Source organism: Streptomyces sp. NPDC002889 (genome assembly GCF_042888425.1).
GTDB lineage: Bacteria > Actinomycetota > Actinomycetes > Streptomycetales > Streptomycetaceae > Streptomyces.
Genome location: NZ_JBIAPT010000018.1, coordinates 112,877 through 168,182, shown reverse-complemented (window position 1 = coordinate 168,182; position 55,306 = coordinate 112,877). Strand labels below are relative to the sequence as shown.

The window sequence follows — 55,306 nt, the reverse complement described above, 5'->3', positions numbered from 1 at the left end:
GTGATGAGCGCGCGGAGCACCAGCAGCATGGCTTCCTGGGCGCCGACGGTGACCACGATGGACTCGGGCGGAACGTCGATGTCCTCGTCCTTGCGGAGCGAGTCGGCGATGATCTCGCGGATCTGCCCGGCGGTGGGCCCGTACTGGTACATGGCGGTGCGGATCTGCTGGGCCGAACTGCCCTGCTCGGCCAAGTGGTCCAGGTACCGGCGGATGTGGGTGATGATCTGCTCGGTGTCGAAGAACCCGTCGTACGGACGGCCGGGCGCGAAGGAGATCGCGTCGCAGTAGTGGTGTGTGACCTCGTTGAGGAAGTTCATCGTGTCCAGCACCGGATCGGAGACACTGGCGTGGAGGTCGGCCTTGCGCAGCACCGGTGAGGACACGGCCTCGGCCGGTTGCGCACTCGCCGGCCGGGGCTCCGAGCGCAGCAGTGCGGCACCTGCGTCCGCGGCGGATCCGGTGCCGGTGAACGCCAGCGCCTCACGCAACTCCTGGGCGAGACCCTCCAGTACGTCCGCCACACCCTCACGGTCATCAACCAACAGACCCTCCAGGACCGGCCGTTCCAGGAACACCGCGTCGGCGCCGTGGGCGAGCGAGGCCAGGACGTCGGAGCCCAGACGGATGCCTTTGCCCAGCAGGACGGGGCACCGGCCGGCCACGGTCGACGCGATCTCCGGCAGTGCGGCCAGAGCCTCGGCCACGATCCCGTCGGCACCGGCCTCCAGGGCACGCTCCGCGTCCGCGGCGGTGTGCACTCCCGCGACGAGCAGGGCAAGGGAGGAGGCCGAGCGCAGCCGTTCGACGTGGGACCAGCCGGCGTGCGCGTCGAGCAGTGCCCGTGGGTCGGCGGACGGGCGGGTCTCCGCGAGATTGACCGGTACGGCACTTGGGGTGAGCCGGACGTCGTCCTCGGGACCCAGCGAGAGAATCAGGGCCCCGAACCCGGCGTCCGCCGCGCGCACGGCGAGGCGCCGCGCCGTGGCACGGTCCCGGAAGGGGTGGGTCCGCAGCCACAGCGGGCTGCCGGCGGCGGAGGACAGTTCCGCGAAGGTCCGTCCGGTGAACGCGCTGACGACGGCGGGGAGACCGGCCGCTCCCGCTGCCCGGACCACGGCGAGCTCGCCCTCGGGCCGCGCCAGGCCGGCGAGTGGTCCGACGACCAGCGGGGCTGTCCAGGTTCGGCCGAGGATCTTGGTCGCGGTCTCGGGCGGCCCGGGGTGCCCGTACCTGCCCTGCCTCAGTCCCACCCGGTCGAACGCCATCCGGTTGTCCGCGCAGCTGTGTTCTTCGTCCGCCAGGAATGAGGACAGAACAGAGTCCAGGCCTTTTGACGCGAGGCGCGCATAGTCGTCGAGACTCCGTCCTGCCATGGACTTCCCCCCATGCGGCATCAGTTGCTTACTGAACGTGGATTTCCGGCGTCAGGATCACATGAATCCCGCGACACCGACAACGGCGTCCAACCGGGCGAACTGCTCACTTGGACGTGGCGTCACCACCATTTCCTTTTATCTTCCATTCGGGAAGCATGGGATGTCGGCGAAGGCCATGAGTGCCTCCGGGAGATCTGAACGGCTCCTAACCCGCAACTTGCGATAAATCTTGGTGAGATGCTGCTCCACCGTGCTCACCGTGATGAACAGCTTGCCGGCGATCTCACGATTGGTGCAGCCTGTGGCCGCGAGCGCCGCGACCCTGCGTTCGGCGTCGGTCAGCTCCGCCAGTACGGCCGGTACGGGGCCCGACTCGCTGTCGTCGGGGAAGACCTCGTCGACGCTCATGCCGCGGTAGGGCGCCGAATGGCTCACCGGCCCCGTCCGGTTGTGCGCCTCGACCGAGGAGCTCCAGTGCTGCGACGCCGAAGTGCTCCGCCCCTCGATCGGTGTTCCCGGCCGTTCGAGCGCCGCCAGTGCCGCTGCCAGGTCGGCCTGGGCGCGCCCGAGTTCCAGCCGGTCGCCGCACGATGCGAGGATCCGCACCGCCTCCTGGAGCAGCGGCGGGCGGTCCCGCAGGGCGCTGGTCGCCGCCAGGCGGCGCAGTGCGATCCCCTGGGCCCGGGAGCGTCCGTCGCTCAGACGGGCCAGCTGCTCCTCGATCAGTGCCCTCGCCTGGCCGACCTTGCCCATGGCGAGCAGCGCCGCGGCCGCGTCGTTGCGCCAGTCCGCCAGCTCCGACCAGTCGAGCCGCCATTTCACCATCAGGTCCCCGCACGACCGGAAGTTCATGAGCGCGGTGTGCGGACGTCCCATGGCCAGGTGATAGCGGCCGAGCGCCCGGAGGTAGGGCAGCGCGAAAGGAGTGTCGAACATGATGGGCGGGACGGGCAGGTTGAGGTACAGCATCACAGTGTCCAGATCGCCCAGTTCGGTCGCCGAGCGGACCGCCAGCGCCAGCGGAAGCCCCACCACGACACCCCAGGCCGAGGGTGTGACGAGCTCCAGCGCGATACGGGCGGACTCCCCGGCGGTCACGACATCGCCCCGGCGCAGGGATGCCGCCGACTTGATCGTCTCCAGCAGCGCTCGCCGCATGGGAACCCGCCGGATCCACGGCTCGTCGAGCAGCCGTTCGGACCAGAACACCGCCTCGTCCAGCCGGTTGGTCTGGATCAGATAGATCAGCGCGAACAGTCGGGCGGCCAGCGGGCTGCCCGCGTGGGTGCCGTGCAGCACCTGGTCGACCCCCTCGGCCTCCTCCCCGTCGACGTCGCGATCGCCGTCGCCGGACAGGCTCGCCGACAGGCTGAGGAAGGTCAGGGCGGACATCGGGCGGGAGCCGGTCGACGGATGAGCGAGCGAATGGCCGCTCTCGCCGTCCGCTCCCCCGCCCTCCATGGACGCACGGGTCAGCTCGGGGTAGCAGAAGGACAGCCATAACCGTGCGGTCGACAGATCCGGCGATACGACACCTCTCTGCGGGCTCCCGGGATTGTGGCCCTCTCGGGCCTCGATGGTCCTCAGCAGCGAGTCGGCATCGGCGAACTCGCCCCGCCACAAGAACTGTTTGACCGGCACCATGGCGCCTTCGCCGGTGAGCAGCCCGATGCACACCATGTGACTCAGCTGGTGCAGGTGCCGGGCCGACTTGGCCGGGTCGATGAGCCATTGGGCCCCGGCGAGTTCCGCGGTGACCTCCGCCTCCTGGGCAGCGTTCACACAGATGCCGGACGCATGGCGGAGGTAGTTGATGGAGCGGCCGATGTCGCCGGAGTCCATCGCGTCACGGGCTGCCTCGCGGAGGATGTCCACCCGCCACACGGCCCTGACGGAGTCGTGGGTGGCCATGAGCTGCTCGGCCACCGCCAGGGCCGGTGCCCCGCTCTCGTGGAGCAGTTCGGCGGCGCGGCTGTGCAGGGCGAAGAGATCCTTGGTCGGAATGTCGGCCAGCGCCGTCAGTTGTGCCCGTTCGGTCCGGAACCGCACGCCCGACAGCAGGCCCGCGGCGTTCAGGCCGGCGAGACTGCGCTGTACCGAGGTGGCGTCGCCGAGGAAGTCGCCGACCAGCGACGGTGTGGCCGACTCGCCGAGCACCGCCAGGGCGCGGGCCGCATCGAGCATCGACGGTTCGCACCGGTGCAGGCATCGCAGGTAGGCGTGCCGGAAGGACTCGCCTGGCACCGGCTCACCAGGCGCCAGCGCTCGCGCGGCCTCGTCCTCCATCAGATAGTCCTCGATCAGGGCGTGCAGCAGCAGAGGATTGCCTCCGCTCGCCTCGGCCCAGGACTCGGCCGCCTCTCGCGCGGGATCGGCGCCCAGGCGTGCGGCCAGCTGGTCCGCTGTTCCGGTCGCGGTCAGCGGCGCAAGCCTGATCCGGTGGCAATAGGGCAGATGCAGGGTCTCCGCGTGGAGCGTGGCCAGCTCCCGTTCATGGCAGGAGCTCTCGTTCATCACGATCAGGACGGCCGCCGAATCGACGCGGCGGATCAGATAGCGCAGACACTGCAGTGAGGGCTCGTCCGCGAAGTGCACATCGTCGACGCTGAGGACGACCGGCCTTCGTTCGGCGAACTCGCGCACACTCCGGCTGATCCGCTGGAGCAGAGCGAGCGGAACCCGCGGGATTCCCTGGGGATCGCCGGCCTCCACCGTGACGCCTACGTCCTCGGCGACGAACGGCGCGGCGTCCATCCCGCCCGCCCGCATCGCGTTCACCAACTGGTCGATCAGCCCGAAAAGATGGAGTCGCTCGCTGGCCGAGGCCGTCACCGACAGGAACAAGCCGCCTTGCTCCGTGGCCCGTTTGGCGAACGCCTGGAGCAAGGCCGTCTTTCCGCAGCCGACGGGGCCGTTCATGAGGACGACGGCACCCTTGCCTTGAGCACAGCCGGCGTACAGCCGATCGAGCAGCCGGAGTTCTTCGTCTCTTTCACTGAGCTTCACAGATACCCCCGTACCTTCTGTGCGCGCTCCGGCGCAAAGCGATTCAACTCCGTGCGCTGTCGCGCGGGCTGTCCAACAAGTGAGAAGAAAGAAGAAAATTCTTCTGACCTGTAACGACTGGACTTGTGGGGGGTCGCGACCGGCACGTTGCGTGGAGAGAGGCACACCTCAACACAGAGTAGCGACTCTTTCCATCAAAGCGTGGGCACCTTTCGGCCACCGAGAGTCAGATCACATCGACGCTTTTTAGACATGGCGCGAATTCCTTACCCACCAAGATCAAGTGGAATGGGGACGCACCGGTTGGAGAAACAGCCGGTCCGGAGACTCACGTTCGAACGGCGGGCAGTGCCGACCCCTCTTCGGACCATCCCGGGCGTGCGCCGCTCTCCGGTCCCGCGGCCCACCCTTCGGCCATGAGTTCGGCCACCACGCGGTCGGCAACGCGAGCCGGGACGGCGAACGCCACGGTGAATCCGATTTCCCCGGCGGCGGCGTCCTCGACTGTCACGTCATCCGCGTCGACGCCGAAGTCCGCGAGGGCGTCCAGCATCCGCGAGAGCTCCCCCGGACGATCCGCGACGGCCGCACGGACCGGGATGTCCTCGACCGAGGTGCCGCGGCGGGCGTTCGGGATCTCGGCCAGACCGGCGATGCCTCGGTCGAGCAGATCCACCACCGTCCGCATTCCGCGAACCCGTTCGGCGCCGTCCGGCTCGGCAAGCGCGTCCAGCGCCGCCACCAGCCGGGCCAGATCCTCGTGCAGGTCTTTGACGACCCCGACGATGGAGGCGGCGTTGGCCTGAAGGATGTCCCCCCACAGCAGGGAGTCGCCGGCCGCGATCCGTGTGACGTCCCGCAGGCCCTGGCCGGCGAACCGCGACACCTCCTCCGGAACTTCCCGCAGCCGTGCCGCCATCAGGCTGGCGACCAGATGCGGTACGTGGGAGGTCAGCGCAACGGCGTCGTCGTGGACCTGGCACTGCGTCACGACGGGAACCCCGCCGCACAGCGCCACCAGTTCACGGGCATGGCGCAACGCCGCATCCGACGTCAGCGGGGACGGGGTGAGTGCCCAGGGGCGGCCCTGGAACAGATCGGCGCGGGCGGCGAGCGGACCCGAGCGTTCCCGGCCGGCCAGCGGATGCCCGCCGATGTAGCGGGACGGGTCGGGCGCGTGGTGCAACGCGGCCCGTTCCGGCCCCGACTTCACGCTCGCCACATCGGTGTAGCTGTGGGCCAGTTCGCGCTTCTGGAGCTCGGCCAGCACGGCTCCGATGTGGCTGGGCGGGACCGCGAGCACGGCCAGATCCACCGGCTCGGGCGGGTCCTCGGCCCGTCCCGCGCCCAAGGCGGCGGCCGTCCGGGCGGCCACGGGGTTCCGGTCGGACAGGAACACGGTCACCCCCTGCCGGCTCGCGGCGAGCGCGACCGAGGTACCGATCAGACCCGTACCGATGACGGCCATGGCGCGAATCACCAACATCACCCCGTTCGAAATACCGTGACAATAAACGGAAATTCGCGCCCGAGCCTATATATGGCACCGAGCGACTGCCAGACCTTGACCGGAATGCTCGACCGCATGTACGGAGACCGGAATTGAGCGTTCTCCTCTTTCTTCCGAACCCTTTCGACCGGGCCGTCCAACCGGCTCACGGGTCCGTCCATGGCCAGATCCGCAATGGGGACCCTACAGTTCGAGAAACTCGGTTCTTTTCCCGGTTGGGGGACACTCATGAGGGATTTGTCGAAGGTAGCGGATCCGCTCGGGGATCTCAGCGTCGACTACGTCGAGATGTACGTCGAACACCTGGAGTCGGCGGCCTTCAACTGGGTCGACCGCTACGCCTTCACCGTGGTCGGCACCGGAGGTTCCGCGGACCACCGCAGTATCGCCCTGCGCCACGGGCGGATCACGCTGGTGCTCACCGAGGCGACTTCGGACCAGCATCCGGCATCCGCGTACGTCTCCTCGCACGGCGACGGGGTCGCCGACATCGCCCTGCGAACCGCCGATGTGGAAGCGGCCTTGAGCGCCGCGGTCACGGGCGGCGCCCGCCTCCACCGTCGGCCGACCCGGCACGCGGGCGCCGGTCCCGTCGTCACGGCCGCGATCCAGGGTTTCGGGGACGTCGTCCATACGCTCGTGCAGCGAGAGCCCGGTGAGGGACCGGGGCTGCCCGCCGGATTCGTCCCGGCGCTGCGCTCGGCCGGCGACCGGGCGGACGACGTGGGCCTGCTCGACATCGACCACATCGCGGTATGCCTCAACACCGGCGACCTGGAGCCCACGGTCGCCTTCTACCGCGACGCCCTGGGGTTCCGGGACATCTTCGAGGAGCGCATCGTCGTCGGCAAGCAGGCCATGGAGTCACAGGTCGTACAGAGCGCGTCGGGCACGGTGACCCTGACGCTCATTCAGCCCGACCCGACGGCGGACCCCGGCCAGATAGACGAGTTCCTCAAGGGGCACCAGGGATCCGGCGTCCAGCACCTGGCCTTCTCCTCGCCGGACGCGGTCCGCTCGGTACGGGCCCTGAGCCGGCGCGGAGTCACCTTCCTCACCACGCCCCCGGCCTACTACGACCTCCTGGGCAAGCGGATCAGCCTGGCCCAGCAGCGGCTGGAGGACTTGCGCGCGACGAACGTGCTCGCGGACGAGGACCACGGCGGGCAGCTGTTCCAGATCTTCACCGCCTCGGTCCACCCGCGGCACACCCTGTTCTTCGAGGTCATCGAACGGCAGGGCGCCGAGACCTTCGGCAGTTCCAACATCAAGGCGCTGTACGAGGCCGTGGAGCTGGAGAGGACGGGGCAGGGTGGCTTCAAGGGGTGACACGTACCGCGGGACGACGGCGCCCGGGACGATGGCGCCGGGGACGGCGCTGTGCCTGGCCGACTTCGAGCACGCCGCCGCCTCGGTCCTGCCCCCCGATGTCTGGGACTTCGTGGCGGGAGGCAGCGGTGACGAGACGGCACTCGAGGCCAACCGCACCGCCTTGGACCGCGTCCGCTTCGTCCCCCGGGTGCTCACGGACGTCTCCCAGGTCACGACCGACACCACCCTGCTCGGCCGCCCTGCCGGCCTGCCGGTGGCGGTCGCGCCGATCGCCTATCACCGGCTGGTGCACCCCGACGGCGAACTCGCCGCCGCCCGCGCCGCCAAGGCGGCCGGCGTCCCGTTCACCGCGAGCACACTGAGCAGCGTCCCGATCGAGGAGATCGCGGCGGCCGGCGCGGCGCTCTGGTTCCAGCTCTACTGGCTCCGGGACACGGACCAGTCCCTGGGACTGGTCCGCAGGGCCGAGGATGCCGGCTGCCAGGCGATCGTGCTCACCGTCGATGTGCCCTGGATGGGCCGCCGCCTTCGGGACCTACGCAACCGGTTCGTGCTGCCCGGGCATGTACGGGCGGCCAACATCACGACCGGTGCAACCGCGCATCAGCGGTCCGCGAACGCCTCCGCGGTCGCCGCCCACACCACCCAGACGTTCTCCCCCGCCCTGACGTGGTCCTGCGTCGCGGCCCTGCGCCGGCACACCGCGCTGCCGCTGGTGCTGAAAGGAGTGCTGGCGCCCGAAGACGCGCTTCGTGCCGTCGAGTTCGGTGTCGATGCCGTCGTGGTCTCCAACCACGGCGGCCGCCAGTTCGACGGCGCGGTCCCCAGCATCGACGCGCTGCCCGAGGTGGTGCGGGCCGTCGGCGGCAGCTGTGAGGTCCTGCTGGACAGCGGCATCCGCAGCGGCACCGACGTCCTGCGGGCCCTGGCTCTGGGCGCGCGCGGTGTGCTGGTCGGCCGTCCCCTGATGTGGGGGCTGGCCGCGGCGGGGGAAGCCGGTGCACGGCGGGTGCTCGACCTGCTGGCCGACGAACTCCGGGACGCCCTCGGGCTCTCGGGCTGCGACCGGGTTGCCGCCGCCGCGCGGCTGCGCACCGTGCGCGGCGACGGTTCGCCGGAGAGGCCGTTCGCCCCCGGCGGACCACGGGTCCGCGCCGAGACGTGACAATGACTCAGGGTCCTTTCGCCTCGCGGCGAAAGGACCCTGAGTCGTTGTGGACGTCGATGGAGGAAGACCGCCCCACGGGTCGTCCAACCGCTCATTTTCCACGCTCGGACATCGCGAGAAGGCTGTCCTCAGCCGATCTGTGCCATGTCCTCCTTCACCCGCACGGCGAACTCCGACCACAGATCGGCGAACTGCCGGGCAAGGTCGGCGACGATGTCACTGCAGTGCGGCGGGACATTGCTGATGATCGCGTCCCACTCCTCCTTCCGCAGAGTGTGCAGAGCCAGGAGGCGCAGCAGATTCCGTCCGGTTTCGGTGAAGCGCAGCGCCGGATCCGCCTTCAGGCGCTTGACGAGGGCGGCGCGGTCGGGGGCCGGCTCCCCCCGGGGCCGACCGGACGCCCTGGCAGGCCCCGGTCCGCCGAACTCCTTGTGCACGACAAGGTTGTTGCTTCCGGGGGCCTGCGCGTCCGCGGCGGCCGCCGACTTCCTTTTGCGCCGCTTCGGCAGCAGATCCTCGCCGTTGCGCAGACGGTTGCGAACATCGCGTGCCGTCTCGGGCGAGATACCGGCCGCCCGAGCGACCTGACGCAGGGACAGGCCCGGGTTTTCGATGAGGAGTTCACCCGCGAGCGTGCGGCCCGCGCTCCCGTCGATCGGCCGGAGCCTGCCGTCCTGGCCGACCCTGATCTCCGGCTCCGCTCCGCGGACGATCCGCTTACGGATGTCGCCCACGGTCCCCGGCGAGATACCGGTGACCGAGGCCACCCTCCGGTCGGACCACTGTGGATGCGACGCGATGATGCGCTCGGCGGCACGTTTGCGGTCCGCCAGGGCCAGGGGCAGACCGTGCGTGACGTTGAGTTTGACCGAGAGTACGAAAGCCTCGGCGTCGTCGCCGTCGAAGAACCTGACGGCGATCGTGTCCTCACCGCGCAGCCTGGCCGCTTTCAGGCGGTGAAAACCGTCGATGACTTTCATGGTCGCCCGGTGCACGGTGATGGGCGGAAGCGGGGTCTGCGCAGCCGCGAGGAGCTGCACATGTTCGGGTCTCTCACCGGAAAGCCGCGGTGAGCCGGCCAGGCTCAGCGAGCTCAGCTCGACTTCCACAACGGGCTGCTGACTTGTTCCCTCTGCTACGGTCGCCACCCCAGCTCCTCACGAACTCACGATTAACGAGTCAGAAGCCCTGAAGTCCAGGATGCTTTCTTGACCGCTGCGGCCGACCGCGATAAGTCTGAAGTGGTTCGGATCGGATTGATAGAACCGGCTCGTTACCAATGCCCTTCGACTCCCCCCAGGACGCTTTGGTGCAGAACATCTGAGCGATGGAATATTCTTCCGTCAGATGTGAGAAAAATTAACAGCCGCTGTTTGGGAGTCGTAACCCCTGCCTAACCCTTAGCTGTCGACCCCTACGGCCCCCTACCTCTAGGGGGTGTCCGAGCAGGTGTGCGATCACCGCCCGAGAACGGACGCCCGGCCGTCGGCAGCCGGCCCGGTGCTCAGCCTGCCGGGACCACCCTGCGCGCGGTGGGGACGCGGTCGGAGGCGGGCATCGTGAGAGTGCGGCCCATCAGCGGCGACAGGATCGTGACGACGTCGGCGATCTCCCGGGCGTCGGATCCGAAGAGCGCCTGGTCGCCGTCGCAGAGTGCCGTCCTCGGCTCGGGGTGGACATCGATGAGCACGCCGTCCGCGCCGGCCGCGATCGCGGCGCGGGTCAGCGGCAGAACCAGGTCGCGGCGCCCGCCGGAGTGCGAGGGGTCGACGATCACCGGCAGATGCGACAGCCGCTGCACCACGGGCACCGCGCTGATGTCGAGGGTGTTACGGGTCGCGGTCTCGAATGTGCGGATGCCGCGCTCGCACAGCACGATGTCGAGGTTGCCGCGTTGGGCGATGTACTCCGCGGCACTCAGCCACTCCTCGATCGTGGCGCTGAAGCCGCGCTTGAGCAGCACCGGCCTGCCGGACCGGCCGACCGCCTGGAGCAGCGCGAAGTTCTGCATGTTGCGGGCGCCGATCTGCAGCATGTCGGCGTACGAGGCGACCATGTCCACGCTGCCCGGGTCGATCACCTCGGTGACGACCGGCAGTCCCGTCTCGGCCCGCACATCGGCGAGGATCCTCAGTCCCGCCTCGCCGAGCCCCTGGTAGGAGTAGGGAGAGGTCCGTGGCTTGAACGCGCCCCCCCGCAGCAGTGAAGCGCCGGCCTCCATGGCCATCCTCGCGGCCTCGAGCGTCTGCTCCGGCGTCTCCACCGCGCACGGCCCGGCTATCACGCTCATCGTGTCCGGGCCGATCGGCACGCCCCCCACCCTGATCACCGAGCGGGCAGGATGGTGTTCGCGGCTGACCAGCTTGTACGGTACGGACACCCGCATCACCTGGAGCACACCGTTACGGCTGCCCAGATTCAACGCCTCGAAGTCGTCGACATCTCCGACCAGACCGACGATCGTCCGCGATACTCCGCGGCTGACAAAAGCGTCTCCGCCGGCCGTGCGAACTAACCGGACAACGGCATCGATGTCTTGCTGCGTCGCCTCGGGAGCCATCACTACGACCATGAGCTCTCCTCCTTTTCTCCACGGAGTTATTCCGTGGAACCACCGCGAATATCGCCATCGTAGGAGCGGCGGATGCAATCCACAATGTTCCCGTGACACGCCGGGAACACCTACCGGAAATGGCATTGTGGTCAGGAGGTGAAAAGCCTGGCGATGTCAGAGAAGTTCGAGGATGGTGGCATTGGCCGTGCCGCCGCCCTCGCACATGGTCTGCAGGCCTTAGCGGATGCCGCCGGCTCCTGGGACCGGGCTGCGTACTCGTCCATCGCCCGGCGGGACAGGGCCCCGCTTCTCGGCGATCATCTCCGCGCCGACGTCCTGGTTGAACTGGACGCCGCCGTATCGCGCACCCATCTTCGGGCCGAAGGGCAGGACGGGACCCGCGGTGACCACCGCCCCGTCGGGACCCTGCTCATCGACTCGACACCACCGGCGACCACCAGGTCGTACCGACCGGAGACCACCCCGGACGCCGGCGAAGTGCACGGCCTGCCGGCTGGATCCGCGCTGCCGCTCCACCACCGTGCCGGGAACCCTCTCCGGCCACCCCGCGGCGAGGACAGCGTTGCGGTCGATGTTGACCGGCTGCTCGCCCACCTGGCTGACACAGCCCCGGACCACGTCATCGACCAGCGCGGGGTCGACGCCTGTCCGCTCGGCGAGGGAGCGCAGTATGTGCGCCGCGAGGTCACGGGGTGGATCTCGGCGAGCGAACCGCCCGCCCCGGCGTCCGGACGGCCTCGACGATGACGGCGTCCCTCATCTGGGTGCCGTGGGTGCTCCTCACCCGGCCGGTGGCCGGAAGTCGGCCGTACACATCGATGACTTCTCGGTGCGGCACACGGGTGGGACGACGTCGCGGCCCGGCCGTTGCACCAGCACCGTGGCCGTCTGAGCGCTCGCTCGGTCTTCCCGTGCAACGGCAGCGTGTAACGCCCGATTCTCGAGCGACAGGCCGGTCGACCAGGCATACTAAGCGGTCGGTACCTTGAATTCGGGCAGCGTTGCCCCTGTGTCCGGCGAGCTGACGCGGCGACGCGGCGACAGACGAGAGAAACGAGGATCAGCATGGGAGACATATCCGTCGGCAGGACACCCACGGCGGTCCTGTTCGACTACGGCGGCGTGCTGACCACCCCGGTACGCCACAGCATCGACGCCTGGCTACGTCGGGACGGTATCCGCCCGGCGACCTTCTCCCGTGTGCTCAAGGCATGGATGTCCCGGTCGGCGCGGGGCGGCACGCCTGTCCACCTGCTGGAGACCGGCGAGATGCCGGTCGAGGAGTTCGAGCGCCGCATGGCGGCCGAACTGGTCACCCATGACGGCTCCCCGGTGGTGGCGGAGGGACTGCTCGACCGCCTGTTCGGCGAGATGAGGGCCGATGCGCAGATGATCGCGCTGGTCCGCGACCTGCGAGCCCTCGGCATACGCACGGTGCTGCTCTCCAACAGCTGGGGGAACACCTACCCACGGAGACTGCTCGCCGAGCTCTTCGACGCCGTGGTGATCTCGGGCGAGGTGGGGCTGCGCAAGCCGGATCCGAGGATCTACCGGCTGGCGCTCGAACAGGCGGGCGCCGCGGCGGACGAGGCGGTGTTCGTCGACGACGCCCAGCCCAATGTCTCGGCCGCGGCCACCCTGGGCCTGCATGCCGTGCTCCATGTCGACCCGTCCCGGACCCGAGAACAACTCGCCGCCCTGATGCCGGGCCTGGCCGACGAACCTGCGGGGACCTGAGCGCCGGCCGGCTCGCCGGGAGGATCCCTATCCGCTCCGGCCCGACTTCCACACGTAGTCGAGCCCCGGGCGCCCGTCCAGCAGGATCTCGCCGGTGGGTACGAATCCCGTACGGACCAGAACCGCTCGCGAGCCGGCGTTGTCCAGCGTCGTCACTGCCCGCAGCGTGGTCAGCCCGTACTCCGTGACGGCCAGGGCGCATGCCTGGCGGACACCGCTCGTGGCCAGGCCTTGACCAGCGGCCTTCTCCGCGATCCGGTACCCGAGTTCGGCGCAGCCGTCCGACACATCGATCAGGTTGACCCGCCCCAGCACCTCGCCACCGTCGCCCACCAGCAGGTGAAAGTGGTGCAGCCCGGCGGCCTGCTCGGCGAGCAGGCTGCTGTGCCGTGCGTCGAAATGGCCGAAGTAGTCGTCGCCACGGTCGGGAACCGACGCTGCGAAGTAGGCCCGGTTCTCCTGTTCGAAGGTGAGCAGAGCCGGGGCGTGGTCGAGGCGAAGGCGCTGGAGTGCGGGCATGGGAAAACGTTACGAGAGGGCGCAGTCGTGGATGGCTCCGGCCCCTGGGAGCCGTTTCGTTCAGTGTGCGGGCGACCTGTGCGAGTGCGCTCCCTGCGGCGTTTCCCGCGTCCCGTCCCCCGCGAGGAACTCGACCAGCGCCATCGCGAAGAGCCAGACCAATGCGATGCCGACGACGACCCAGGCCGTGGGGTAGCTCCACAGGATGTACGTCAGGACGGCCAGGCCGACCAGGACCCAGGTGATCCACTTCCGGTGGCGCTGGAGGAACGGTCCGACCGGACCGGTGCGCATGCCCGCGCGGTCGGCGGTCGAGCGGACGGCAGCGATGCCGGAGTGCCACGACTGCCGTACGAATTCCGCCCACCGGCCGGGACCGCTCAGCCATGCGGCCAGGGCGATCACCACGCCGAGTGTCACACCCATCCGAACCGTGGTGCGCAGGTAGCGGGTGAGCGTGTCGTAGACGGACTCGGCCGCGGGCTGGGAGACGGTGTCGGGCAGCGCGTTCAGATACACCACACGGAAGACGGTCAGGCCCACGCCCAGCAGCACCATGGCGAAGGCGAAGGCGAGCGCGGCGACCACGAGAACGCGCCGGCGGTGAGCGGACAGCAGGACCCCCGCGGCGATCAGCACCACGGAGAGAACAGGCAGCCAGAAGCCGGCGATCTGCAGAACCCGGAAGTAGGTCTTGACCTTGCCGATGTTGTCGGCGCGCAGCACCGTGAAGTCGGTGTGCACTTCGGGGATCTTCGCGGCGACCGTCATTCCTTCGTCGACGAGTCGTTGCTTGACCTGGTCGACGACCGGCCCGAGGTCGACGGTGACCGAGTCGTTGTTGATCTTCACCGCGCCGCCGCCGCTGCCCGTCAGGGCCTTCTCGATTGCGGCGTGGATCCGGCGGTTGGCCTGGATCCAGATGTTCTCGAAGGTGTCGGAGGCGATGATCTCCTCCGACTTGTCGTGGACGAAACTGCGGACCGCGCTCTCCAGCGAGTCGCCGATCCTGCCGAGCGCCTTCTCGGCGAGCGGCCGGTCCGCGGGCGCCACGCCCTCCAGCAGGCTCGGGAGATCGATGTGTTCCATCACCGCGTCGGTGACCCGGTTCGCCGCGGCGTTCTGGATGTCCGGGTCGGAGGCGAGCGGGGCGACCGTGTCGACGTAGCGGTCCGTGTCCCCCACCTCGTCCGCCGTCCAGGCGGCGACGGCGGCCAGCGGCGCGAGGATGCAGCCGATGACGATGAGCAGCGCCGCGAAGAAGGAGCGCCACCGGTGCCGGGGGGCGCGGGCCTCCTTGTCGGCTTCAAGCGCGGCGATACGTGTGTGCAGCTGCTCCAGTTCGGAGCGTCCGTCGTCGGCCCGGCCGGGTGTGCCGGACGGCTCGGCACCGGGACCCGCTGCTCCGTCGTCCGCCATGGCGCTTCCTCCCCTTTGTTCCTGTGGGTTCGTTGCCAGCAGACCCTGCGGGACAGGCACACGCGAGCGCTCCGCACCCGCGCGAGTGAACGGCAGAGTCATCACGCCGCACCTGCGCCTCGGCCACCGCCGCAGGCGGCAGGTTCATCCGGGTGGTGTGCTCTTCGGACGCCGCCCGCCGCCGATGCCCTGCGGGTCGGCCGTTTGCGCCGTGGCGCGGCGCAGAGGGTCGGTGAACACCCGCTCGACCGCGTCCTCGAGGAGATCGAGCTCTACGCGGACGGCCGGGAGGCGCTCGTCCGGCAGGGTCTCGAGCAGGCCCTCCAGCAGCGCGCGGAGCCGTCTGCAGATCTGGAGGGATGTCGCCCCGTACTCACGGATCTCGGTGACCGCGAGCTGGAGGTAGTCCTCCCAGGCCCGGCCCGGCACCACCAGGCGCGGCCGATCGTGCTCGTCGACGAGCACATAGTGCCCGCGGAGTTCGGCCCTGCCGACCGTGTGAAGGAACGCTTCGATGTGGTTGAGCACCTGGACGCCGGTCGTGGGGTCGTTCACGGCCGGGGAGAGCGCACGGATGGCGATGTCGACGAGAACGCGCAGGGCGAAGGCGGGGTCCTGCTCGATGGTCCGCTCGGCACCGAGGGCGACGAAGCCGGTCACCCTCGCCGGGTCGGGTGCCGAGGCGCCGCCGTGGACCTCGATGAGGACGGCGCCGGGCGGTACGAAGTCGCCGACTGGGTGGGCCACCACGAAGACGCAGTCGTGGCGCACCGCGGCGGCCTTCAGAGCGGCCGCGTTGAGTGCCTGGACGGCTCCGCCTCGTTCGGACCGGACGTGCAGGACCGGACCGCCCGGCAGCGCGGGTAGCGCGCCATCGGCTGCCGCGGAGCTGCGGATCTGCGCCGCCCCTTGGGTGAGGACCTTCTCCCCCATACGTCCGACCAGGTCGGCGATGGCGACCGGCCGGAGGTTGTGGGTGAACCGGTTGAGGTAGACCAGCAGAAGCAGCAGGCTGACGGCGACGGCCACCCCGGCCAGGGTGACTCCGAGGTCGGGGACGGAGCCCGACTCGATGGTGCGCAGCAAGGAGAAGGCGAATGCGAATGTCCCGGTGAACGTGGCCAGCACGGCCTTCTGCAGGCGGTCGCGGTACCAGAGGCGCATGTAACGGGGGGACAGTGCACCCGTGGCCTGCTGCACGACGAGTACGCCGATGGTGACCACGAATCCGAGCAGGGCGACCATGGCCCCGACGATGGAGCTGAGCACGCTGCTCGCGGTCGTCGCAGAATATCGCCAATTCCCGGGCACCCAGTCCGCGTCCTCTGCTGCGAGAGCGGCCTCGGCAAGAACAGCACCGAGGACGAGCCCGAACAGCGGAACGATCCACAGACTCGCCTTGGCGTACTGCCGCAGCCGGAAGGCATCCGCCCAGGACATCATCGGCTGCACCCGAAATGCGCACCCCTTCCGGGTGTCGGCGCAGGGCTCGACAGCACGAGCGGCCTCCGGATTCGGCGGTGGAATACGGCCCGCGTTTCCGCGGTCCCTCTGCGTATCCGCACTTCTTCGTCTCCACGGTAATGCCGTTCCTCGGCGGGCGCAGAACCAGGACCGGTGCAGCGGGAACGCTCCGGGAGGCCCGTCGGAAACTCCTTGCCTAAGCTGAACGGTGGCACCGAAAGGGGCTCACCATGGACGAATACCCGCCGATCGAAAATCACGGGCTCATCGGTGATCTGCAGACCGCGGCACTGGTGACCACTGAGGGAACCATCGACTGGTACTGCTGCCCGCGGTTCGACTCGCCCAGCGTGTTCGGCGCCCTGCTGGACCGGGAGAAGGGCGGGCATTTCACGGTCGTACCAGCCCACAAGACGTATGCCACCAAGCAGTTGTACCTGCCGGATACCGCGATTCTCGTGACCCGGTTCATGACCGAGGCCGGCGCCGGCGAAGTGGTCGACTTCATGCCGGTGACCGGGCACACGGCCACCGATCGCCACCGTCTGGTCCGTATGCTCCGATGCGTGCGGGGCAGTATGACCTTCGAGATCGACATCGCCCCGCGGTTCGACTACGGCCGCAAGCCGCACAAGTTGCACATCACCGAGCACGGAGCCGTGTTCGCATCGGAGGACCTCGAGCTGACTGTTCACCCGGTCCGCGAACCGGGTGACGAGCGGCTCCTCACCCCCCTGACGGGCGACCACGATCTGCGCTTCTCGCTGACTCTGCAGGCCGGTCAGCAGCGCGGCCTGGTTCTGGAGTCGTCCGCCGAGGGGCCGCCTCACGAGATCCGGCTCGCCGAGTTCCAGGACCTCTTCGACGACACCGTCCGGTACTGGCGGTCCTGGCTCGGCCAGTCCCGCTACACGGGCCGGTGGCGGGAGGCGGTGGAGCGCTCCGCCGTGACCCTGAAGCTGATGACGTACGCACCCAGTGGTGCCGTGGTGGCGGCCCCGACTGCCGGGCTGCCGGAGCAGGTGGGCGGCGAGCGCAACTGGGACTACCGGTTCACCTGGATCCGCGACGCTTCCTTCTCCGTGTACGCGTTGCTGGGGCTGGGCTTCAAAGAGGAGGCGACCGCGTTCATCCGCTGGCTCGGTGACCGGGTCCAGGAGAAGGCCGGCAACCAGGGCGACACCGGACCGCTGAACATCATGTACCGGGTCGACGGCTCCTCCGACCTCGTCGAGGAGATCCTGGAGCACTGGGAGGGATACCAGGGCTCCACCCCGGTACGCATCGGCAACGGCGCGGCGACCCAGCTGCAACTGGACATCTACGGCGAGGCGCTGGACAGCATCTACTTCGCCCATCGGCACGGAATCCAGCTGGGCCACCACGGCTGGACCTCGCTGCGCACGAACCTCGACTGGCTGGTCGACCACTGGGACCGGCCCGACGAGGGCCTGTGGGAGACCCGGGGCGGCCGCCAGAACTTCACCTACGGCCGGGTGATGTCCTGGGTCGCCTTCGACCGGGCACTTCGGCTTGCCGCCGCCACCGGCCGGCCGGCCTCTTCCAACCGCTGGAACAGTGAGCGGGACAAGATCTACGAGCAGGTCCTGACGCAGGGCTGGGATCCGGAGCGAGGGGCCTTCGTCCAGCACTACGGCAGTGATGTGCTCGACTCGTCGCTGCTGCGGACGCCGACGGTCGGCTTCATCACTCCCGACGACCCGATGTGGCAGTCCACCCTGAATGCGATGGACCGGGAGCTGGTCACCGACAGCCTGGTCTACCGGTACAACCCCGAGGCCTCGCCGGACGGGCTGCGCGGCTCCGAGGGCACGTTCTCCCTGTGCACGTTCATGTACGTCGATGCCCTGGCGCGGGCCGGACGACTCGATCAGGCACGGCTCGTACTGGAGAAGATGCTGACATACGCCAACCATCTGGGTCTCTATTCCGAGGAGATCGACCTGACGGGGCGACAACTGGGCAACTTCCCCCAGGCGTTCACCCACCTGGCGTTCATCGATGCGGCCATCACCTTGGACGCGACCCTGAACCGGGCGCGGGACGGCGGGATCTAACCCGAGGGCGACATGCGGTCCCCAGGTGGGGCCGGGCCGAGCAGGACGACGGTGTCGTCCTCGAGCGGGGTGACTTTCTGCGCCTCGGTGACCGGCTCGAGCCGGCCGTCGGCACGGACCACGAACAGCATGTCGTGGTCCGGCGGGAGCGGCTCGGATGCGGGCTGCACCAGAATGCGGGCGCCCTGCTCGTAGCGCGCCGCCAGAATGTGCCGGACGAGTGACGTGCCGAAGAGGATGTCGCCGCCTGTGTAGGGAGCGACGACGCCATGGCTGTCGTGCGGTGGTCCGACCCGGTAGACAGGACCTTCGACGTTGCCCTGCACCACGACCGAGGCGAGCGCGTTGAAATCGTCGTCGTCGGTGAGCAGGAGGACGGCCGTGACGCCCTCCAGTCGTGCCCGGGGGTTGGTGGCCGTGGCCAGCATGTCTCCTTTGGCCAGTTCGATCCCCGCGTCCTTGATCCGTTCCCGCTCCTCGTCGAGTCCCGCCCACATGAGCACGTCGAGCCCGGCCGACCGCAATGCCCTTCCCAAGTCGATCACCCACGGATGACCGCCCACCAGCAGTGGCCGGGTGCCCGAGGGTTTGACCACTCCCAGGCGTCGGGCCACGGGCGCGGCGGTCAGTGCGTAGATCAGGACCGTTCCCACGATCACCAGGAACGTGACCGGAAGGATCCTGGTGGCGCCGGGAATCCCCTTCTCGACGAGGGCAGCGGCGAAGGCCGACGCGGTGGAGGCCGCGACGATGCCGCGCGGTGCCATCCACCCGACGAAAGCCCGCTCCCTGAAGGCCAGGCCGGAACCTCGGGTGGCGGCGAAGGCCACAAGCGGCCGCACCACCAGGACGAGGATCGTGATGAGGACAAGTGCAGGCACGAGCACGGGCACTACCGACGCCGGGGTGACGGTGGACGAGATGGAGACGAACAACAGGCCGATGATCAGCTGGACCAGCGTTCCCAAGAAGGGGCGGCGGGCGGGCATGTCGAAGCCCCGGATGTTGGTGACGGCCAGTCCCGTGACGATCGCGGCGATGAGCCCTGTGTCGTCGCGGATGATGTCGCACCCGGCCGACACGGCGATCACCGTGGTCAGTTGTGCCAGGGTGCCGAGCGTTTCGCCGAGCCGGAGGGTGCGCAGCGTCAGCCAGAGCAATGCGGTGCCCACGGCCCCGCCCACGAGGCCGACGCTCATGCTGATGAGGAACTGGCCGAGTTGGTATCCCCTGCCGATGTCGATGCGGTGCGTCGTGGCGATGGCGTGGAAGACGAGTGCTCCGAGAATGCCGCCGATCGGGTCAGTCAGTGTTCCTTCCCAGATCAGGATGCGCCGCGCCTTCTCCGTGGGCCGCACAAAGTCGAGCAGCGGACCCACAACGGTCGGGCCCGACACCACAAGGATCGTGCCCAGCATTGACGCCACCCTGAGCGGCATGCTGAACAGGGCCGGGCCGACCGCTGAGACGACCAGGAAGATCAGGACCACGCCGAACACCAGCAGCCTGCCCACGATCCAGCGTGTGCGGCCGGTGAGATTGCGCAGGTCGAGCCCGAGACCGGCGTCGTACAGAATCACCGCCACCGACAGTGACACCAAAGCGGAGAAGTCCGGCCCCACCAGCTTGTCCGGATGGATGACATCGGTCAGGGCACCTGCGGCGAACCCGACCGGCAACAGCAGGATCAGGGCGGGGACTCTCAGCTTGCTCGCCAGGATCTGCGATCCGGTGGCGAGAACCAGCGTGAGCGCGATGCCGAGGAGGATCTCGTCGTCGGTCACAGCAGCTTCCCTACTCGAATTCCGGGCGCGCTGTGGGATTCAACCGCGTGCCGGAGGGCACCACACGCCCGCCTCGGCGGGCATCGAGGCAGCCACCCGGTCGGACCAAGTACGTTCGCCCAACGGACACGGCCGGCGGCCAATCGGCAGCCGGACGGTCAGCCCTGCGGCGCACCATGGCCGCTCGCGCCATCGCGCCGCAGATCGGTGTCGGTGAGTTCCTCCAGCTCTCCATGGGTGTCAAGCCAGTACAGGAAAACGACGGCCGGAATGACCAACAGCACAGCCACGAGCGTGACCAGCGCCAGCCAGCGCAGCGTCGTGGGAGCGCCCGCCCCCTCGGCAACGGTCAGTGAGGTGGGGATGAGGTACGGGCGCTGGGCCATGCCCCAGGCGATGACGGCCGACGCAACGACCCCGATGGCCGTGATCCGGGACCAGTCGCCGGACGGGCGCAGCAGCAGCCATCCGGTGGCGAGCGTGGCCACCACGGCCAGGACCACGAAGACGAGCCCTACGCCGTGGGTGAAGCCGTGCCACACGTGAGGCGCGTCGCCGTGGGTGACGAACATCGTGATCACGGCCAGTACGGCGACGCAGGCGAGAGCGCCGAGCGCTCGCCGCCGGAAGTAGCCGTCGAGATCGGGCGCGTCGAAGCGCCGGGCGTCCGCGGCCAGGAACACGGCTCCCAGGAACGCCGTTGCCGCGACGGCGAGCAGGCCGAAGAGAAGGGAGGTGGGGTTGGACCAGGCGTCCGCCGCCGCCTCCGTCCCCGGTGACACCCTGCCGGAGGCAACCCCGCCGACCGCTGCGCCGAGGAAGAACGGGGTGAGGAGCGAAGCGATGGCGAACACGGCACCGTACAGGCGCCGGCCGGCGAGCCGCCGGCTGGGCTTGCGCAGGGCGAAGCCGGCACCGCGCAGGACCAAACCCACGGCGGCCAGCGCCAGGGGCAGCCACATCGCGGAGAAGACGGTCTGGAACAGCACGGGGAAGCCGGTCCACATGATGACGAAGATGAAGATCAACCAAACGTTGTTGACCTCCCACACCGGGGCCATCGCGTGGTCGATCAGCCCTCTGGGGCGCTTGCCGCGTTTCGCGCCCCCGGCTGTCAGGTCCCAGAAGCCCGCCCCGTAGTCGGTGCCGCCGGCGCAGGCGTAGGCGGCCACCACGAGCAGCAGCACGACGGCGATCAGGTCGGCGGTCATGACCGGCCCTCCCGGGGCGGCGCGGACCCGCTGTCACCGCTGGAGGCCGGTGTGCCGCCGGCCGGGACCGGGGAGCGGGGCCCGTAGGGGGTGTCCGTCTCCGGCGCCTCCCCCGGTCGTCCCGCCGCCTGTTGTTCGTCGGCGAGCCGCCAGCGGGTGCGCATCTTGAGCAGGACGGCGAGGAAAGAGCCGAAGACGAACACGTACACCACGACGACGAGTCCGAACATGATCCACAGACCGGTGGACCGGGTCGAGGTCACCGCGTCGGCGACCCGCATGTTCTGGTAGACGATCCAGGGCTGACGTCCCACCTCGGTGGCGATCCAGCCGCATTCGACGGCGACGACGGAGGCGACGCCCGCGCAGGCCGCTCCGCGGTAGAACCACTTGGACTCCGGCAGCCGGCGCTGCCGCAGCCAGACCAGGCCGTACCACAGGGCGAGCAGCACCAGCACGGAGCCGATCACGACCATGAGGTCGAAGGCCCAGTGGGCGATGGTGGCCTGGGTGGCCGTCGGTCGCTGGTCGGCGGGTACGGACGTCAGACCCGTGACCTTGGTGTCCGGGCTGAAGCCGGCCAGGATGGAGTCGAGCTGCGGAATCTTGATGCCGCCGGAGATGGATCCATCCGGATGCAGACGGCCGAACAGGTACTCCGCCACATGGGTGTCGGTGTTCCAGACGATCTCCATGGCGGCGAACTTCACAGGCTGCTTGTGGAACACCGAGCGGGCGATGGCGTCGCCCAGTATGAACTGCACCGGAGTGGCCACCGCGGCGATCGTGAAGGGGACGGTGAACCCGAGCCGGTGGTAGCGGTCCCGGCGGCCGCGCAGCCATCCGACGGCGTAGACGCCTGCGACCACGTAGCCGGCGGTCACCAACATCGCCACCACGAAGTGCCAGTACTGCGGCCCGAACATCGGGGTGAAGATGGCCTTCCAGATGTTCACGTCGGTGGGCTTGCCCTCGGAGTCGAGGGTGAAGCCCTGTGGCGTGTTCATCCAGGAGTTGGCGGCCAGGATGCCGAACGCCCCGAGCAGCGCGGCGGCCGGCAGCGGCAGTCCGAGCAGGAAGTGGGTGCGCGGCTTCAGCCTGCGCCAGCCGTACAGATAGATGGCGATGAGCACCGCTTCGAGGAAGAACGCCCAGGCCTCGATGCCGAACCCGATGCCGAAGACATCGCCCCACCTGCCCATCAGTCCCGGCCAGAGCAGGCCGAACTCGAAGGACAGTACGGTGCCGGTGACGACACCGATCGCGAACTGCACCGCCATGACGGCCGACCAGCGGCGCGCCAGCAGCAGGGCGGTGGGGTCGTCTCGGCGCAGGCCGCGGTAGTGCATCACGAGGGTGATGAACGGCAGCGCCACTCCCATGGGCACCAGGATGATGTGGGAGGCGAGGGTGAAGGCCATGAGCGATCTGGCCGGCAGCATTTGGGCCGGGGCGTCCGCCAGCAGGGTGACCGTGGTGTGCATACATGCCTTTGCTGCGAGGAGGGCGCAAGGAGGTCGGGGAAGGTCAGCCGCCGGTGGCGAAGCCGGGGAAGAGGGTCATCCCGCCGTCCACGTAGAGGGTGGTGCCCACGACGTAGTCCATGAGGTCGGAGGCAAGGCCGACGACGGCATGGGCGATGTCCGCGGGGTCGCCGATACGCTTGTAGGGGATCAGCCGCAGTAGATCCTCGCGGGCCTGGGCCGTCTCCCAGGCGTCCCGGTTGATCGGCGTCTTGATGGCCCCGGGGGCGACCGCGTTCACGCGGATCTTCTGCGGGGCGAGCTCCTGGGCCAGGGTCTCCATCATCATCTGTACGCCGCCCTTGGAGGCGGCGTAGTTCACATGCCCCGCCCAGGGGATGACCTGGTGGACCGAGCTCATGCAGATGATCTTCCCGGCCGCGCTGGACACCTCCGGGACGACCCCGCGGCGCAGGAACTCCTTGGTCGCTTCCCGGGCGCACAGGAACTGCCCCGTGAGGTTGACGTCCAGCACCTTCTGCCACTGGGCGAGGGTCATCTCGGTGAGCGGGGCATCGCGCTGCAGTCCGGCGTTGGCGACCAGGATGTCGATCGTCCCGAACTCCTCGACCATCCGGTCCATCATCGCGATGACCTGGTCCTCCTTGGACACGTCGGCCTCGTACGCCGCCGCGCGCACCCCGAACGCGGTGATCTCCTCGACCACTTTCTCCGCGTCCTCACGGTCTGCCACGTAGTTCACGACCACATCGGCACCGGCCCGGCCGAGACCGATGGCCGTCGCTTTGCCGATTCCGGAGTTGGCGCCGGTGACCAGTGCCTTCTGGCCCTTGAGCAGGTGCGTCGGGATCACGCCCTGGGGTGCTCCCGCAGTGGAATTCACGATTGCCTGCCTCCTCGCTGCACGGCCCCGGGGGCCGCCGAGCCGTGTTCCGGCCGGTCCGGAGCGTCACAGAATCACCGTCGCAGGAGGGCGGCGTGCCCGGCGAGCTGACGTTGGGCCGCCCGGCGGAGCATCTTCGCCCGGTCGGACCAGCAGGTCGGACCGGGGCGACCGCTGGTCCGCCCCGAGCGCCCGGCGCGCGGCGTCAGCCCAGACGGTCCACGAGGTGATCGCCGACCCGCAGGGCGTTGGCGATGGCCGTCAGGGACGGGTTGACCGCGCCGATGCTCGGGAAGAAGCTCGTGTCGACCACGTAGAGGTTGTCCAGGTCGTGGGCCTTGCAGTTGATGTCCAGGGCGGAGGTGGCGGGGTCGTCGCCGAACCGTACGGTGCCGGCCTGGTGCGCGGTGGCCCCGATGGGCATGCCCTTGTGCAGATAGATGCTGTGGGACAGCAGGTGGTGCTCATGCATGCCCAAGTGGCCGAGCATTCCCTGGAGTTTGTGCCGCAGACGTTTGAGACCGGCGATGTTGTTCTTCTCGTCGAGGGCCAGATGGATGTTGCCGTCGCCGTCCAGGGTGACGCGATTGCCGGGCAGCGGGAGGTCCTCGCCGCAGAGCCAGAAGTCGACGGCGTGATGGGCCAGCACTTCGAAGGGCATGTCCGGGGTCACGGCTCCTGCCCAGCGCGGGGCCTCGCCGTGGATCTGCTCGGCGTCCGACTTTCCGAGCATCTGGATTCCGCCCAGGGGGTAGTCCCAGTCGTCGGCGCCCAGATACCAGTCGTGCAGGGCAAGGGTCTTCTGGAACTGTGTGTCGTTGGGTTCCTTCGAAATGGCCATCAGGGCCAGGTTGTTGTGCCGCATGTAGTGCCGGCCCACGACGTCGGAACTGTTGGCCAGCCCTCGGGGGTGCTGGTCGTTGGCCGAGGCGAGCAGCAGCGCAGCGGAGTTGACCGCCCCGCAGGCGACGACCACGATGTCCGCCGCGTATCGGGCGGGTGAGCCGTCCGCCAGCCGGGTGAGGACCGTGCTTACGCGGCGCCCGGCCGGGTCGGTCTCCAGCCGGACCACCCGGGCGTTGGTGATCATCTCGACGTTGGGATGCTCCAGGGCGGGCTCCACGCAGATCACCTGGGCGTCAGACTTGCCTCGCACCAGGCACGGGAAGCCGTCCACCCGGTTGCAGCGGATGCACACGCTGGAGTGGGTCGCCTCGCCCCTGCCGTTCTGGCTCAGGTTGACCCCGATGGGCAGGTGGAAGGGGTGCAGACCCCGCTTCTCCAGGTCGTCGCTCAACCGCTGGATGCGGGGCTCGTGTTCGACCGGCGGATAGGCGTACTGCGCGCTCACCGGCCCCTCGCCGGGGTCCTCGCCGTGCCGCCCGTGCACCAGATAGAGGTGTTCGGCCTCGGTGTAGTACGGCTCCAGGTCCTCGTAACGGATCGGCCAGGCGGGTGAGATGCCGTCGTGATGCCTCAGTTCGCCGAAGTCCTCGGGCCTCAGCCGGAAGAGGGCGGCGCCGTAGAACTTGGTGTTTCCGCCGACGTAGTAGTTGACCTCGGGCGGGAACTCGTTGCCGTCCTTGTCGAACCAGAATTCCGGGGCCCGGTATTTTCCTTTGACGAATACGGCGGTGGAGTCCCAGTTGTCGCGCTCGCGCGGGAGGTAGTCACCGCGTTCGAGGATGAGCACCCGTTTTCCGGAGGGGGCGAGCCGGTGGGCGAGCGTACCGCCGCCGGCCCCGGTACCGATGATGATGATGTCGTAGTGCGGGGAGTCGCCCACGGGGAGTACCGTCCTTGCGCTCGCGGCCCTGCCTTTCGCCGGGTCCTGTCACTCCGCGCTGCGGAAGAGCAACCGTTCCGCCTGTTCGAACTTATCCGTCCTTCCTGTTCGCGGCACCCGGGGAGCCGCCATCGGAACACGGTCACAGCACGGCGATCGGGTTCACCGGAGAGCCGGTCGCCCCTGGGAGCCGCAACGGGGCCACCACACACAGGAAGCTCCAGCGCCCCGCCCGTTCGCACTCCGCCGCCAGGTCCTCGAACTGCAGATAGTCCATGAGGTGCACGCCCATGGCGTGCATCGCCAGTACATGCACAGGGAAAGCGGTCTCCGCCACCGCACTGGGGGCGGTGTCGTTGTTGCCGTCCGAGCCCAGCACCGCGACGTGCCGATCGGCCAGGAACCGCATCGCCGTCGGATGAAGTCCGGCCCGGGACTGCGCCGCGTTCCAGGCCCCGAGCTCCCGGCGCCGGCGGCGGTGCCCCACGCGGACGAGCAGGAGGTCCCCCGGACCGACCCCGACCCCCTGCGCGGCCTCGGCCGCGGTCAAGTCGTCCTCCGTCACGTGATCGCCGGGTTCCAGCCAGGGCACACCGCGCAGCCGCGGGATGTCCAGGAGTACGCCACGACCGACGATGCCGTCCCGGACCACGTCGAGGGAGAGCGCAGCGGCCCCGTCCGGCGTCACCGTGCTCGCCGGCACACGGTTGTAGAGCTCGCCGTCGAGAATGACGTGGCACAGCGCATCGAGATGGCTGTCCGCGTCCCCGTGCACGTTCATCGCGAAGCGGTCGAGCGCGAAGTGCAGCCCGTCCGCACCGATGTCACCGTCGGCGGGTCCGGTCATCCGGTGATCCGCGGGATGGGGGTTGTCCGGTCCGGGCAGGGTCTCGACGGGCGCGGCGAGGGACACCGTGCGCCCCGACCGGACCTCGGCGGCGGCGGCCACCACGCGCTCGGGTGTGAGATGGCCGAGCGCCCCGCGCCGGTCCTCGGGGCCGTGCCGTGCCTGGTCGCGCAGGTCCGTGTAGAGCACCCGGAACGCGTCCGCGCTCATGTTCCGCGAGGCTGGGGGTTGCGTGTGCGGAGCCATGGGGATACGTGCCTCCCGCAGACGACTCGGCCATGGGGCGTCGTCCTGTTCGTCGCGCGTCCGGTGTGTCGCGGCGTCTCATTGTCGGTCGGCCGGTGCTGGCCCGCGACAGCAACGCCGTTCTCAGCCGGCGGTCCCCCAGGGGCCGAGTCCCCACCGCAGCACATGGCTGCCACCCGGCTCCAGCGTGGTGAGCCCCGTACCGCTGCGGAAGGCGTCCGCCGGGCAGGACATGGCTTCCACGGCGACACCGCGGCGCCGCCGCGCGGGCTCGGACAGGGTGTCACCGGTGTACACCTGCACGTACCGGGCGCCTTCGCCGAGCCACAGGTCGATGCCGTGCAGGCCCGAGGGGTGTGCCAGCCGCACCACGGCCCGCCCGGAAGGGTCCCGGTCGAGTCCGTCGAAAGCGGTGTCCAGTTGCTGCTCGCCGATGGGGCGGCCGGTGCGGAAGTCGTAGTCCGTGTTCTCCACCGGTTCCCGGCCGGCCGGCAGGCCCTGCTCGTCGGTGAGCAGCCGGTAGCGGGCGGGCACGGTCAACAGCGCCGTGTCCACCGTGGAGGTGCCCACCGTCAGATAGGGATGCTGGCCGGCCCCGTAGGGCGCCGCGGTGTCTCCCGCGTTGGTCGCGGTGACGGCGACCTCGAGCCCGTCCGCTCCCAGGCGGTACTCGGCGAGGACTTCCAGCAGGAAGGGATACCCCGGCTGAGGGAAGAGCGTGGTGCCCACCCTGACCGTGTCGTCGCTCCGGGCGAGCAGCTGCCACGGGGTCCAGCGGAGCAGTCCGTGGATCGCGTTGTGCTTCTCGGGTTCGGTCAGCGGGAGTTGCAGGTCCTGCCCCTGGAAGTGATAGCGCCCGCCACCCACCCGGTTGGGCCAGGGGACGAGAAGCTGGCCTCGGCCGCCGGTGATCCGTGTGTCCGCGGTGAACCCGTCGAGCAGCGGCCGGCCGTCCATCTCGTAGTGACGCAGGGCGCCGCCCAGTTGCACCACGACGGCCCGCTGCCCGCCGTGGCGCAGCTGCCACTGTTCTCCTGTTGCGTTGGGGGGCATGTGCGGCTCCTCGGTCGGCAGGGCACGGGCGCCCGCCGTGCCGGGGGACGGGTGGTCAGGGGCGCGGTCCGCGCCGAGCAGTGACATCGCCGCCGCGACGACGGCTTCCGGCGGCCGGTCGATCTCCACCACGCACGGGTGCTCGTCGGGCGTGGGCTCCTCGAGATCCGCGAACTGGCTGTCCAGCAGGGAGGTCGGGAAGAAGTGGCCGTGCCGTGCCGCCAGTCGGGAGCGGATGAGTTCTCGCGACCCGCGCAGATAGAGCAGACGCACCCCGGGCCGTCCGGCGAGCAGTTGGTCCCGGTAGGCATGCTTGAGCGCGGAGCAGGTGACGACGGCCCGTCGGCCCGCCGCGATCTCCTGATCCATCCACGCGGCGACTGCGCTCAGCCACGGCGCTCTGTCCGCGTCGGTCAGCGGTTCGCCGGCCGCCATCCTGGCGCGGTTTGCCGGGGGGTGGAAGTCGTCCGCGTCCCGGTAGGGCCGGCCCAGCCGGTCCGCGAGCAGCCGCGCCACCGTGGACTTGCCCGATCCCGACACACCGACCACGAGCACCACGGCCGCCGGCACCTCGATGGCCGTGTCGTGACTCGTCATGATGCGCTCCTTGGTGTCGCACGGCCGGTCTGCCGGTCCGCACGACCGGTGGGGTGAAACCCGTACGGCCGTTGGGGTTACGTCGCTCCTCTGCTTCGGGGTCCACCCGGCAGGGCGCCGCACCGCCCTGCCTCAGGCGGGGCCCGCGCCGGTGGCCGGAGGTCCGGCGGGCTTGCCCAACGGTGGAAGTGCGGGTCCGGGCGGAAGCAGCTCCGTGGTCACAAAGGCCACCACGGCGGCCAGGATGACCACCGGGATCATGGCGGAACCGCCGAGCATCAGAACGACGAGCACCACGCTGCTGACCGGCAGTCGCAGCGCACTGGCGATCGCGGCCGCCATGCCCGCGGCCAGTCCGGGTACGACCCCCAGGCCCGGCAGGGGTGCGAACAGCACACCCACCGCGCCGCCCAGGAACAGCGAGGGGAAGACAGGTCCGCCTCGCAGACTGCCCAGGCAGAGCGAGTAGGCCGCGCCCTTGCAGAGCAGTACGGCGATCAGGGCGCCGACTCCCCAGGAGTGCGGATCGGCGGCCAGCCGGGTGAGCGTCTGCTGACCGGACAAGGCCACGTCGGCGGGCGACCGGTCGGTGATGAGTGCGTACACGGCGCCGCAGGCGCCGGCGGCCAGTGCGCACAGGGCCGTGTGGACGACGGGACGTACCGAGATGAACACGGTGGCCCGTCGGCCTCCGACCAGTACCAGATGCACCAGGACACCGATCACGACGGCCATCAGTACCGACCAGAGCACGTCTCCGGCGTCGAGACGGGGAATCGGTACACCCAGCTTCAGGGAGAGACTGCCGGTCTCGAGGCCGGTCCAGCGGCCGAAGCCGGTGAACACGAGCGAGCCCACCCCGCTGGACAACAGCGCCGGAAGCATGACCGCGAAGAGCTGCGGACCGCCCACTCCCGCCACCTCCATGAGCAGCACCGCAGCGATCAACGGGTTCCCGAAGATCGCCGAGATGGCCGCCGCGGCGCCGGCCGCGCTCAGGAGCACCGTGCTCTGCGGGGTGGGGGGCGCCTGGGCGAGGTTCCTGAACAACACGGCCAAAGCACCGCCGAGGGCGATCAGAGGGGCTTCGGGACCCAGGGTCGCGCCGAGCGGGAGGCTGGCCACAGCAGCGATGATCACCCCTGGCAGCGCCTTCGGAGGGGAGCCTCCCGCGTGCAGGCCGGAGGCGGGGATGTGACCGCCTGCGCCGGGCAGGTGCCTGACCACCAGGCCGACCAGGATTCCGGCGACCAGCAGCAGGGGCAGCGGCCACCACCACGGCGGGGTGTCCCAGTTCAGGGCCTGAGGCAGGTCGGCCCACATCAGATGCTCCAGCTCGTGGAGCACGACCAGGAACCAGAAGGCCGCGAGCGAGACCGGTACGCCGATCAAGGCGCAGAACACGAGCGCTTTGAGATACCCCGGGTTGCGCAGCATGTCGCGCAGCCGGTCCGCCTCCTCCGGCTGCGCGCCACCGCCGGACGCGGCCGGTCGCGGACTCGGCTCCGTCATGGGGTCGTCCCTTCCCGGTCCCCCATGTCCCTGGTCAGCCGAGGATCTTGCGCTTCTGTGCCTCGAATTCCTCTTCCGTCAGCACCCCTTGGGCCTTCAGGTCGGCAAGTTCCTTGAGCTGATCGATCTTGTTGCTCATCTCGTCCTCGGGGGCGGCGGGAGGCGGGGCCGGAGCGGGTGCCGTGGCCTGCTGGGACTGCTGCTGCTCGTCCTGCTGGGCCCAGCGGCCCGCCTGCCGCCGCGACACGCGGTTGGACACCGCGGTGGCGGTTCCGGCGACGACGGCGGTGCGGGCGACACCACGAATAAGTCCGGGCATGTTCACTCATCTCCCACGGTGCATGCGGAGGCCGCCGAGGAGACGGTCCCCGGGCCATTGCCGTCAGCCGGTTGTCTGTGTGCCCGGTGCCGTCGCCTCGGTGGCTTCCAGGGAGGCCAGCAGGGCCTGGACCGGAATACGGCCGCTCGCCACGAGTTGCGCACCGCTGCGCCGCATGGCGCGGGCGAAGGGTGCCGCCCAGACGTTCTCGTACACCAGGACGGCGGCGGAGTTGCCCGGCTCCAGCGCGGCACCGGCCTCTTCGATGTCGTCCTGGCCCAGCAGCCCGGAGGAGGCGCCCTCGAAGACGGTCAGATCGACCTCGTCGCCGAGATCCTTCAGTTCCACCGCGGTGACCGAGCCGTCGGTGTCCTTGCGGACGAAGAGGAGGTCAAGGATGCGGATGATGCCGCGATCGACCAGATCGACGAGCAGCGGGAAGCCCTCGCCCGTCATGCGGTTGCCGGGAAACTCGACGACCAGGTAGTCGACGGGTCCCATCTGTTCGATGTCGTCGCTCTGTTCGACGTCGTCGCTCATGGCCACTCCTGACGAGCGGGTCGGGGGTCCGGGCCTCGGCGCCACTCGTGTCCGGCGGCGCTCGCCGCGTCAGGCGGCGGCTGACAGCCCACCAGGCCATTGCAGCACCCCGCGCAAGGCTTCGCACTTCCTGGGCCCGGCGCCGCGGACCTCGGGGCCACGGTGGGCCGGACGGCCGACGGGGTCCGCGCCGCGTCAGCTGGTCAGCTGATAGATGCTCTTCCCGGTCAGCCACAGGCCGAGCAACAGACAGATGACCACGATCGCCTGATCCTGGTGGGCTTCGAGCACAGCGCGCAGCTTCATCAGCCGGGCCTGGGCCGCGTCCGGTGCGAACACCATGTACAGCTCGGCGGCCAGCAGGCTCGCGGTGGCGAGGATGCAGAAGCCGAACAGGGCCACCCACGACGAGAAATGCGACAGGTTCGCCTCGACGACCGTGGTCGCGCCCGCGGCGACCAGGCCCCAGGGTTGCAGGAACACGGCGAGTCCTGCCGCCGCCCAGGGCGAGCTGCGGTCCATTCGGGAGGTCATGGACGGTGACGACCGCGAACCAGCGGACTTGCGGAGCGCCTTGTGAGCCCGGCGGTGAGGCGGCGGACCGGCAGCGCCGGGGACCGGCTCGCGGGCGGATCCGAGCCGCCGTCGCCGGTGCTCGGCAAAGAGCACCAGCGAGACACCGACGGCGAGTTTCGCCGCGAGTCCCGCCGTGGACGGCGCCGAACGGGGCGGCGGGGGCTGTCCGCCGGTCAGCGCGAGGACCAGGGCGAACACGGCAACCAGACAGGCCAACCAGCCCAGGATGAAGGCAAGGCCCTTCCACACGCCTTTGGTGGAGGACACCACCAGGACGAATGCCATGATCGGCAAGGGGTCCAGCGTGATGGCCAGCGCGATGAGGAGCAGGTCGAGGACCATGGCGACCCAATCGTGTGGCGACATCACGAGAGTACGCAAAGAGCACGGAAACGCCACTTTTGCTTACCGGACCGGCGGCTCCCCGAGATGACGCCGTGTACCGCGTCCCCCACTCTGGTCGCAGGGAAGGAGCAGGCCATGACGAGGTCCGGACGGGTGCCGTCGCAGGTGAGGGGTCGTTCGCAGAGCCCGGGTGCCGTCACGGCCGGCTGATGCCCGCCACGGAGCCCGACGACCCCCGGGCGCGGCCGGGCGAGGGGACGCAGGCCGGGAAACAGGACGCGGCGGCCCTCCGTTCCGGCTCCGTGTTCCACGCGTCCTGGTGGCAGGCACGGTACGGAAAGCTGATCGCCGCCGGCAAGCGTCTGCACACACGGACCGAGGCGCGCTTCCCGGTCATCTCGCATCTCGCCGCGCGGATGGTGTCGGTGAACATCTTCGACTCCGCCACCCGTTTGGCGGCGCAGTGCTTTCTGACCGCCGTCCCGCTGCTCTTCGTCGTCGGATCCTTCGCCCCGGAAGGGGTGCGCAACCAGTTGATCAGTTCCGTACGCGCGGTCTTCGGGCTCACCGGCGCCGCGAACACGCAGCTGGAGCAGGTGTACAAGTCCAGTACCGACCCTTTGCGCGAGGCCACCGGTGTGGTGGGGTCGCTGATGGTGCTGCTCTCCGCCACCGCTGTCAGCCGGGCGATGCAACGCCTGTGCAAACGGGCCTGGGAGATCCCCCGGGCGGGGACGAAGATCGCCGCGTGGCGTTGGCTGGCGTGGATCGGAGTCTGGCTTGCCGTCCTGGTCGTGCAGGCGCCGCTGCGCAACGGCTTCGGTGTCGGGCTGTGGCTGGGCATCCCGATCACCCTGCTGTCCCAGACAGCCCTTTGGTGGTGGACCCAGCATCTGTTGCTGGGCGGCCTGATCCGCTGGCTGCCCCTGCTGCCCGGTGCCGTCCTCACGGCGATCGCCGTCACCGCTCTGTCGATCGGGGCGCGCTTCTACATGCCCCGGGCACTCAATCGCGCCCTTGCCGAGTACGGTTCGCTCGGCTCGGTGTTCGTCCTGCTGTCATGGCTGATCGTGGTCTGCGTGGCGACCGCCGTGGGTATCTGCGCGGGAGCCGTCGTGGCCCAGGAACCGCCCCTGGCCCGCCGTCTGGGCAGTCCGCCTCCCGCCTCGCGGAACACCGGGCGGGGCATGTGACACCTCACCGGCGCGGCGCCGCAGTGCTGCGTCCTGACGGAGCGGTACGCCCTCCCGCACGGAGCCCGTCGGGGGGACAGGACCGCCGGGGGGAGGGTCGCGTGTCAGAGCGCCGACGGCCGCACGCGGCGGTAGCCTCACCGTCAAGTTCCTGCCCGTGGCCCGGAGGGTCTGCCTGTGCAGCAGTCGTTCTTCGCGCTCTTCCTCGGCCGCCTGCTGGGCAGCACGTGGTGGCGGACTTTTCATGTGCGGGCCGCCTTGTGGGTGTCGCTGGCCACCGCGGTCATCCTGCTCGCGGGGGCCGCGCTGGTCGTGCGCGCCGAGCAGGGTGCCCCTGGGGCCAACATCACCTCGTTCCCCAAAGCCGTCTGGTGGGCTGTCGAGACCGCGACGACCGTCGGGTACGGAGACCTCTACCCCGTCACCGCCTGGGGCCGTGTCATCGCCGCGGTGGTGATGCTGGCCGGGATCACCACCTTCGGCATGATCACCGCGGCCATCGCCACCTGGTTCGTCGGAAGGGCGGAGCAGGACGCCCACAACGTGGGCACGGCCGTTCGCCAGTACACGCGGGAGGGCGAGGAGGCGTTCCACGCCGAGGTGCGGGCACTCCACGAACGGTTCGACCGTGTCGAGCACCTGCTCGACAACCGTGAGGCACGCTGAGAACGGTCCTACGGCAGGGTGATGTGGTACGCCTTGCGCAGCGTCTCGTGGACCGTCCATGTCGTCCGGTCGCCCTCGCGGAGCACGCACGCGTCGCCCGGACCGACGTCGAAGGTGGAGCCGCCCTCGACGGCGATCGTGGCCCGGCCGCTGACGACGACGAAGAGTTCGTTCGCCTCGGTGTCGGTCACCACGCCGGGGGTGATCTGCCAGATTCCCCGGATCTGCTTGCCGTCCCGCGACTCCCAGAGCACCTTTGACGACACCTCGGGAGTGCCCCGCACGATCTGTGCCGGGTCAAGGGGGTCCGGCTCAAGTTCGGCGGCGGGGACGTGTACGGCGAAGCTGGTGAACGTGGTCATGGCAGCGACGCTAGGCCATGCCCGCCGACGCGGCCCAGGGACACAGTGCCGTCCGGCGGCCCCGCCGGGGCGACGCTATGACGAGCCTGCCGCTCACCTCTTCCCTGTCCTCCCCGCAGCGCTGCCCGCGCCGGCCCTCGGCCGGCGGCGCCGCGGGTACGGGAGTCCCGGCAGGTTGGAGCGTCGCGACGTCGAGCGCTGGGGCGTCGCGCGCTGGAGGCGGATGACGGCCCTGAGTCCGCCGCCCGGAGCAGGCAGGAGCAGCGCCTCGCCGCCGCTCGCCAGGGCGAGGCGCTGGACGAGGGCGAGGCCGAGCCCGGTGCCGCCCGCGGGCGCGTCCCGGGCGCGCCAGAACCGGTCGAACGCCCTCTCGCGCTGTTCGGGGCTCATACCTGGACCCTGGTCCTGGACCTGGATCTCCGCCCCGTTGGCGGTGACCCGCCGGGAGACTGTCACCACGCTGCCCTCGGGGGCGACGCGCAGCGCGTTGGAGAGCAGATTGTCCAGGATCTGCTCGACGGCCCCGGGCAGCGCTAGCGTGGTGACCTCCGGCTTGCCGATGACGTCCAGGCGTACGCCCTGCCGCGCGTAGAGGCCGGACCAGGCGAGGGAACGGTCCTCCAGTATCGAATCCAGGTCGACGCGTTCGGGGGTGAGCGCGGTCTCCTCCATCCGGGCGAGGGCGAGGAGACCTTCGACCATTCTGCCCAGCCTGTCGGTCTCGGTCATCGCCGCGTTCAGGCTGCCCCGCAGATGGGGCAGGATGTCGGGTTCCATGTTGTCCAGGCGCAGCCGCAGCGCGGCGAGGGGGGTCTTCAACTGGTGGGACGCCTCGCCCGCGAAGGCGCGCTGCTCGGCGAGCAGATGTACCAGCAGGGCGGCCGAACGGTTGAAGGTGGCGGCCAGACTGCGCACTTCGGGCGGTCCGGTGGTGGCGGAGGCCCGGGTGGACAGGTTGCCGCCGGCGAAGGTGCGGGTGGCGTGTTCCAGTTCGAAGATCGGGCGGCCGATCCAGCGGGCCAGTGCGAAGGAGGCCAGGGCGGCTGCGGTCAGTACCCCGAGCCCGCCCAGTCCCAGTACCAGCCACACCCGGTGGACACCGTTCGCGATGGCGTCGGTGGGGACCTTGAGACGTACGGCCCCGTGCAGAGTGCCTCCGTGCCGGACCGGAACGGCGACCGAGAGCCACTGGACGCCGCCGATGGTGGACGTGCGTACGTCGGCTCCGTCGCCGCCGAGCAGTGCGGCGCTGATCTCCGGGCGTCGGGCGAGACCGGCCCGCTGGGCCGGGCTGAGCGGGTGCGAGGTCGCGAGGAGCTTGCCGCTGCTGTCCACGACCAGGATGCGGCCACCGACGCGTTCCGCACAGACGTCCACCCGCCGGGCGAGTTCCTCGGGGTGGCCGTATACGAGGGAGAGGGCGGTGTGGTCGGCCAGCGATTCCGCCTCCTCCGTGGCGGCGTTGGTGGCGCGCTCGCGTTCGGCACGGGTGTAGACGTAGCCGAGCGGGATCTCCAGGCAGATGAGAACGAGGGTGACCAGGGCGAGATGGCTGAGCACCAGTCGGCGGGTCATCGGTTCTGCGATTCCGCGTGGACTGTGTCGTTGTGCGTGCGTACGGCCAGACGCAGACCCACCCCGCGCAGGGTCTGGATCCACGCCGGGTCGCCCAACTTGCGCCGCAGGGTGGCGACATGGACGTCGAGGGTCTTGGTGGGCCCGTGGAAGTGGGGATCCCAGACCCGGTCGAGGATCTCCTGTCGGGAGTAGACCGCCCCTGGGTCCTCGGCCAGCAGCGCCAGCAGGTCGAACTCCTTGGGGGTGAGGGCGATCGGGCTGTCCCCGATCCAGACCTGACGCGTGCGGCGGTCGACGATCAGCGCACCGGTCGGGGTGAACTGCGATGGTACGGCTCCGGGTTCGGGCGCGGGTGCCGCTGAGGGCGCCGTCATGTGGGGAGAGGCCCCGGGAGCGGGGGCCGCGACTGCCGCGGCGGTGGCCGGAGGTGCGCCCGCCCATGCCGCGGTGCGGCGGGTCACGGCCCGGATGCGCGCGATCAACTCCCGGGTGCTGACCGGTTTCGCCACGTAGTCGTCGGCGCCCAGTTCCAGACCCACCACCCGGTCGGCCTCCGTGCTGCGCGCGGTGAGGATGATGATCGGCACGTCGGAGGCCTGGCGGATGCCTCGGCACACGTCGATGCCGTCCATGTCGGGAAGCCCCAGGTCGAGCAGGACGACGTCCCCGTAGGGGCCTTGGAGCCCGGCGGCACCGGTGGACACATGGCGCACTGTCAGGCCGTAGCGGCCGAGGCCCTCCACCAGGGGTCCGGCGATCGTCTCGTCGTCCTCGATGAGCAAGGCCCGCAGGGTCATTGAGTTCCGTCTTCCCGTGAATCCAGAGTAAATCCTGAGTAAATCTGCACAGCGAGAATTCCCCGATAGTCCGCACCCGGGACGATCACCGTACATTGATTGAAATCAACGGCGTGCGGGTCCAGGGACATTGGGAGCGAGGTCACAGCGGCTCTCTCAATTCTGGTGTGGCTCTAGCGTTGCTCTAACCTTCGCCTTGCATCGCTCTCCCTACGGTGTTGAGCCAGGTCCTGGCCACAACCACCAGTTGAGGAGGCACCATGAAGGCTCTGCTCGATCGCGCCCGCTCGTTCCGGCGCCGGGTCGATTTCGAAAGCGACACATATCGGAAACTTGCCGAGGGTCAATTCCCGCAGGCACTCTTCATCGCCTGTTCCGATTCCCGTGTCATACCCGCTTTGATCACAGGTGCACGGCCTGGCGAGGTGTTCGAAATGCGCAATGCGGGCAACATCGTGCCGCCGTACGAGCAGCACCCGGTGTCCGGCGAGGCCGCCACGGTCGAGTACGCGCTCGAGGTGCTGGACGTCCGTGACATCGTCGTCTGCGGGCACTCGCACTGCGGCGCGATGGGCGCTCTGTCCTCCGGCAAGGATCTTTCCGCCCTGCCCCGGGTGGGGGCCTGGCTGGACGTCGCCAGGCCCGGGCTCGCTCCCGTGCTGGACCGTGGGCCCGCCGGCCTGAGCGACGAGGCACAGGTCACGGAGCTCGCGCAGTTCAACGTGCGGGTACAGCTGGCTGCGCTGCAGGGGTACCCGGCGGTCCGGCGGCGGCTGGCGGAGGGCGTGCTGCGGTTGCACGGCTGGTACTACGAGGTGGAGACAGGCAAGCTCTGGGAGCTGGGCGAGGACGACGGCAACTTCCGGGTGCACGCATGCTGAGCCCCGGTCAGGAGCAGGAGCTCGGCAAGGGCTACGGCCGCGGGGCGCGCCGGGGCACGGGCGGAGGCGGCCGGCACCGGGCCGGGCGCTCCGGGCGCGGGCCGGGTCGTACGCAGTCGACGCCGTCCGTGGAGGACATCGCGGGGCCGGACACCGCCGCGTCCGGCGTCACGGGGCCGGACATCGCAGGGTCGGCCCCGTACGAGGCCGACATCTGGTACGACTCGTACGGCAATGCGCCCCCCGTGGACGGCTCTCATCCACCGCAACCAACGCCGCCGACGCGGCAACCGCAGCCGCCCGCGAAGAGCAGGTCGGCCGACCAAAAAAGGGGCACGAGCCGTCAGAAGGTCGATCTCGCCACCGAGATCACCGCCTCCTTCGTCGTCTTCCTCGTCGCTCTCCCCCTGTGCATCGGTGTGGCCGTGGCCTCGGGCGCGCCGCCCGAACTGGGCATCATCTCCGGCGTGATCGGCGGCCTGGTGGTCGGCATGGCACGCGGCAGCACGCTGCAGGTGAGCGGCCCCGCGGCCGGACTCGCGGCGCTGGTCGCCGAGGCGGTACTGGAGCACGGCCTGGCCATGCTCGGCGTGATCGTGCTGGCGTCCGGGGTGCTGCAGATCGGACTCGGGCTGATCCGGCTCGGCCGGATGTTCCAGGCGATCTCCATCGCCGTGGTGCAGGGCATGCTGGCCGGGATCGGCCTGCCGCTGATGTTCAGCCAGGCGTATCCGCTGGCCGACGCCAAGGCCATCGGCAAACCGATCGAGAACATGCTGGGCATCGTGGACCTGGTCGGGCGCACCCTGGCCGATCCGCAGAAGGCGATCGCGGCCGGGCTCGGTGTCGCCACCGTCGTGCTGAGCTTCGTGTGGAAGAAGATTCCGGGTCCGGTGACCAAGGTGCCGGCCGCCCTGGTCGCGGTGGCGGGCGGTATGGCCGTGGCCTCGCTGCCGGGGGTCGACATCGTCACGCTCAAGGTCGGCAACCTGCTGGCGTCCGTGCAGGTTCCGGGGCCGACGGAGTTCGCGGCACTTGCAAACGGCTCGATTCTGGCCACCGTCCTCACGTTCACCGTCATCGCCTCGGCGGAGAGCCTGTTCACCGCCGCCGCCGTGGACCGTATGCACACCGGCGAACGCACCCGATACAACTCGGAGTTGATCGCACAGGGCGTCGGCAACACCATCAGCGGCTTCCTCGGGGCGCTGCCGATCACCGCGGTGGTCGCCCGTAGCTCGGCCAATGTGCAGGCGGGGGCCAAGACCCGGCTGTCCCGTACGCTGCACGGCCTGTGGCTGCTCGCGTTCGCCCTGCTGCTGCCGAATGTCCTCGCTCTCATTCCGATCTGTGTACTCGCGGGTGTGCTGGTGCACAGCGGCTGGAAGCTGTTCGCGCCGGAGGAGTTCCCCAAGATGTGGCGGCAGGACCGCGGCGAGCTCGTGGTGATGACTCTCACCACGGTCGCGATCTTCTTCACCGCCCTGCTCGAAGGCGTCCTGGTCGGTCTCGCGGCGGGCATCGTGCTGGCCGCGCTGCGGATGTCGCAGACCTCGGTGCACACCCGCGTGGAGGGCGACACCGCGACCCTGGTCATGACGGGCAATGCGACCTTCCTGCGACTGCCGAAGCTGATCGACGCGCTGGAGGCCGTCGGCGCCGCCGGTACGCCGAGGATCCGGCTCGATCTGACCGCCGTGGCGCACTGGGACCACGCCTGCCGCAGTCAGGTGGACGAGTTCGTGGCCCAGCACCGGAGTTCGGACGTACGCGTGGAACTGCTGCGCCCGAACACCCCGAACGCGCCGGCCCCGCCCGTCCCTGCCCCGTCCGAGGCGCAGCCGACGCCCGACAGTGGGCCGGCGGATGTGCCGGGGCCGACGGCGCAGTGGTTCTATCTCGACCCGACTCCGCTGGAGGGCCGTTCGGACCCCGCGGCCTTCATGGACGCGACGGCCTCGACCACCCCGGCGGCCTGGACGGATGAGTACGGGGCCCCGATGCGTATGCACTGACCCGACCCCCGGCCCTGTGGGGCCACGCACCCGGCGTGCCGCGCACACACGCGGCACGGGTGAGGGGCGGCGCGCCGCGAGACGGCGCGCCGCCCCTCCCGGCGTCCACCCGACCGGCGCGTGCGGCGGCATGGGCATCGGCACCAGCACGTTGCAGCCCCTACCCGTCGCGTCACCCGCCCCGGACCGGCCGGCTTCCCTGCCCGGGATCAGCGCCGGGGGGCCCGCGCTGGCAGGAAGGTCTGAACGATGGTTCACTTGTTTCATGGCCTACCGCAAGACGCCCGCAGTGCAGGACCGCCTCGCCGCTGCCAGGGAGCACCTCGTGGCGCAGGCCACCACCGTGATCGCCGACGTGGGCTGGGCGAACGCCTCCGTCACCGCGGTCGCCGCCGCGGCCGGGATGTCGGTCGGCTCGGTCTACCAGCACTTCCCCTCCAAGGGGGCCCTGGCCGTCGAGGTCTTCCGCCGCGCCTCGGGACGGGAGGTCGAGGTGCTCAGCGAGGTGCTCCGGCAGGGCAGCGGGGACCCGGTCGAACGCCTGGGCCTCGGCGTCGCCGTGTTCGCCCGTCGCGCCATGGAGCGCCGGGGTCTGGCCTACGCCCTGCTCGCCGCACCGGCCGAACCGGCGGTGGGCCAGGAGCGGTTGAGCTTCCGGCGCCGCTACCGCGCGGTGTTCGCCGAGGTGATCCGTGAGGGCATCGAGGCGGGGCTGCTCCCCGACCAGGACCCGGAGGTCACCGCCGCGGCGCTGACCGGGGCGATCGGCGAGGTTCTGGTGGACCCGCTGTCCGCTCCGGCGGAGGGCACAGCCGCCGGCCACCCGATCAGCGAACTCGTGGCGATGTCCCTGCGCTGCGCCGGCGCCACGCCCGCCGTCCGACCCCTACGCCTTGGAGAACTTCGATGACCGCAACCACGGACTCAGCGCCGAGCAGCAATCCCACCGCGCGCACGCACGAGGTGACCAACCAGGTCCCGCCGCTGGTCGGGCACGACGTCGCCGACGACTGCGCACTGCTGGAGGGAGTGCGGCGCGAGGGCGCCGAGTGGTACGTCGACGACCTGCACCGCGTGGGCCGGCTCGCCGGCTCGGAGCAGGTCCAGCGCTGGGCGGAGGAGGCCAACCGCTGCGAGCCGCTGCTGCGCACCCACGACCGGTACGGCAACCGGATCGACGAGGTGGACTTCCACCCCTCGTACCACGCGCTGATGGACGTGGCCATCAGCGAGGGTCTGGGCGGTGCGCCCTGGGCCGACGACCGGCCCGGCGTCCACGTGGCCCGCGCGGCGGGCTTCATGACGTGGAGCTCGGCCGAACAGGGCCATGGCTGTCCCGTGTCGATGACGTACGCGGTCGTCCCTGCGCTGCGGTCGGCGCCGGAGCTTGCGGCGTTGTACGAACCGCTGCTGACCAGCCGCGTGTACGACCCCGGCCTGCGGGCCCCCGGGAGCAAGCGCGGTCTCCTGGCGGGGATGGGCATGACCGAGAAGCAGGGCGGCACCGATGTACGCGCCAACACCACCACCGCGACCGAACAACCGGACGGCACCTGGCGGCTGCGCGGCCACAAGTGGTTCACCAGCGCCCCCATGAACGACCTCTTCCTGGTCCTCGCGCAGTCCCCGGGAGGTCTGTCCTGCTTCCTGGTGCCCCGGGTGCTGCCGGACGGCAGCCGCAACACCTTCCGTATCCAGCGGCTCAAGGACAAGCTCGGCAACCGCAGCAACGCCAGCAGCGAGCCCGAGTTCGACGACACCGTCGCCTGGCCGGTCGGCCCGCAGGGGCAGGGCGTGCGGACCATCATCGACATGGTGACGATGACCCGGCTCGACTGCATTCTGGGCTCGGCGGCGGGGGTCCGCACCGCGTTGACACAGGCCGCCCACCACATCCGCCACCGGTCGGTGTTCGGTGCCAAGCTGATCGACCAGCCGCTGATGCGCAATGTCATCGCCGATCTGGGCATCGAGTCCGAGGCGGCGACCACCCTCGCGCTGCGGGTCGCGGGCGCGGCCGACCGGGCCCAGCGCGGCGACGCACAGGAGCGGGCGTTCCTGCGGCTGGCCACGGCGGTAGGGAAGTACTGGGTCTGCAAGCGGCAGCCGGCAGCGGTCGCCGAAGCCCTGGAATGCCTCGGCGGCAACGGCTACGACGAAGCCTCCGGCATGCCGCGGCTCTACCGGGAGGCTCCGCTCAACGGCATCTGGGAGGGCTCGGGCAATGTCAACGCACTCGATGTGCTGCGCGCCCTGACCCGCGAGCCCGAATCACTGGAGGCCTACCGCGCCGAGGTCGAGGCCGCGGCGGGCGCGGACAGCCGGCTGGACGAGGCCTGGCGGCAGCTGCGCGGTGAGCTGGTACCCACCGAGGACGCCGCACTGCGCGCCCGCCGCCTGGTCGAGCGCATGGCCCTGGTGCTGCAGGGCTCCCTGCTGGTCCGGCACGCCCCTGGTGCGGTGGCCGACGCCTTCTGCGCCTCCCGGCTGGCCGGCGATCGCGGGCTGGCCTTCGGCACCCTGCCGGGTGGGCTCGATCTCGCCGGGGTCATCGACCGCGTACCGGGCACCGCTGCCTGAGCGGGACGGGTGCAGAAGGCGGCTGACGCGGCCTCATGCCCCACCTGCGGTGGTCCTCGCCATGCGCCGGGGTCCCGGCTGCGCGACCATGCGTGTGTACCCGCGCGCCGACGAAGCGAGGACCATGGCCGAGGATGTCGTGGGCAGCAGCCCGCCCGGAGAGCTGAAGGCCGATGCGATCGGGTTCCTCGACGCGCTCGTCATCGGTCTCAACTCCACCTCCCCCGCGTACTCGCTGGCCGCCGCCATCGGGCCGATCGTGGCCCTGGTGGGGATCTACGCCCCGGGCGTGATGCTGGCCTCCTTCGTCCCCATGCTGCTGATCGCCTCGGCCTTCTACTATCTGAACAAGGTCGACCAGGACTGCGGGACGACCTTCTCCTGGGTGACCCGGGCGATGGGTCCCTGGACCGGCTGGCTCGGCGGCTGGGCCATCACCATGACCGGCGTGCTCGTGGTCGGGTCGCTGGCGGATGTCGCCGTCCACTTCGGGCTGCTCGCAGTCGGTCTCGACGGCTGGGCGGAGAACGACGCGATCCGGCAGACGCTCGCGGTGGTCCTGATCCTGGTGATGACCGCCGTGTGCGTCATCGGCACGGAGATGTCGGCCCACGTCCAGAACGTCCTCATCCTCGCCCAGGTCTTCTTCCTGCTCGTCTTCGCCGTGGTGGCCATCTACCGCGCGTACGCCGGTACGAGCGCACTGGACGCCGTCGAACCGTCCTTCGACTGGCTCAACCCCTTCGGCGCCGGCGGCGCGGCCCTGACCGGCGGTCTGCTGCTCGGGGTCTTCATCTACTGGGGCTGGGAGTCCGCGGTGAACCTCACCGAGGAGGTCAGGGACTCCGCCACCGCCCCCGGCAAGGCGGGCATCTGGTCGACCATCGTGCTGCTGGTGACCTATCTGTCGGTCGCCATCGCCGTCGTGGCCTATGCGGGCCCCGCGTTCCTCGCAGAAAACGCCGGCGAGGAGGAAGCCATCTTCGCCGTTCTCGCCCGGGAGGTGATGGGCGGCTGGGACTGGGTGGTGCTCCTCGCCGTGTGCACCTCCGCACTGGCCTCCACCCAGACCACCATCATCCCGGCCTCCCGCACCGCGCTGTCCATGGCCCGACGGCACGCCCTTCCACGGCCCTTCGCCCACATCCACCCGCGGTTCCGTACGCCCGATGTGAGCACCTGGTGGGTGGCCGCCGTCGCCATCGCGTGGTATCTCGTCGTCAACCGGATCAGCGAGAACGCACTGTTCGACTCGCTCACCGCGCTCTCGCTGCTCATCGCCTTCTATTACGCGCTCACCGGCCTGGCCTGCGTGATCTACTACCGCCGCCATCTGACCGAGAGCCTGCACAACTTCCTGCTGATCGGCGTCGGCCCGCTGGTCGGCGCCGGCCTGCTGGCCTGGCTGCTGGTGGAATCGGTCACCGACATGGCCGACCCGGCGAACTCGTACAGCGGTGTCTCCTGGTTCGGGCTCGGCCCACCACTGGTCATCGGCATCGGGATCGCCCTCATCGGCGTGCTCGTCATGTGCTTCTGGCGACTGAAGTCCGGCGTCTTCTGGGCCGAGCGCCGCGGCGTGGCCGACCCGGAGCTCGTCCACCGCAAGGAGACATAAAATGTCCGTCGTCCTGGGATACGACGATTCGCCCGCCGCGGCACGGGCCCTGCGCGTGGCGATCGAGGTCGCGGCGGCCTTCGGCGAGGCCCTTGTCCTGGTCTACGGCGCCGCCGCCCCCGGCGGCCTCGGCGAGGAGTACCGCAGCCACCACGAGGCCATCCTCCAGGCCGGGCGCTCCGCGCTCGCCCACGCCCTCGAGTCCGCCGAGGCGGCCGGTGTCCCGACGGTCGTGGAACTCCTCGACGAAAAGCCGGCCCAGGCCCTGCTCGATGCCGCCGCACGCCATGAGGCACGTGTCATCGTCGTCGGCACCTGGGGTGAAAGTCCGATGCGCGGCGCCCTCCTGGGCTCCACCCCGCACAAACTGCTCCACCTGTCGAAGGTCCCGGTCCTCTGCGTCCCCACGGAGGACTGACACCTGGTCCGCCCACCCGGACATGAGCGTCAACTGCCGTATCGGTCACCGTCCCCGGACCCACCACGCCTCGCCGCGGCCACAGCGCGCAGGGAGTTGACATCAGGTCGGTCGAGGAACCTCACCGGCGAGGAGCGCCGCGAGGACACCAACGACAGCATCAAGCTGATCCTTCGGTCCGAAGTCCTGTTCGGCAAGGACAGTGCACAGCTCGGCAGCGCTGCCGGTCGACGCATCGAGGCGCTCGCCGAAGAGCTGAAGAGGCACGGGGCGAAGAAGGTGGAGATCGCCGGCTACACCGACGACCTCGGCTCGTACGAGCACGGCAAGGTGCTCTCCGAGCAGCGCGCCGAGGCCGTGCACGAGGCGCTCGCCGCCGAGTCGGCCGATGCGGGCATCGCCTACGAAGTCGTCGGCCACAGCGAGGACCACCCCGTCGCCGGCAACTCCACCGACGAAGGCCGCAGGAAGAACCGTCGCGTGGAGGTGTCCTTCCCCCGCGCCGATTCCGGCTGAAACCCGTCCGAGAGCGGGCGGGAGACTGCGTGGATCCCGCCCGCTGCCTTCGCCGCTCAGCCGTTGACCAGGTGGCCGGCTCGCCCGTCGAGGGCGTCGCCGCTACGGTGAGCCTCGACGCAGGAATAAAACAGGACAGATCGCACCATTCATGTGAGGCGCTTCTTCATGAGCCTGAGCATCCGCAACCAGATCCCCGGCACCGTCGTCTCCGTGACCCGGGGCGAGGTGATGGCAACCGTCGGGGTCTCTCTGGACAGCGGCCAGGAGATCACCGCGGCCGTCACGCGCGAGGCGGTGGAGGATCTCGGGCTGGCCGAGGGCTCCGCCGTTCGCGCGCTGGTCAAGTCCACCGAGGTGGCACTGGCGACCGGCCCCGTCGAGGGCGTCAGCATCCGCAATCAGATCCCTGGCACCGTCACCGACATCGCCACCGGCGGTGCCATGGCCGGCGTCAAAGTCTCCGTCCCGGGCGGAGGCGAGCTCACGGCCGCGATCACCAAGGACGCCGTGGCCGACCTGGGCCTGGCCCCCGGCTCCTCCGTCGTCGCGCTGATCAAGTCGAGCGAGGTCGCCCTCGCCGCCGTCTGAGCCATCGCGTCCCGGCTCCCGCCCGTCGGCGGCCGGATGGCTGCCACGCCCCTCGAACTGCAAGGGCAGGGGTCAGGCTGCCGGGCGTGCGTTCGGAATCGTCCGCCGGTGGCTCGACGCCGGAGGTCAGTGGACGTCGCGGGCATAGCGTTTGTCCGCGGCGGGTGAACCGGCGATCACCCGCGACCGCGGGGCAGAACGGAGCCCTGGCAGGTGGATCTTGTCCACCTGCCGGGGCTGCCACGACGGCATCCGGCTCAGCGGTGCTTACGGCTCCTCTTCGCCTCGTCCGCCAAGTCGTCCATTGCCTCGCCCAGCTCCCCCTCGGCCTGGCGGGCCTTGCCTTCCGCACGGTCGGCGGTTCCCTTCATGCGCAGCTTTTCGCTGTCCGTCGCCTCTCCGGCCTTCTGCTTCGCCTTGCCCACTGTCTCCTGGGCCTTGCCGCGCATCTTCTTGCCCTGGTCACCCACGGCGATCAGCTCCTTCGTCCTCTTCCTCGTCCTCGACGTCCTCGTCCTCTTCGTATGCGTCCTCAGGGGCGTCGTCCTCCTCGTCGTCCTCTTCCTCGTCCGCGACGTCCTCGTCGTACTCGTCCTCGGCGTTCTCGTCCTGGTCTGCCGATTCCTCGTCCTCCAACGCCTCCTCGTGGGTGCGGACCACTTCGCCGTCGCGGATTTCGCCGCGCCAGCCTTCGGGCTCCTCCGCGGTGAGCGTCACATAGCGCTGGAAGTGCTTGAAGTCGAGCCGCAGACGGCGCCCTTGAGCGCGCCAGATGTTGCCGGTCTTCTCGAAGAAGCCCGAGGGGTAGTACTCGACGACGAGCACGATGCGCGTCAGAGCGGGTGCGAGCTCGTGGAAGCTGACGCAACCCCGCGTGGTGCCCTTGGCACCCTCGGAGGTCCAGATGATCCGGTCGTCCGGCACCTGCTCCTGGACCTTGCCTTTCCAGCTGCGGGTCGAGGGGCCGACCTTCACCTTCCAGGCACTGTTGATCTCGTCGTCCTTCGACGCGTCCCGTACGCCCTTGGTGAAGCTGCTGAACTTCTCGTACTGCGTCCAGTGGTCGTACGCCGTGCGAATCGGTACACCCACGTCGAGCACTTCGATGATGTTCATGACCTTCGTGGTGCCGGACTTGCGCTTGCCTTTGCCGCCGAACACGCCCTTCGCCTTGTCCACGACACTGTCCTTGATGCTCTTGGCCCCCGCGCCGAGGAGGGACTTCATGTTCAAGCCGGGAAGAAGTGAGCCGCCGCTCTCGGCGGAATCGAGGAGTTTGTCGGTGACACCGGCGAGCTTGTCACCGGCGGCGTCAGCCAGGTGCCCTACGCGAGCACCGACATAGTTGCCCAACTCACCGCGCAGTTTGTCCAGGCCATCGCCGAGGTTCTGATCTGTCTTGGCCATGGCCCTACCTCCGCCGCTCGGTCGGCTTCTTCGCCGCCGTCTTCCGCGCGGGCGCCTTCTTCGCAGGGGACTTCCGGGTGGCACTCTTCTTGGCCGGAGGCTTCTCCCCCGTCCCCCTCTTGGCGGCCTTCCGGCCGGCCGACGACTTCTTGGCGGCAGCCTTCTTCGCCGGTGGCCTCTCCTCCTCGTCCTCCTCCTCGTCCTCCTCCTCTTCGGCCTCCTCCTCTTCAGCCTCGGCTTCGCCCTCTTCGCCGGTCTCGGCCTCGTCCTCGAACTCGCCCTCTTCCTCCTCTTCCTCCTCTTCCTCCTCTTCCTCGTCCTTGCCGATGCGGAGTGTGCGTTCATGAAGAGAATCCGCCAGACCGGCCAGACGCCGGTCCGCCGTGGCCGCCAGCGCCTTGCGTCCGGCGTCCAGCAGTTCGCCCCGCATCTGATCCTTCAGCTCCGCGAGCTGCGGTACGTCCCCGAGTTTGCTCAAGCCCTGCGTGACCAGCTTCTGCGGATCGATATCGAGGCGGCGCCCGGCGAGATAGGTCGCCACCGCCAGGGCCAGCCGCCCCTTTTTCGCGCGTCCCAGTACGTAGCCACCCGCGACCGCGGCCGCGACTGCGATCTTGGTCGAGTCTTTCATGAGCCATCCCTTCGAGGTCACTCGGCGGACTCTCAGGTTCGGGTGCCCGCACCCCTGCCAGACATGTCCCTATATGATGAAATTGTCTTTTTGTGCGCCCGATGTGGCGCATGCTCCGAACATCGGGAGCGACGATGGCCGCAGGAGAACCCGCCAGGGGCAAGGCGGCACGGGCCATGCGTGCCGCGGCGTCCCAGCTGGCGGAATTGCTCGGGCGGGCCCCCGAATCCGTCTCCGCCCTGAAGCCGACCGACGACGGCTGGGAGGCCGACGTCGAGGTCCTCGAGCTGGAGCGCATTCCCGAGACCACAAGTTTGATGGCCAGCTACCGGGTGACTCTGGACAAGGAGGGCGATCTGGTGTCCTACGAACGGACCCGTCGCTACACCCGAGGACAGAGCGACCGGCGGCCCTGAGAAAGGAGCCGGCCGGCGAAGGGAGGCACCATGACCATGGTGCCGCAAGGCGAAGGCGCCGTCTCCAGGGGCGGTGGTCGAGGAAATCTCTACGACGTCCTGGAACTCATTCTTGATCGCGGGCTGGTCATCGACGTCTTTGTCCGCGTCTCACTCGTCGGGATCGAGCTTCTCAAGATCGATGCCCGCATCGTCGTGGCCAGCGTCGATACGTACCTGCGCTTCGCCGAGGCCTGTAACCGGCTCGACCTCGAGTCCGGGGACAGGGCGCCGGCGAAGCTGACCGACATCGTGGGCGACACGGTCGAGAGCGGGGCCCGCGGCAAGTCGAAGGGTGCGCTCACCGGTGCCGTGGAAGCCGTGACGGGCGCCCTGAAGGGTGACGACGAGGACGAGGAAGAGGAGAAGCCCAGGAAGGCGAGGGCTGCGGAGGACGAGGACGAGGAGGAACCCGTGGAGAGGCGGCGGCCCGCCCGGCGGCCCTCCCGGCGTGCGAAGGAACGCGAGGAGGAGTGAGCCATGGCCGTTTACGTCTACTCCATCGCCGACGAGCAGCACCCGCTGCGTCTCGACGGTGTCACCGGCGTCGGCGATCCGCCCTCCGACCTGCGCACGGTGAGCGCCGGCGGACTGCGAGCAGTGGTCAGCGACGCGCCGGACGATCTGCGGCCCAAACGACGCGACCTCATGGCGCACCAGGCCGTACAGGACAGCCTGATGAGCGACGGCACTGTGCTGCCCCTGAGGTTCGGCCTCACGGCCCCGGACGACGAGACCGTCCAGGCCACCCTGAAGGAGCGCGCCGCGGAGTACACGGACAGGCTGGCGGCGCTGAACGGCTGCGCCGAGTACCACCTGAAGGTGAAGCAGGACGAGGAGTCGCTGCTGCGCAGGATCCTCGACGAGTCGAGCATGGCCCGGGATCTGAACAATCAGCTCCGCCGCGGCGAAGGAGGGCCGGAACTTCAGGTGACGCTCGGGGAATTGGTCGCTCAGGAGGTTCAGGCACGCCAGGAGGCCCTGGCCTCGGGAGTGATCGAGGCGCTCCGTCCGTTCTCCCGGGACCACGACCCCTCTCCGCCGACCGGCGAAGACTTCCTGAGCGTGTCCTTCCTGGTGGCCGAAGACCAGGAAGAGCAGTTCCTCACCACCGAGTTGAGTGTCGCCAACCAGATGGGGGACGAATTCGAGTTCCGGCTCAACGGTCCGCTCCCTCCCTACAGCTTTGTGTGAAAGAGGACACCTCATGGGACTTCTCACCCAGATCGTCACCCTCCCGCTGGCGCCGGTACGCGGCGTCGCATGGGTGATGGAACGGGTCCTGGAAACGGCCGAGGACTCGTACTACGACCCGGCGCGCGTACAGCAGGAACTGGCGGAACTCGAGGCAGAGCTTGTCGCGGGGCACATCGACGAAGAGACCTTCGACCGGCGGGAGGACGAACTGCTCGACCGGCTGGAGGAGATCAAGGCGTTCAGGGAAGGGCGGTTGTGAGACGGCCTGGAGAGGGCACCTGAGACGTGCAAGTGACTCCTGACGGAAACGCGAGGCCATCACTGTGACTGAACCCGTGGCCAACAGGCTCGGCTCCTACCCCTCCAGAGCGACGCCCCAGTACGGTCAGGGATCCTCGGCCAACCTCGCCGACATCCTTGAGCGCGTGCTCGACAAAGGCATCGTCATCGCGGGCGACATCCAGATCAATCTGCTCGACATCGAGCTGTTGACCATCAAGCTCCGCCTGCTGGTCGCCTCGGTCGACAAGGCCAAGGAGATGGGCATCGACTGGTGGGAGCACGACCCCGCGCTGTCGTCCCGGAGCCGGGACGATCACTCGCTCGCCGAGGAGAACCGGCGGCTGCGTGCGGAGATCGATGCTCTGCGGCAGGGCGATGCCGCGCTGACCGAGGGAGGCGGGACGACGGAGGAGGGCGAGGAAGAGCCCCGCGCCGGGGCGCGTCGCGGACGCGGCGGCGGCACCGGTGGCGGGAGCAAGCGTCGCGGAGGGGACGTGAGCGATGACTGACCGTGTCACCTACGTCTACGCCGTCGCCCACAACACGGGCGAGCTGGAGGATGCCGTGGCCGCGCTCGCCGGTGTCGACGGCGCCCCGGTCCGTCTCCTGCCCGCTACGGGCGAGGACGAGCTGGCGCTCGTGGTCAGCTCCGTACCCGCCCAGGACTTCGACGAAGACGCCCTCAAACGGCACCTGGAGGACCTCGAGTGGCTGGAGGCGGTCGCCCGTGCCCACCACGGTGTGATCGAGGCGCTCGCGGCCCGCACCACCGTGCTTCCGCTGCGGCTCGCGACCGTCTATCTCGACGACAGCCGGGCGAAGGACGTCCTGGACGCCGGGCGGCACGCGTTCGCGCAGCGCCTGGCCCACCTTTCCGGGCATCTGGAATGGGGGGTCAAGATCTACGTCGAACCGTCCCGCGCACCCGCCGCGCCCGAACCCGCCTCCCCGCCCGGTGTGACACCCGGGCGGGCGTACCTGCGCAGTCGCCGGGCCCAGAAGAGTGTCCGGGACGGCGTCTACCAGGCGGCACATCAGGCGGCCGAGCGGGTCGTGGCCGCAGGGCACGAGTACGCCGCCGACCGGGCGGGTCACCGTGTGCAGCAGGGCGAACTGGCGAGCGCTCCGGGCGAGAACGTGGTCAACGATGCCTACCTCGTGCCCCGCGACCGCGCCGAGGAGTTCCGCAGCGCGGTGTCACATGCCGCCGACGGCCTTCCGGGAGTGCGGGTCGAGGTGACGGGCCCCTGGGCGCCCTACTCCTTCGCCACTCCCCCAGCCGCGTCCGGCGATGTCACGGAAGACGTGCGCCCATGACCGAATCCGGCCCCTCGTCGGCGGTCGAACCCCTGGCACAGCGGCAGGTCGCCCTGATCGATCTGCTGGACCGCCTCCTGAGCGGCGGAGTCGTCATCACCGGCGACGTCGTGCTGTCCATCGCCGACATCGATCTCGTACGCGTCTCGCTGCACGCTCTCATCGCCTCCATCGGCGAGGACACCCAGTCGCCGTGGGCCGTCCCGGCACCCCCGCGAGGCGACCATGACATCTGAAGAGGCCAACGAGGCACAGGGCGCGGGGCGGCGGCTGGACGAGGTCGCGGATGCCGCCGCACGAGCCTTCCGTCTCCTGCCTGCCGCCCCCCGGGACCTGCCGGCCCCTGGGGCTGCCGCGGGGACCCCGGCCCGCCGGATCAGCAGCGATCCCGACACCGTCGAACGGGACCTGATGAAGCTGGTTCTCACCCTGGTCGAGCTGCTGCGTCAGCTGATGGAGCGCCAAGCCCTGCACCGGGTGGACCAGGGAGACCTCTCGGAGGAGCAGGAGGAGCGTCTGGGGACGACCCTCATGCTCCTCCACGAGCGCATGAACTCGCTGTGCGACCAGTACGGGTTGACGATGGAGGATCTGAACCTCGATCTCGGCCCGCTGGGAACGCTTCTGCCGCCCGCCGAGTGACGCGGCCGTCGGCGGCTGCCGTGGAGCGGCGGCCCCGGTGGCCGCCGCTCCACGGTCTACTCCACGAAGCTGTACGGCGGCAGGGGGCCGTTGACCCGTACGGAGAGATGGGGGTTGTTCTTGCTCAGTTCGTCCACGGCGTTCGCGAACTCGGCGGCGCGATCCTGGGGAACGAGAAAAGAGACATTGGCCAGCCAGCCGGTGGACTCCGGTGCGGGGCTGGTTGCTTCGGCCACCCCCTCCAAGCTCCTGTGCAGCAGGTCGGCGTCGCGTGCCTCGTACTGCTTCACCACAGCCACGACCCGCTCGCCGAACTCCACCTTCTGCTCGTACGTGCCACCGCCCGCAGCCCTGTTGGCCTCGCTCATCGCGCGCAGTTCGGCGTTCTCGGCGAGCACTTGGTGCAGGACGGCGTCCTCGTCGTGTGCGGCCTTGACGTTGAACTCCACCTTGCCGTCGAGCGTCCGAAGGCGTTCGAGGAAGTGGTCCGCCCGCTCGGCCAGCACCGATTTCACCGCGGCGTCGTCGGGCGACAGCCCGCCGAAGCGCAGGGGCAGCACGGCGCCGGCCGCCCCGGCCTCGGCGAGAACGGCCTGATGCGCCAGCAGATCACGTCGTTTGGGCCTGATGTCGTCGGGTGCGTCGCTCACCAGGGCGAGCAACTCGCCCTCCTGCACGGCGCGCACGGGCTGCGGCGGATCACCGACCCCCTGGTGCTCGACCGGCAGGCCGGGGTGCGAGCTGCGGGCTATCCCGTAGACGTACGTCTTCACTCCTGCTCCTCCTTCCGGCGGCTCGTGCTCGTGCGCTTGGTGGCGCGCGGCTTGCTCTCCGACTCGTCATCATCGCCGCGTGCCTGGTGGAACGCGTCCGAGATGGTCTGCGCCGCGCCCGACAGGGCGCCCTGGGACTTGCCGCGCGCCCCGGATTCAGTGATCTCGCCCACGATCTCGGGCAGTCCGGGGCTGCGGTTCGGCCCGGATTCCAGGTCGAGGCGGTTGCATGCCTCGGCGAAGCGCAGATAGGTGTCGACGCTGGCGACGACGACCCGTATGTCGATCTTCAGGATCTCGATGCCCACCAGGGAGACGCGGATGAACGCGTCGATGACGATTCCCCGGTCGAGGATGAGTTCCAGGACGTCGTACAGGCCACTGGTCCCACCGCCACCGCGGGTTTGTTGTGCGGGAACTACTGTCATGCCGTCAGGTCCTCCTTGTCGCGTGGTTCAGCTGCGATCTGCCCTGCCGCGCTCGTAACGCCGGACGCGCCGATAGCCGGTCAGCTCACCCTCCTGGTCGAGCTCGACCTCGTAGGTGGCGAGCAGACTCATGGTGTCCGGGACCCGTGAGAGTTCCAGAACCTCGATCCGCAGGGCCCATCCGTCGTCCGTGCGTGCCAGGGACGAGACCGATTCGGCCGCCATGCCGGTGAGTTCGGCGAGTTGCGAACATGCGTGGCGCAGTACTTCCACGGTCAAAGTGCCCGCCGCCTTCCTCGTATTCGTCGTGTTGCGTGGTATTCGTCGTGACGACCCGAGCGCTGCGGGTTACCCGTTCCCGCACGGTCAAACGTGGGCCGTGCCCGGGGATCATCAGGACCAAAGCGGGTATTCGCCTCGTGTGCGGTCCCGGAACCCGGGCCGAAGGAGGGAGTAGCCGTGACGTACGACGCAGCCGCCGCGAAGCCCGCGGGGACCGGCCCGCCGGCCCGGGTGGCAGGGCCCGACGGCTCCGCACCAGCACCGGGCACCGACGCGCAGGCAGCGGCGGAGGTGGAGGTGGATGCCGAGACACTCTCCACCGACGACACACTGCCACGCGATCACACGCAGTCCATCCTGGAGACGACCAAGCAGGTGGCGGCGCTGCTGAAGGCCTCGGAGCACCGCTTCGCGCTCACAGGAAGCGTGGCCGCGTATGCGCACGGTGTACAGGTGAGACTGCAGCACGACACCGATTTCTGTATCAGGCCCGAGGATGTCGGCGACATCGCAGACGCCTGTGCGAAAGCAGGCCTGGAGATGGTCGACGCGCCCGAGGACTGGCTGATCAAGGCCCGGGCGGGTGGCGAGGAGATCGATCTCATCCACGAGCTGGCCCAGCGCCCCGTGACCACCGAACTGCTGGACCGGGCCGAGATGCTTTCGGTGGACTCCGTATGGATGCCGGTACTGCCCCCGACGCAGCTGTTGAGCGGCCTGCTCGGCTCGCTGTCCGAGCACCACTGCGACTTCTCCGGCCTCCTCCCGATCGCCCGCACACTGCGCGAACGCATCGACTGGGACCAGCTGCGCGAGCAGCACGGACAAGCGCCCCTGCCCGACGCGTTCTTCTACCTCCTCGAACGTCTGAATGTCATCGACCGGCGGGAGGCCACGTCATGAAGCACGCGGACACCGACGACTACCGCGTGGCCCATCTCCAGGAGAGGCTCGCCGGCGAGGAGATCGCCGAACTGGGCGTACGGGTCGAACTGCGCGCAGGGGCCGTCTTCCTCTCGGGCACCGTCTCCACCACCGCGTGCCGGGAGGAGATCCTGCGCATCGCCACGGCCGAGCTGGCGGGGCTTGCGGTACGCGAGGATCTACTCATCGCATCCAGCACCGCCCCCGACCATCCCGAGGAGTTGCCGTGATCCGGGTGGCAGCCGTAGGAGACATCCATCTGGGACCGGGCAGCCGCGGACTGCTGCGACCCGCGTTCGAGACGCTGGGCGACTGCGCCGATGTCCTGCTGCTCGCCGGTGACCTCACCCGCCACGGCACGGTGGAGGAGGCGCGGGTGGTCGCCGGAGAGGTGGCGGACCTGCCCGTTCCGGTGGTGGCGGTCCTGGGCAACCACGACTACCAGAGCGACCTGGAGAAGGACGTGACGGCTGTCCTCGCCGACAGCGGTGTGACCGTCCTCGAGGGCAGTGGCACACAGCTGTCGATCAACGGCGTCCGCGTCGGCATCGCGGGCACCAAGGGGTTCGGCGGCGGCTTCGCCGGGCGCAGCGGCAGCGAGTTCGGTGAGCCGGAGATGAAGGCGTTCATCCGCCGCACCCGCTCCTGCGCGGACGGGCTGCGGCGATCCCTGGAGGAGCTCGCGGAGGCCGGTAGTGACGTACTGATCGCGCTGACGCACTTCTCTCCGGTGCCGGACACCCTGGCCGGGGAGCCGCCCGAGATCTTTCCCTTCCTGGGCAGCTATCTGCTGGCCGAAGCGGTGGACGCCGGCGGCGCGGACCTGGCCGTCCACGGCCACGCCCATCGGGGCACCGAGCACGGCATGACGGCGGGCGGGGTCCGGGTCCGCAACGTCGCCCAGCCGGTGATCGACCATGCCTTCGCGGTCTACCACCTGCCGGCCGGCGCCTGAGCCTCCCCCGGCCTCGCACCGACCGCCGAGGGAGTGGGCGTCACTTGTGCCCCTGCTCGTGTACGGGAAGTCCCGCCACGCGCGGTCCGTCCGGGCGCAGGGACGACCTGCCCTCCCGCCAGGCACCCAGGAGATGATCGGCCAGCCGGTCCTCGAGATGGCCGGTCGCATCGATGCCGAACGCGATCTCGGCGTCCAGCTGGGGCTCCTCCTCCAGGAGTCCGCCGATCACCTCGCGCCGCACGATCTGCTCATGCACGGCGTCGGCCTCGACATGCTCGTCGTAGAAGAACTCCGCCGCGGGCCCCGCCCCGGTGCGCCGCATCGCCTCTGCCAGTCGCGCGGACGCTGGGGACGACGTGACCTCGACTGCCGCGAAGTGGCCGACCAGAGCGCCCCGCAGGGCTCGGTGCAGGCCGAAGAGCGACATCACGTTCACGGTGGCGAGCATCTGCGCCGAAGCGGCGTCGAGGTAGTGGCCGTAGGTGGTGTCCAGGCCCAGATCGGTCATCAGCTCGGCGAAGAGCCGGGCATGCACCCGCTCCGCCCGTCCACCGCCGTACTCGTCGAATTCCACGGCCGCCATCCCGGCCTTGGCCCGCCCGCGCAGTCGGGGCAGGACCCAGGCGTGCGGGTCTGCCTCCTTCAGGTGGTACAGCGATCGCTGCGCCGCGTACTCCCTCAGCTGCCAGAGCTCCCCCTCGTCCCGGAGGAAGTGCGAGACGCCGTGGCCCCGCACCGGCTCCACCAGCAGTTCCGCCATGGCATCGTCCGTGGTGTCGTGGTGCGTGGCGTCCCAGCGCAGGGTGGTGAGGAATCTGTTCTCGATCGACCTGCGTACGCTCAGCAGGGCCGGATCCCATTCACAGGCGGGGTCCACGTCCGCGAACCCCCGGTAGTGCAGCTCGTAGCACACGTACAGGGCGAGGTGCAGATCGTCCCCATAGGGCTCGGCGGCCGGCACAACCCCGTCCCCCGGCAACGGGGTACCTCCACGCAGGTACCCGATGATCGCTGCCGAGAGCTCCCCACGCTCCTGCGGCAGCACCGATCCCCGCCGGTCAGCAAGCATGCCGGTCGTGTCCGCCATGTCTCACACCTACCCCGTGATCGCCGGTGCATCCGGCGGGTGCCCCATGAGGGGGCGGCCGGTGACCGCACACATGTCGCGTGCGGTCACCGGCCCGGTGCGTGCCGCGGGTGTCACTCCTGGGGGTATATGTCACCCGCACGCATCGCACTCTCCTGCTCGCTCTGCTCCTGCAGCCTGCGAGCCTTGTCCTTCAGCCGCTGCCGCTCCTCCGGGTCGCTCGCCCGCTCAGCGGCCTGCTTCAACTCCTCTGCCTTCTGCCGCATCTGCCGGGCGCGGCCGCCGGATTCGCCTGAAACGCTCATGGTCACTCCTCGGACGTCGGGATGAGCGGGCAC

General features: G+C 69.6%; 56 protein-coding genes and 1 pseudogene (1 of these 57 only partly in view). 25 read left to right on the top strand and 32 right to left on the bottom strand.

The window, feature by feature from the left end:
* From ACFYWI_RS26190 to ACFYWI_RS26175, 4 genes and pseudogenes are all read right to left on the bottom strand, one after another.
* On the bottom strand, positions 1-839 hold the 5' portion of the coding sequence (locus ACFYWI_RS26190) for an aminotransferase class I/II-fold pyridoxal phosphate-dependent enzyme (protein ID WP_389237055.1). Its footprint begins 919 nt before the window's first position; the window shows 839 of its 1,758 coding nt (coding positions 1-839); it begins with the start codon at positions 837-839; the stop codon falls past the left edge of the window.
* Between the two features lie 99 nt (positions 840-938).
* Positions 939-1,376: pseudogene (locus ACFYWI_RS26185) on the bottom strand (alpha-hydroxy-acid oxidizing protein); the annotation flags it as partial.
* Positions 1,377-1,514: 138 nt separating this feature from the next.
* Positions 1,515-4,385 carry an AAA family ATPase gene (locus ACFYWI_RS26180; RefSeq protein ID WP_389237013.1) on the bottom strand — a complete coding sequence of 957 codons (2,871 nt, stop codon included), beginning with the start codon at positions 4,383-4,385 and terminating at the stop codon, positions 1,515-1,517.
* Between the two features lie 328 nt (positions 4,386-4,713).
* Complete coding sequence (locus tag ACFYWI_RS26175) at positions 4,714-5,871, bottom strand: prephenate dehydrogenase (RefSeq protein WP_389237011.1); 1,158 nt, start codon at positions 5,869-5,871, stop codon at positions 4,714-4,716.
* Between the two features lie 252 nt (positions 5,872-6,123).
* On the opposite strand from ACFYWI_RS26175, the gene hppD reads away from it, so the two are divergent.
* A complete protein-coding gene (hppD, locus tag ACFYWI_RS26170) occupies positions 6,124-7,224 on the top strand; it encodes a 4-hydroxyphenylpyruvate dioxygenase (protein ID WP_389237009.1) in 1,101 nt (366 codons plus the stop codon).
* A gap of 31 nt (positions 7,225-7,255) precedes the next feature.
* Entirely contained in the window at positions 7,256-8,392 is a 1,137-nt protein-coding gene (locus ACFYWI_RS26165) for an alpha-hydroxy acid oxidase (protein WP_389237053.1), read from the top strand.
* A 131-nt stretch (positions 8,393-8,523) separates the two neighbouring features.
* On the opposite strand, the gene ACFYWI_RS26160 is transcribed toward ACFYWI_RS26165, so the two are convergent.
* The 3 genes from ACFYWI_RS26160 to ACFYWI_RS26150 all read right to left on the bottom strand — a co-directional run bounded on the left by ACFYWI_RS26160 (position 8,524) and on the right by ACFYWI_RS26150 (position 11,639).
* Positions 8,524-9,543 (bottom strand): ParB N-terminal domain-containing protein, encoded by a 1,020-nt coding sequence (locus tag ACFYWI_RS26160; protein WP_389237007.1) that lies wholly within the window; start codon positions 9,541-9,543, stop codon positions 8,524-8,526.
* 356 nt (positions 9,544-9,899) lie between these two features.
* Positions 9,900-10,967 (bottom strand): 3-deoxy-7-phosphoheptulonate synthase, encoded by a 1,068-nt coding sequence (gene aroF / locus ACFYWI_RS26155; RefSeq protein ID WP_389237005.1) that lies wholly within the window; start codon positions 10,965-10,967, stop codon positions 9,900-9,902.
* 219 nt (positions 10,968-11,186) lie between these two features.
* The gene (locus tag ACFYWI_RS26150) at positions 11,187-11,639 is read right to left on the bottom strand and encodes a hypothetical protein (RefSeq protein ID WP_389237051.1); all 453 of its coding nucleotides are present in this window, start codon (positions 11,637-11,639) and stop codon (positions 11,187-11,189) included.
* Positions 11,640-12,035: 396 nt separating this feature from the next.
* On the opposite strand from ACFYWI_RS26150, the gene ACFYWI_RS26145 reads away from it, so the two are divergent.
* Entirely contained in the window at positions 12,036-12,707 is a 672-nt protein-coding gene (locus ACFYWI_RS26145) for an HAD family hydrolase (protein WP_389237003.1), read from the top strand.
* Between the two features lie 27 nt (positions 12,708-12,734).
* On the opposite strand, the gene ACFYWI_RS26140 is transcribed toward ACFYWI_RS26145, so the two are convergent.
* From ACFYWI_RS26140 to ACFYWI_RS26130, 3 genes are all read right to left on the bottom strand, one after another.
* Positions 12,735-13,226, bottom strand: coding sequence for a GNAT family N-acetyltransferase (locus ACFYWI_RS26140; RefSeq protein WP_389237001.1), 492 nt, complete (start codon positions 13,224-13,226; stop codon positions 12,735-12,737).
* 60 nt (positions 13,227-13,286) lie between these two features.
* On the bottom strand, positions 13,287-14,645 hold the full coding sequence (locus ACFYWI_RS26135) for a hypothetical protein (RefSeq protein ID WP_389236999.1): 1,359 nt from the start codon (positions 14,643-14,645) through the stop codon (positions 13,287-13,289).
* A gap of 144 nt (positions 14,646-14,789) precedes the next feature.
* Entirely contained in the window at positions 14,790-16,088 is a 1,299-nt protein-coding gene (locus ACFYWI_RS26130; protein ID WP_389236997.1) for a DUF2254 domain-containing protein, read from the bottom strand.
* Between the two features lie 251 nt (positions 16,089-16,339).
* On the opposite strand from ACFYWI_RS26130, the gene ACFYWI_RS26125 reads away from it, so the two are divergent.
* Positions 16,340-18,187, top strand: a complete 1,848-nt coding sequence (locus ACFYWI_RS26125) for a glycoside hydrolase family 15 protein (protein WP_389236995.1) — start codon at positions 16,340-16,342, stop codon at positions 18,185-18,187.
* Here ACFYWI_RS26125 and ACFYWI_RS26120 read toward each other — a convergent pair.
* From ACFYWI_RS26120 to ACFYWI_RS26070, 11 genes are all read right to left on the bottom strand, one after another.
* Entirely contained in the window at positions 18,184-19,971 is a 1,788-nt protein-coding gene (locus ACFYWI_RS26120; RefSeq protein ID WP_389236993.1) for a cation:proton antiporter, read from the bottom strand. The two genes, ACFYWI_RS26125 and ACFYWI_RS26120, sit on opposite strands and share 4 nt — an antisense overlap.
* A gap of 158 nt (positions 19,972-20,129) precedes the next feature.
* Positions 20,130-21,182 (bottom strand): cytochrome d ubiquinol oxidase subunit II, encoded by a 1,053-nt coding sequence (locus tag ACFYWI_RS26115; protein WP_389236991.1) that lies wholly within the window; start codon positions 21,180-21,182, stop codon positions 20,130-20,132.
* On the bottom strand, positions 21,179-22,666 hold the full coding sequence (locus tag ACFYWI_RS26110) for a cytochrome ubiquinol oxidase subunit I (RefSeq protein ID WP_389236989.1): 1,488 nt from the start codon (positions 22,664-22,666) through the stop codon (positions 21,179-21,181). Before ACFYWI_RS26110 ends, ACFYWI_RS26115 begins: the two co-directional genes overlap by 4 nt.
* A gap of 43 nt (positions 22,667-22,709) precedes the next feature.
* Entirely contained in the window at positions 22,710-23,504 is a 795-nt protein-coding gene (locus ACFYWI_RS26105; protein ID WP_389237049.1) for an SDR family oxidoreductase, read from the bottom strand.
* A gap of 250 nt (positions 23,505-23,754) precedes the next feature.
* Complete coding sequence (locus ACFYWI_RS26100; protein WP_389236987.1) at positions 23,755-25,335, bottom strand: GMC oxidoreductase; 1,581 nt, start codon at positions 25,333-25,335, stop codon at positions 23,755-23,757.
* Positions 25,336-25,477: 142 nt separating this feature from the next.
* Positions 25,478-26,392, bottom strand: coding sequence for a cyclase family protein (locus ACFYWI_RS26095; RefSeq protein ID WP_389236985.1), 915 nt, complete (start codon positions 26,390-26,392; stop codon positions 25,478-25,480).
* A gap of 159 nt (positions 26,393-26,551) precedes the next feature.
* Positions 26,552-28,078, bottom strand: a complete 1,527-nt coding sequence (locus ACFYWI_RS26090; RefSeq protein ID WP_389236983.1) for a gluconokinase, GntK/IdnK-type — start codon at positions 28,076-28,078, stop codon at positions 26,552-26,554.
* 132 nt (positions 28,079-28,210) lie between these two features.
* Positions 28,211-29,590: a chloride channel protein gene (locus tag ACFYWI_RS26085; protein ID WP_389236981.1), complete on the bottom strand. Its 1,380-nt coding sequence runs from the start codon at positions 29,588-29,590 to the stop codon at positions 28,211-28,213.
* 34 nt (positions 29,591-29,624) lie between these two features.
* A complete protein-coding gene (locus tag ACFYWI_RS26080; RefSeq protein WP_389236979.1) occupies positions 29,625-29,909 on the bottom strand; it encodes an SHOCT domain-containing protein in 285 nt (94 codons plus the stop codon).
* Between the two features lie 63 nt (positions 29,910-29,972).
* A complete protein-coding gene (locus tag ACFYWI_RS26075) occupies positions 29,973-30,449 on the bottom strand; it encodes a DUF6325 family protein (RefSeq protein ID WP_389236977.1) in 477 nt (158 codons plus the stop codon).
* Positions 30,450-30,644: 195 nt separating this feature from the next.
* Positions 30,645-31,367 carry a GAP family protein gene (locus ACFYWI_RS26070; RefSeq protein WP_389237047.1) on the bottom strand — a complete coding sequence of 241 codons (723 nt, stop codon included), beginning with the start codon at positions 31,365-31,367 and terminating at the stop codon, positions 30,645-30,647.
* 212 nt (positions 31,368-31,579) lie between these two features.
* Here ACFYWI_RS26070 and ACFYWI_RS26065 point away from each other — a divergent pair, with 212 nt between their 5' ends.
* Entirely contained in the window at positions 31,580-32,563 is a 984-nt protein-coding gene (locus ACFYWI_RS26065; protein WP_389236975.1) for a YhjD/YihY/BrkB family envelope integrity protein, read from the top strand.
* A gap of 177 nt (positions 32,564-32,740) precedes the next feature.
* Positions 32,741-33,229 (top strand): potassium channel family protein, encoded by a 489-nt coding sequence (locus ACFYWI_RS26060; RefSeq protein ID WP_389236973.1) that lies wholly within the window; start codon positions 32,741-32,743, stop codon positions 33,227-33,229.
* Positions 33,230-33,237: 8 nt separating this feature from the next.
* On the opposite strand, the gene ACFYWI_RS26055 is transcribed toward ACFYWI_RS26060, so the two are convergent.
* From ACFYWI_RS26055 to ACFYWI_RS26045, 3 genes are all read right to left on the bottom strand, one after another.
* On the bottom strand, positions 33,238-33,591 hold the full coding sequence (locus tag ACFYWI_RS26055) for a cupin domain-containing protein (protein WP_389236971.1): 354 nt from the start codon (positions 33,589-33,591) through the stop codon (positions 33,238-33,240).
* Between the two features lie 93 nt (positions 33,592-33,684).
* The gene (locus ACFYWI_RS26050; protein ID WP_389236969.1) at positions 33,685-35,166 is read right to left on the bottom strand and encodes an ATP-binding protein; all 1,482 of its coding nucleotides are present in this window, start codon (positions 35,164-35,166) and stop codon (positions 33,685-33,687) included.
* A complete protein-coding gene (locus ACFYWI_RS26045; RefSeq protein ID WP_389236967.1) occupies positions 35,163-35,966 on the bottom strand; it encodes a response regulator transcription factor in 804 nt (267 codons plus the stop codon). Before ACFYWI_RS26045 ends, ACFYWI_RS26050 begins: the two co-directional genes overlap by 4 nt.
* Positions 35,967-36,226: 260 nt before the next feature.
* Between ACFYWI_RS26045 and ACFYWI_RS26040 the strand changes: the two genes are divergently transcribed.
* The 8 genes from ACFYWI_RS26040 (at position 36,227) to ACFYWI_RS26005 (ending at position 44,585) form a co-directional block, all read left to right on the top strand.
* A complete protein-coding gene (locus tag ACFYWI_RS26040; protein WP_389236965.1) occupies positions 36,227-36,847 on the top strand; it encodes a carbonic anhydrase in 621 nt (206 codons plus the stop codon).
* On the top strand, positions 36,841-38,862 hold the full coding sequence (locus tag ACFYWI_RS26035) for a SulP family inorganic anion transporter (RefSeq protein WP_389236963.1): 2,022 nt from the start codon (positions 36,841-36,843) through the stop codon (positions 38,860-38,862). Before ACFYWI_RS26040 ends, ACFYWI_RS26035 begins: the two co-directional genes overlap by 7 nt.
* A gap of 265 nt (positions 38,863-39,127) precedes the next feature.
* The gene (locus tag ACFYWI_RS26030; RefSeq protein ID WP_389236961.1) at positions 39,128-39,772 is read left to right on the top strand and encodes a TetR/AcrR family transcriptional regulator; all 645 of its coding nucleotides are present in this window, start codon (positions 39,128-39,130) and stop codon (positions 39,770-39,772) included.
* Positions 39,769-41,442 carry an acyl-CoA dehydrogenase family protein gene (locus ACFYWI_RS26025; protein ID WP_389236959.1) on the top strand — a complete coding sequence of 558 codons (1,674 nt, stop codon included), beginning with the start codon at positions 39,769-39,771 and terminating at the stop codon, positions 41,440-41,442. The genes ACFYWI_RS26030 and ACFYWI_RS26025 overlap by 4 nt, the downstream gene beginning before the upstream one ends.
* A gap of 124 nt (positions 41,443-41,566) precedes the next feature.
* Positions 41,567-43,060 (top strand): APC family permease, encoded by a 1,494-nt coding sequence (locus tag ACFYWI_RS26020; protein WP_389236957.1) that lies wholly within the window; start codon positions 41,567-41,569, stop codon positions 43,058-43,060.
* 1 nt (position 43,061) lies between these two features.
* Positions 43,062-43,478, top strand: a complete 417-nt coding sequence (locus ACFYWI_RS26015; protein ID WP_389236955.1) for a universal stress protein — start codon at positions 43,062-43,064, stop codon at positions 43,476-43,478.
* A gap of 96 nt (positions 43,479-43,574) precedes the next feature.
* A complete protein-coding gene (locus ACFYWI_RS26010; RefSeq protein ID WP_389236953.1) occupies positions 43,575-43,994 on the top strand; it encodes an OmpA family protein in 420 nt (139 codons plus the stop codon).
* A 168-nt stretch (positions 43,995-44,162) separates the two neighbouring features.
* A complete protein-coding gene (locus ACFYWI_RS26005) occupies positions 44,163-44,585 on the top strand; it encodes a molybdopterin-binding protein (protein WP_389236951.1) in 423 nt (140 codons plus the stop codon).
* A gap of 257 nt (positions 44,586-44,842) precedes the next feature.
* On the opposite strand, the gene ACFYWI_RS26000 is transcribed toward ACFYWI_RS26005, so the two are convergent.
* Genes ACFYWI_RS26000 through ACFYWI_RS25990 form a run of 3 tightly spaced genes read right to left on the bottom strand, consistent with a single transcriptional unit; the run spans position 44,843 to position 46,623 of the window.
* On the bottom strand, positions 44,843-45,055 hold the full coding sequence (locus ACFYWI_RS26000; protein ID WP_389236949.1) for a CsbD family protein: 213 nt from the start codon (positions 45,053-45,055) through the stop codon (positions 44,843-44,845).
* Positions 45,048-45,992, bottom strand: coding sequence for an SRPBCC family protein (locus ACFYWI_RS25995; protein ID WP_389236947.1), 945 nt, complete (start codon positions 45,990-45,992; stop codon positions 45,048-45,050). The genes ACFYWI_RS26000 and ACFYWI_RS25995 overlap by 8 nt, the downstream gene beginning before the upstream one ends.
* Positions 45,993-45,996: 4 nt before the next feature.
* Positions 45,997-46,623, bottom strand: a complete 627-nt coding sequence (locus tag ACFYWI_RS25990) for a histone protein (protein ID WP_389236945.1) — start codon at positions 46,621-46,623, stop codon at positions 45,997-45,999.
* Positions 46,624-46,733: 110 nt separating this feature from the next.
* Between ACFYWI_RS25990 and ACFYWI_RS25985 the strand changes: the two genes are divergently transcribed.
* The 8 genes from ACFYWI_RS25985 (at position 46,734) to ACFYWI_RS25950 (ending at position 50,516) form a co-directional block, all read left to right on the top strand.
* Positions 46,734-47,039: a gas vesicle protein gene (locus tag ACFYWI_RS25985; RefSeq protein WP_389236943.1), complete on the top strand. Its 306-nt coding sequence runs from the start codon at positions 46,734-46,736 to the stop codon at positions 47,037-47,039.
* A 30-nt stretch (positions 47,040-47,069) separates the two neighbouring features.
* On the top strand, positions 47,070-47,555 hold the full coding sequence (locus tag ACFYWI_RS25980) for a gas vesicle structural protein GvpA (protein WP_389236941.1): 486 nt from the start codon (positions 47,070-47,072) through the stop codon (positions 47,553-47,555).
* 3 nt (positions 47,556-47,558) lie between these two features.
* Positions 47,559-48,272 carry a GvpL/GvpF family gas vesicle protein gene (locus ACFYWI_RS25975; protein ID WP_389236939.1) on the top strand — a complete coding sequence of 238 codons (714 nt, stop codon included), beginning with the start codon at positions 47,559-47,561 and terminating at the stop codon, positions 48,270-48,272.
* Positions 48,273-48,285: 13 nt separating this feature from the next.
* Positions 48,286-48,534, top strand: coding sequence for a gas vesicle protein GvpG (locus tag ACFYWI_RS25970; RefSeq protein ID WP_389236937.1), 249 nt, complete (start codon positions 48,286-48,288; stop codon positions 48,532-48,534).
* Positions 48,535-48,598: 64 nt separating this feature from the next.
* Entirely contained in the window at positions 48,599-49,066 is a 468-nt protein-coding gene (locus tag ACFYWI_RS25965; protein ID WP_389236935.1) for a gas vesicle protein, read from the top strand.
* Positions 49,059-49,874, top strand: coding sequence for a GvpL/GvpF family gas vesicle protein (locus ACFYWI_RS25960; RefSeq protein WP_389236933.1), 816 nt, complete (start codon positions 49,059-49,061; stop codon positions 49,872-49,874). The genes ACFYWI_RS25965 and ACFYWI_RS25960 overlap by 8 nt, the downstream gene beginning before the upstream one ends.
* Positions 49,871-50,110, top strand: coding sequence for a gas vesicle protein (locus ACFYWI_RS25955; protein ID WP_389236931.1), 240 nt, complete (start codon positions 49,871-49,873; stop codon positions 50,108-50,110). Before ACFYWI_RS25960 ends, ACFYWI_RS25955 begins: the two co-directional genes overlap by 4 nt.
* Positions 50,100-50,516 (top strand): gas vesicle protein K, encoded by a 417-nt coding sequence (locus ACFYWI_RS25950; RefSeq protein ID WP_389236929.1) that lies wholly within the window; start codon positions 50,100-50,102, stop codon positions 50,514-50,516. The genes ACFYWI_RS25955 and ACFYWI_RS25950 overlap by 11 nt, the downstream gene beginning before the upstream one ends.
* Before the next feature lie 56 nt (positions 50,517-50,572).
* Here the strand turns inward: ACFYWI_RS25950 and ACFYWI_RS25945 are convergent, their stop codons facing one another.
* From ACFYWI_RS25945 to ACFYWI_RS25935, 3 genes are read right to left on the bottom strand one after another with little or no spacing between them, the layout of a single operon-like run.
* The gene (locus tag ACFYWI_RS25945; RefSeq protein ID WP_389236927.1) at positions 50,573-51,289 is read right to left on the bottom strand and encodes a GvpL/GvpF family gas vesicle protein; all 717 of its coding nucleotides are present in this window, start codon (positions 51,287-51,289) and stop codon (positions 50,573-50,575) included.
* On the bottom strand, positions 51,286-51,717 hold the full coding sequence (locus ACFYWI_RS25940; protein WP_389236925.1) for a gas vesicle structural protein GvpA: 432 nt from the start codon (positions 51,715-51,717) through the stop codon (positions 51,286-51,288). Before ACFYWI_RS25940 ends, ACFYWI_RS25945 begins: the two co-directional genes overlap by 4 nt.
* A gap of 27 nt (positions 51,718-51,744) precedes the next feature.
* Positions 51,745-52,038, bottom strand: a complete 294-nt coding sequence (locus tag ACFYWI_RS25935; protein ID WP_389237045.1) for a gas vesicle protein — start codon at positions 52,036-52,038, stop codon at positions 51,745-51,747.
* A 138-nt stretch (positions 52,039-52,176) separates the two neighbouring features.
* Here ACFYWI_RS25935 and ACFYWI_RS25930 point away from each other — a divergent pair, with 138 nt between their 5' ends.
* Genes ACFYWI_RS25930 through ACFYWI_RS25920 form a run of 3 tightly spaced genes read left to right on the top strand, consistent with a single transcriptional unit; the run spans position 52,177 to position 53,878 of the window.
* A complete protein-coding gene (locus ACFYWI_RS25930; RefSeq protein ID WP_389236923.1) occupies positions 52,177-52,902 on the top strand; it encodes a nucleotidyltransferase family protein in 726 nt (241 codons plus the stop codon).
* On the top strand, positions 52,899-53,153 hold the full coding sequence (locus ACFYWI_RS25925; protein ID WP_389236921.1) for a BON domain-containing protein: 255 nt from the start codon (positions 52,899-52,901) through the stop codon (positions 53,151-53,153). The genes ACFYWI_RS25930 and ACFYWI_RS25925 overlap by 4 nt, the downstream gene beginning before the upstream one ends.
* On the top strand, positions 53,150-53,878 hold the full coding sequence (locus ACFYWI_RS25920; RefSeq protein ID WP_389236919.1) for a metallophosphoesterase: 729 nt from the start codon (positions 53,150-53,152) through the stop codon (positions 53,876-53,878). Before ACFYWI_RS25925 ends, ACFYWI_RS25920 begins: the two co-directional genes overlap by 4 nt.
* Positions 53,879-53,918: 40 nt before the next feature.
* Here ACFYWI_RS25920 and ACFYWI_RS25915 read toward each other — a convergent pair whose 3' ends face one another.
* Together ACFYWI_RS25915 and ACFYWI_RS25910 are read right to left on the bottom strand one after the other, a co-directional pair.
* Positions 53,919-54,950 carry an iron-containing redox enzyme family protein gene (locus ACFYWI_RS25915; RefSeq protein ID WP_389237043.1) on the bottom strand — a complete coding sequence of 344 codons (1,032 nt, stop codon included), beginning with the start codon at positions 54,948-54,950 and terminating at the stop codon, positions 53,919-53,921.
* A 131-nt stretch (positions 54,951-55,081) separates the two neighbouring features.
* Positions 55,082-55,273 (bottom strand): DUF6381 family protein, encoded by a 192-nt coding sequence (locus tag ACFYWI_RS25910; RefSeq protein WP_389236917.1) that lies wholly within the window; start codon positions 55,271-55,273, stop codon positions 55,082-55,084.
* Positions 55,274-55,306 lie beyond the last annotated feature (33 nt).

Excerpts from the sequence above, each read along its gene's own strand:
- ACFYWI_RS26095 (WP_389236985.1), bottom strand. The coding sequence starts at position 26,392 with ATGAGCGCGGACGCGTTCCGGGTGCTCTACACGGACCTGCGCGACCAG.
- ACFYWI_RS26005 (WP_389236951.1), top strand. The coding sequence starts at position 44,163 with ATGAGCCTGAGCATCCGCAACCAGATCCCCGGCACCGTCGTCTCCGTG.
- ACFYWI_RS25975 (WP_389236939.1), top strand. The coding sequence starts at position 47,559 with ATGGCCGTTTACGTCTACTCCATCGCCGACGAGCAGCACCCGCTGCGT.
- ACFYWI_RS25980 (WP_389236941.1), top strand. The coding sequence starts at position 47,070 with ATGACCATGGTGCCGCAAGGCGAAGGCGCCGTCTCCAGGGGCGGTGGT.
- ACFYWI_RS26030 (WP_389236961.1), top strand. The coding sequence starts at position 39,128 with ATGGCCTACCGCAAGACGCCCGCAGTGCAGGACCGCCTCGCCGCTGCC.
- ACFYWI_RS26140 (WP_389237001.1), bottom strand. The coding sequence starts at position 13,226 with ATGCCCGCACTCCAGCGCCTTCGCCTCGACCACGCCCCGGCTCTGCTC.
- ACFYWI_RS26085 (WP_389236981.1), bottom strand. The coding sequence starts at position 29,590 with ATGACGGAGCCGAGTCCGCGACCGGCCGCGTCCGGCGGTGGCGCGCAG.
- ACFYWI_RS26125 (WP_389236995.1), top strand. The coding sequence starts at position 16,340 with ATGGACGAATACCCGCCGATCGAAAATCACGGGCTCATCGGTGATCTG.
- ACFYWI_RS26015 (WP_389236955.1), top strand. The coding sequence starts at position 43,062 with ATGTCCGTCGTCCTGGGATACGACGATTCGCCCGCCGCGGCACGGGCC.
- ACFYWI_RS26165 (WP_389237053.1), top strand. The coding sequence starts at position 7,256 with ATGGCGCCGGGGACGGCGCTGTGCCTGGCCGACTTCGAGCACGCCGCC.
- ACFYWI_RS25950 (WP_389236929.1), top strand. The coding sequence starts at position 50,100 with ATGACATCTGAAGAGGCCAACGAGGCACAGGGCGCGGGGCGGCGGCTG.
- ACFYWI_RS25925 (WP_389236921.1), top strand. The coding sequence starts at position 52,899 with ATGAAGCACGCGGACACCGACGACTACCGCGTGGCCCATCTCCAGGAG.
- hppD (WP_389237009.1), top strand. The coding sequence starts at position 6,124 with ATGAGGGATTTGTCGAAGGTAGCGGATCCGCTCGGGGATCTCAGCGTC.
- ACFYWI_RS25915 (WP_389237043.1), bottom strand. The coding sequence starts at position 54,950 with ATGCTTGCTGACCGGCGGGGATCGGTGCTGCCGCAGGAGCGTGGGGAG.
- ACFYWI_RS26025 (WP_389236959.1), top strand. The coding sequence starts at position 39,769 with ATGACCGCAACCACGGACTCAGCGCCGAGCAGCAATCCCACCGCGCGC.
- ACFYWI_RS25960 (WP_389236933.1), top strand. The coding sequence starts at position 49,059 with ATGACTGACCGTGTCACCTACGTCTACGCCGTCGCCCACAACACGGGC.
- ACFYWI_RS26115 (WP_389236991.1), bottom strand. The coding sequence starts at position 21,182 with ATGACCGCCGACCTGATCGCCGTCGTGCTGCTGCTCGTGGTGGCCGCC.
- ACFYWI_RS26130 (WP_389236997.1), bottom strand. The coding sequence starts at position 16,088 with ATGATGTCCTGGGCGGATGCCTTCCGGCTGCGGCAGTACGCCAAGGCG.
- ACFYWI_RS26075 (WP_389236977.1), bottom strand. The coding sequence starts at position 30,449 with ATGAGCGACGACGTCGAACAGAGCGACGACATCGAACAGATGGGACCC.
- ACFYWI_RS26090 (WP_389236983.1), bottom strand. The coding sequence starts at position 28,078 with ATGACGAGTCACGACACGGCCATCGAGGTGCCGGCGGCCGTGGTGCTC.
- ACFYWI_RS26110 (WP_389236989.1), bottom strand. The coding sequence starts at position 22,666 with ATGCACACCACGGTCACCCTGCTGGCGGACGCCCCGGCCCAAATGCTG.
- ACFYWI_RS26055 (WP_389236971.1), bottom strand. The coding sequence starts at position 33,591 with ATGACCACGTTCACCAGCTTCGCCGTACACGTCCCCGCCGCCGAACTT.
- ACFYWI_RS26070 (WP_389237047.1), bottom strand. The coding sequence starts at position 31,367 with ATGGTCCTCGACCTGCTCCTCATCGCGCTGGCCATCACGCTGGACCCC.
- ACFYWI_RS26065 (WP_389236975.1), top strand. The coding sequence starts at position 31,580 with ATGCCCGCCACGGAGCCCGACGACCCCCGGGCGCGGCCGGGCGAGGGG.
- ACFYWI_RS26040 (WP_389236965.1), top strand. The coding sequence starts at position 36,227 with ATGAAGGCTCTGCTCGATCGCGCCCGCTCGTTCCGGCGCCGGGTCGAT.
- ACFYWI_RS26045 (WP_389236967.1), bottom strand. The coding sequence starts at position 35,966 with ATGACCCTGCGGGCCTTGCTCATCGAGGACGACGAGACGATCGCCGGA.
- ACFYWI_RS26145 (WP_389237003.1), top strand. The coding sequence starts at position 12,036 with ATGGGAGACATATCCGTCGGCAGGACACCCACGGCGGTCCTGTTCGAC.
- ACFYWI_RS25910 (WP_389236917.1), bottom strand. The coding sequence starts at position 55,273 with ATGAGCGTTTCAGGCGAATCCGGCGGCCGCGCCCGGCAGATGCGGCAG.
- aroF (WP_389237005.1), bottom strand. The coding sequence starts at position 10,967 with ATGGTCGTAGTGATGGCTCCCGAGGCGACGCAGCAAGACATCGATGCC.
- ACFYWI_RS25990 (WP_389236945.1), bottom strand. The coding sequence starts at position 46,623 with ATGAAAGACTCGACCAAGATCGCAGTCGCGGCCGCGGTCGCGGGTGGC.
- ACFYWI_RS25940 (WP_389236925.1), bottom strand. The coding sequence starts at position 51,717 with ATGACAGTAGTTCCCGCACAACAAACCCGCGGTGGCGGTGGGACCAGT.
- ACFYWI_RS26135 (WP_389236999.1), bottom strand. The coding sequence starts at position 14,645 with ATGGCGGACGACGGAGCAGCGGGTCCCGGTGCCGAGCCGTCCGGCACA.
- ACFYWI_RS26050 (WP_389236969.1), bottom strand. The coding sequence starts at position 35,166 with ATGACCCGCCGACTGGTGCTCAGCCATCTCGCCCTGGTCACCCTCGTT.
- ACFYWI_RS26035 (WP_389236963.1), top strand. The coding sequence starts at position 36,841 with ATGCTGAGCCCCGGTCAGGAGCAGGAGCTCGGCAAGGGCTACGGCCGC.
- ACFYWI_RS26020 (WP_389236957.1), top strand. The coding sequence starts at position 41,567 with ATGGCCGAGGATGTCGTGGGCAGCAGCCCGCCCGGAGAGCTGAAGGCC.
- ACFYWI_RS25985 (WP_389236943.1), top strand. The coding sequence starts at position 46,734 with ATGCTCCGAACATCGGGAGCGACGATGGCCGCAGGAGAACCCGCCAGG.
- ACFYWI_RS25995 (WP_389236947.1), bottom strand. The coding sequence starts at position 45,992 with ATGGCCAAGACAGATCAGAACCTCGGCGATGGCCTGGACAAACTGCGC.
- ACFYWI_RS25955 (WP_389236931.1), top strand. The coding sequence starts at position 49,871 with ATGACCGAATCCGGCCCCTCGTCGGCGGTCGAACCCCTGGCACAGCGG.
- ACFYWI_RS26080 (WP_389236979.1), bottom strand. The coding sequence starts at position 29,909 with ATGCCCGGACTTATTCGTGGTGTCGCCCGCACCGCCGTCGTCGCCGGA.
- ACFYWI_RS25970 (WP_389236937.1), top strand. The coding sequence starts at position 48,286 with ATGGGACTTCTCACCCAGATCGTCACCCTCCCGCTGGCGCCGGTACGC.
- ACFYWI_RS26175 (WP_389237011.1), bottom strand. The coding sequence starts at position 5,871 with ATGTTGGTGATTCGCGCCATGGCCGTCATCGGTACGGGTCTGATCGGT.